Annotated in this window: 51 protein-coding genes and 1 pseudogene; 12 read left to right on the top strand and 40 right to left on the bottom strand. The window is 65.6% G+C overall.

Annotated features, from left to right (window positions below; genetic code table 11):
- From TL10_RS23265 to TL10_RS23290, 6 genes are all read left to right on the top strand, one after another.
- On the top strand, positions 1-642 hold a 642-nt coding region (locus tag TL10_RS23265), incomplete at its 5' end, for a hypothetical protein (protein ID WP_234711523.1).
- 37 nt (positions 643-679) lie between these two features.
- Positions 680-1,102 (top strand): hypothetical protein, encoded by a 423-nt coding sequence (locus tag TL10_RS23270; protein WP_043987536.1) that lies wholly within the window; start codon positions 680-682, stop codon positions 1,100-1,102.
- 5 nt (positions 1,103-1,107) lie between these two features.
- Positions 1,108-2,022: a phosphoadenosine phosphosulfate reductase domain-containing protein gene (locus TL10_RS23275; protein WP_082068052.1), complete on the top strand. Its 915-nt coding sequence runs from the start codon at positions 1,108-1,110 to the stop codon at positions 2,020-2,022.
- Positions 2,023-2,043: 21 nt separating this feature from the next.
- A complete protein-coding gene (locus TL10_RS23280) occupies positions 2,044-2,280 on the top strand; it encodes a hypothetical protein (RefSeq protein WP_043987537.1) in 237 nt (78 codons plus the stop codon).
- Between the two features lie 58 nt (positions 2,281-2,338).
- Positions 2,339-2,755 (top strand): hypothetical protein, encoded by a 417-nt coding sequence (locus TL10_RS23285; protein WP_043987538.1) that lies wholly within the window; start codon positions 2,339-2,341, stop codon positions 2,753-2,755.
- Positions 2,752-3,066, top strand: coding sequence for a hypothetical protein (locus tag TL10_RS23290; protein ID WP_043987539.1), 315 nt, complete (start codon positions 2,752-2,754; stop codon positions 3,064-3,066). The genes TL10_RS23285 and TL10_RS23290 overlap by 4 nt, the downstream gene beginning before the upstream one ends.
- Positions 3,067-3,115: 49 nt before the next feature.
- Here the strand turns inward: TL10_RS23290 and TL10_RS23295 are convergent, their stop codons facing one another.
- Both TL10_RS23295 and TL10_RS23300 read right to left on the bottom strand, forming a co-directional pair.
- Positions 3,116-3,625: a hypothetical protein gene (locus TL10_RS23295; protein WP_043987540.1), complete on the bottom strand. Its 510-nt coding sequence runs from the start codon at positions 3,623-3,625 to the stop codon at positions 3,116-3,118.
- A 78-nt stretch (positions 3,626-3,703) separates the two neighbouring features.
- Positions 3,704-4,162 (bottom strand): hypothetical protein, encoded by a 459-nt coding sequence (locus TL10_RS23300; protein WP_052506513.1) that lies wholly within the window; start codon positions 4,160-4,162, stop codon positions 3,704-3,706.
- Between the two features lie 357 nt (positions 4,163-4,519).
- On the opposite strand from TL10_RS23300, the gene mobF reads away from it, so the two are divergent.
- Complete coding sequence (gene mobF / locus TL10_RS23305; RefSeq protein WP_234711524.1) at positions 4,520-10,450, top strand: MobF family relaxase; 5,931 nt, start codon at positions 4,520-4,522, stop codon at positions 10,448-10,450.
- A gap of 49 nt (positions 10,451-10,499) precedes the next feature.
- Here mobF and TL10_RS23310 read toward each other — a convergent pair whose 3' ends face one another.
- From TL10_RS23310 to TL10_RS23370, 13 genes are all read right to left on the bottom strand, one after another.
- Positions 10,500-11,291 carry a hypothetical protein gene (locus TL10_RS23310; RefSeq protein WP_043987541.1) on the bottom strand — a complete coding sequence of 264 codons (792 nt, stop codon included), beginning with the start codon at positions 11,289-11,291 and terminating at the stop codon, positions 10,500-10,502.
- A gap of 172 nt (positions 11,292-11,463) precedes the next feature.
- On the bottom strand, positions 11,464-13,314 hold the full coding sequence (locus TL10_RS23315; RefSeq protein WP_043987542.1) for a type II toxin-antitoxin system prevent-host-death family antitoxin: 1,851 nt from the start codon (positions 13,312-13,314) through the stop codon (positions 11,464-11,466).
- A gap of 96 nt (positions 13,315-13,410) precedes the next feature.
- Positions 13,411-14,778, bottom strand: a complete 1,368-nt coding sequence (locus TL10_RS23320; RefSeq protein WP_043987543.1) for a PPE domain-containing protein — start codon at positions 14,776-14,778, stop codon at positions 13,411-13,413.
- A 105-nt stretch (positions 14,779-14,883) separates the two neighbouring features.
- Positions 14,884-15,702, bottom strand: coding sequence for a DUF2637 domain-containing protein (locus TL10_RS29775; protein ID WP_052506514.1), 819 nt, complete (start codon positions 15,700-15,702; stop codon positions 14,884-14,886).
- Positions 15,703-15,752: 50 nt separating this feature from the next.
- Positions 15,753-16,142, bottom strand: coding sequence for a hypothetical protein (locus TL10_RS23330; RefSeq protein ID WP_043987544.1), 390 nt, complete (start codon positions 16,140-16,142; stop codon positions 15,753-15,755).
- The gene (locus TL10_RS23335) at positions 16,139-16,876 is read right to left on the bottom strand and encodes a hypothetical protein (RefSeq protein ID WP_043987545.1); all 738 of its coding nucleotides are present in this window, start codon (positions 16,874-16,876) and stop codon (positions 16,139-16,141) included. Before TL10_RS23335 ends, TL10_RS23330 begins: the two co-directional genes overlap by 4 nt.
- A complete protein-coding gene (locus TL10_RS31550; RefSeq protein ID WP_052506515.1) occupies positions 16,876-17,685 on the bottom strand; it encodes a DUF4326 domain-containing protein in 810 nt (269 codons plus the stop codon). The genes TL10_RS23335 and TL10_RS31550 overlap by 1 nt, the downstream gene beginning before the upstream one ends.
- A gap of 104 nt (positions 17,686-17,789) precedes the next feature.
- Entirely contained in the window at positions 17,790-19,844 is a 2,055-nt protein-coding gene (locus TL10_RS23345) for a hypothetical protein (RefSeq protein ID WP_131630791.1), read from the bottom strand.
- The gene (locus TL10_RS23350; protein ID WP_043987547.1) at positions 19,841-22,663 is read right to left on the bottom strand and encodes an ATP-binding protein; all 2,823 of its coding nucleotides are present in this window, start codon (positions 22,661-22,663) and stop codon (positions 19,841-19,843) included. The genes TL10_RS23345 and TL10_RS23350 overlap by 4 nt, the downstream gene beginning before the upstream one ends.
- 27 nt (positions 22,664-22,690) lie before the next feature.
- Positions 22,691-22,969 (bottom strand): hypothetical protein, encoded by a 279-nt coding sequence (locus TL10_RS23355; RefSeq protein WP_043987548.1) that lies wholly within the window; start codon positions 22,967-22,969, stop codon positions 22,691-22,693.
- A gap of 43 nt (positions 22,970-23,012) precedes the next feature.
- Complete coding sequence (locus TL10_RS23360; protein ID WP_043987549.1) at positions 23,013-23,981, bottom strand: conjugal transfer protein; 969 nt, start codon at positions 23,979-23,981, stop codon at positions 23,013-23,015.
- Positions 23,978-24,574 carry a hypothetical protein gene (locus TL10_RS23365; RefSeq protein WP_131630792.1) on the bottom strand — a complete coding sequence of 199 codons (597 nt, stop codon included), beginning with the start codon at positions 24,572-24,574 and terminating at the stop codon, positions 23,978-23,980. The genes TL10_RS23360 and TL10_RS23365 overlap by 4 nt, the downstream gene beginning before the upstream one ends.
- Positions 24,575-24,645: 71 nt before the next feature.
- Positions 24,646-25,641: a hypothetical protein gene (locus tag TL10_RS23370; protein ID WP_052506516.1), complete on the bottom strand. Its 996-nt coding sequence runs from the start codon at positions 25,639-25,641 to the stop codon at positions 24,646-24,648.
- 460 nt (positions 25,642-26,101) lie between these two features.
- On the opposite strand from TL10_RS23370, the gene TL10_RS23380 reads away from it, so the two are divergent.
- From TL10_RS23380 to TL10_RS31320, 3 genes are all read left to right on the top strand, one after another.
- On the top strand, positions 26,102-26,917 hold the full coding sequence (locus tag TL10_RS23380) for a hypothetical protein (protein WP_043987552.1): 816 nt from the start codon (positions 26,102-26,104) through the stop codon (positions 26,915-26,917).
- 502 nt (positions 26,918-27,419) lie between these two features.
- Positions 27,420-27,740: a hypothetical protein gene (locus TL10_RS23390; protein ID WP_043987554.1), complete on the top strand. Its 321-nt coding sequence runs from the start codon at positions 27,420-27,422 to the stop codon at positions 27,738-27,740.
- 64 nt (positions 27,741-27,804) lie between these two features.
- Positions 27,805-27,981: a hypothetical protein gene (locus TL10_RS31320; RefSeq protein WP_157850387.1), complete on the top strand. Its 177-nt coding sequence runs from the start codon at positions 27,805-27,807 to the stop codon at positions 27,979-27,981.
- A 9-nt stretch (positions 27,982-27,990) separates the two neighbouring features.
- Here TL10_RS31320 and TL10_RS23395 read toward each other — a convergent pair whose 3' ends face one another.
- The 11 genes and pseudogenes from TL10_RS23395 to TL10_RS23450 form a co-directional block, all read right to left on the bottom strand.
- Entirely contained in the window at positions 27,991-29,289 is a 1,299-nt protein-coding gene (locus TL10_RS23395; protein ID WP_043987555.1) for a DUF1173 family protein, read from the bottom strand.
- Positions 29,286-29,894: a hypothetical protein gene (locus TL10_RS23400; RefSeq protein ID WP_043987556.1), complete on the bottom strand. Its 609-nt coding sequence runs from the start codon at positions 29,892-29,894 to the stop codon at positions 29,286-29,288. Before TL10_RS23400 ends, TL10_RS23395 begins: the two co-directional genes overlap by 4 nt.
- A 464-nt stretch (positions 29,895-30,358) precedes the next feature.
- Positions 30,359-30,910, bottom strand: a complete 552-nt coding sequence (locus tag TL10_RS23410) for a hypothetical protein (protein WP_043987558.1) — start codon at positions 30,908-30,910, stop codon at positions 30,359-30,361.
- 99 nt (positions 30,911-31,009) lie between these two features.
- A complete protein-coding gene (locus TL10_RS32005; protein WP_157850388.1) occupies positions 31,010-31,291 on the bottom strand; it encodes a phospholipase D-like domain-containing protein in 282 nt (93 codons plus the stop codon).
- Between the two features lie 212 nt (positions 31,292-31,503).
- A pseudogene (locus TL10_RS31775) lies at positions 31,504-32,073 on the bottom strand (phospholipase D-like domain-containing protein); the annotation flags it as partial.
- The gene (locus TL10_RS23425) at positions 32,070-33,509 is read right to left on the bottom strand and encodes a type IV secretory system conjugative DNA transfer family protein (protein ID WP_052506518.1); all 1,440 of its coding nucleotides are present in this window, start codon (positions 33,507-33,509) and stop codon (positions 32,070-32,072) included. The pseudogene TL10_RS31775 and the gene TL10_RS23425, both read right to left, overlap by 4 nt.
- Positions 33,502-34,671 carry a hypothetical protein gene (locus TL10_RS23430; protein ID WP_043987561.1) on the bottom strand — a complete coding sequence of 390 codons (1,170 nt, stop codon included), beginning with the start codon at positions 34,669-34,671 and terminating at the stop codon, positions 33,502-33,504. Before TL10_RS23430 ends, TL10_RS23425 begins: the two co-directional genes overlap by 8 nt.
- 34 nt (positions 34,672-34,705) lie before the next feature.
- Positions 34,706-35,527: a hypothetical protein gene (locus TL10_RS23435; RefSeq protein ID WP_043987562.1), complete on the bottom strand. Its 822-nt coding sequence runs from the start codon at positions 35,525-35,527 to the stop codon at positions 34,706-34,708.
- Between the two features lie 2 nt (positions 35,528-35,529).
- A complete protein-coding gene (locus TL10_RS23440; protein WP_043987563.1) occupies positions 35,530-36,057 on the bottom strand; it encodes a hypothetical protein in 528 nt (175 codons plus the stop codon).
- On the bottom strand, positions 36,057-36,350 hold the full coding sequence (locus TL10_RS23445) for a hypothetical protein (protein WP_043987564.1): 294 nt from the start codon (positions 36,348-36,350) through the stop codon (positions 36,057-36,059). The genes TL10_RS23440 and TL10_RS23445 overlap by 1 nt, the downstream gene beginning before the upstream one ends.
- Before the next feature lie 83 nt (positions 36,351-36,433).
- Complete coding sequence (locus tag TL10_RS23450) at positions 36,434-37,384, bottom strand: alpha/beta fold hydrolase (protein ID WP_043987565.1); 951 nt, start codon at positions 37,382-37,384, stop codon at positions 36,434-36,436.
- A 335-nt stretch (positions 37,385-37,719) separates the two neighbouring features.
- On the opposite strand from TL10_RS23450, the gene TL10_RS23455 reads away from it, so the two are divergent.
- Together TL10_RS23455 and TL10_RS23460 are read left to right on the top strand one after the other, a co-directional pair.
- Positions 37,720-38,097 (top strand): hypothetical protein, encoded by a 378-nt coding sequence (locus tag TL10_RS23455; RefSeq protein ID WP_131630793.1) that lies wholly within the window; start codon positions 37,720-37,722, stop codon positions 38,095-38,097.
- A 90-nt stretch (positions 38,098-38,187) separates the two neighbouring features.
- Entirely contained in the window at positions 38,188-38,607 is a 420-nt protein-coding gene (locus TL10_RS23460; protein ID WP_043987567.1) for a hypothetical protein, read from the top strand.
- Positions 38,608-39,287: 680 nt separating this feature from the next.
- Here TL10_RS23460 and TL10_RS23465 read toward each other — a convergent pair.
- The 14 genes from TL10_RS23465 to TL10_RS23530 all read right to left on the bottom strand — a co-directional run.
- Positions 39,288-41,099 (bottom strand): AAA family ATPase, encoded by a 1,812-nt coding sequence (locus TL10_RS23465; RefSeq protein ID WP_043987568.1) that lies wholly within the window; start codon positions 41,097-41,099, stop codon positions 39,288-39,290.
- Entirely contained in the window at positions 41,096-42,796 is a 1,701-nt protein-coding gene (eccE, locus tag TL10_RS23470) for a type VII secretion protein EccE (protein ID WP_052506520.1), read from the bottom strand. The genes TL10_RS23465 and eccE overlap by 4 nt, the downstream gene beginning before the upstream one ends.
- 2 nt (positions 42,797-42,798) lie before the next feature.
- Complete coding sequence (gene mycP, locus TL10_RS23475; protein WP_043987569.1) at positions 42,799-44,256, bottom strand: type VII secretion-associated serine protease mycosin; 1,458 nt, start codon at positions 44,254-44,256, stop codon at positions 42,799-42,801.
- A complete protein-coding gene (gene eccD / locus TL10_RS23480) occupies positions 44,253-45,764 on the bottom strand; it encodes a type VII secretion integral membrane protein EccD (RefSeq protein WP_043987570.1) in 1,512 nt (503 codons plus the stop codon). Before eccD ends, mycP begins: the two co-directional genes overlap by 4 nt.
- Positions 45,761-47,497 (bottom strand): MinD/ParA family ATP-binding protein, encoded by a 1,737-nt coding sequence (locus TL10_RS31025; protein ID WP_234711525.1) that lies wholly within the window; start codon positions 47,495-47,497, stop codon positions 45,761-45,763. The genes eccD and TL10_RS31025 overlap by 4 nt, the downstream gene beginning before the upstream one ends.
- 117 nt (positions 47,498-47,614) lie before the next feature.
- Positions 47,615-48,505, bottom strand: a complete 891-nt coding sequence (locus TL10_RS23490) for an ESX secretion-associated protein EspG (RefSeq protein WP_043987571.1) — start codon at positions 48,503-48,505, stop codon at positions 47,615-47,617.
- Between the two features lie 140 nt (positions 48,506-48,645).
- Positions 48,646-48,930 (bottom strand): WXG100 family type VII secretion target, encoded by a 285-nt coding sequence (locus TL10_RS23495; RefSeq protein ID WP_043987572.1) that lies wholly within the window; start codon positions 48,928-48,930, stop codon positions 48,646-48,648.
- A gap of 58 nt (positions 48,931-48,988) precedes the next feature.
- Entirely contained in the window at positions 48,989-49,303 is a 315-nt protein-coding gene (locus TL10_RS23500; RefSeq protein ID WP_043987573.1) for a hypothetical protein, read from the bottom strand.
- A 76-nt stretch (positions 49,304-49,379) separates the two neighbouring features.
- Positions 49,380-50,612 (bottom strand): PPE domain-containing protein, encoded by a 1,233-nt coding sequence (locus TL10_RS23505; RefSeq protein ID WP_043987574.1) that lies wholly within the window; start codon positions 50,610-50,612, stop codon positions 49,380-49,382.
- 32 nt (positions 50,613-50,644) lie between these two features.
- The gene (locus tag TL10_RS23510) at positions 50,645-50,950 is read right to left on the bottom strand and encodes a PE domain-containing protein (protein ID WP_043987575.1); all 306 of its coding nucleotides are present in this window, start codon (positions 50,948-50,950) and stop codon (positions 50,645-50,647) included.
- A gap of 245 nt (positions 50,951-51,195) precedes the next feature.
- Positions 51,196-54,141 carry a type VII secretion protein EccCb gene (eccCb, locus tag TL10_RS23515; RefSeq protein ID WP_043987576.1) on the bottom strand — a complete coding sequence of 982 codons (2,946 nt, stop codon included), beginning with the start codon at positions 54,139-54,141 and terminating at the stop codon, positions 51,196-51,198.
- 15 nt (positions 54,142-54,156) lie between these two features.
- A complete protein-coding gene (locus TL10_RS23520) occupies positions 54,157-55,314 on the bottom strand; it encodes a hypothetical protein (protein WP_043987577.1) in 1,158 nt (385 codons plus the stop codon).
- Positions 55,315-55,317: 3 nt separating this feature from the next.
- Positions 55,318-56,832 carry a type VII secretion protein EccB gene (gene eccB / locus TL10_RS23525; protein ID WP_043987578.1) on the bottom strand — a complete coding sequence of 505 codons (1,515 nt, stop codon included), beginning with the start codon at positions 56,830-56,832 and terminating at the stop codon, positions 55,318-55,320.
- Positions 56,833-56,864: 32 nt separating this feature from the next.
- A partial coding sequence (locus TL10_RS23530) for a C40 family peptidase (protein ID WP_131630795.1) occupies positions 56,865-57,521 on the bottom strand: 657 nt, incomplete at its 5' end.

The raw sequence follows: 57,521 nt of genomic DNA on the forward strand, positions 1-57,521 counted from the left end.
CCACGATGTGGGCCAAGTTCGGTCAACAAGACCAATCCGAATATCTACTCGCACGCCAGCAGGCCCGATGAAATGAAGGAGAACAGTGCCGAATACAGCACACACGAATATAGACCGTCCGCCAGTCCCCGAGGCGGTGTCGGCATGACCAGCCCCACCCTGACCACGCAGCGGTTCGGTGTGAAGGTGCTGACCATCCCCGGAACCCCAGCCGTCTACGTCAATGACCGGCTTCAACGCGGGTGCGACGGCGAGCACCATCCCGACGAGGGAGACGTGAGGATCGACGTGTCCAGTGCCTCAGGTAGACCCCTCAGTGATGATGATCAGATCATCCACAACGGGCAGACCATCTACCGTCTCGCCGGGGCCAGCAGGGGTTTGCAGTTTCTCTACGGCGTCATCTGCGATCAATGCAAAGCCGAAATGCCCCCTCGTGAGCAAACCCCTCCGTGGACCGGCCTCGCCGAGGACGATCCGGCGAACTGGGAAATCAGCTACGACCTACGCGCCCAACGCGAAACCTGGCGAGCCTCACATTCTTTCATGTGGAGGCACACACACGACCGGCAGTACCGCAGCCATAACCTGCGCTTCTTCGTCGACGTCATCATCCAGCCCTACGACGAACTGTGGGGTTAACGCAAATGTTGTCATCTGATGTAAGGGCGGTCTCGGCATGAGCACCAGCGCCCCCATGTCATTCGACATGCGCTCCTACCCCTTCCCCCCACCGCCCGGGTTCCCCGCACCACGCACGGGCATCATCGAAAAGCTGCTCGCTCGCGTATTCGACCGTCGCCGCATCGGTCACGACGTCGCTCCATACCGGCCTCAAGACGGCGGCGTGATGCGCACCAGCGATGGCGCCGTATACATCCCCGAGGCCACGCCCCCGGTGCTGCCGATCATGGGATTCACTCCGCGCCACACATGGCGGCAACACGCCATGGCCAACCGCAGTCAAATCCAGGCGCTGGACCGCTACGTGAACGCGCTCTCGACCGAGTTGCGCAGCGCCTCAACGCACCTCCCGGCAGCAGACCGCCAGCGAGTCCTGACCCTGATCGGTGACACCACCACTGGCGACGGAACGTGGTGACGCCGATGTCCACTCACGCTCACCTGCCGTTCAGCTGCGCCGCAGACGAACTCGGCACCACGCCCAGCGACACCGCCCCGGCAACCGTCACCGCCGGGCCAACCCCCAACCTGACCGACTACGACGTCATCCTGGTCAACTCCAGCGCCGGCAAGGACAGTCAGGCATCACTCGATGTCGTGGTCGAGCAGGCCTGCGCCGCAGGTGTCGTTGAGCGCGTGGTGGTGGTTCACGCCGACCTCGGCGACGCCGAATGGGATGGCGTCCCCGAACTGGCCGCCGAACACGCCGCCCACTACGGCTTGCGCTTCGAGCTCACCGGCCGCACCGCCTCCGACGGACATACCGAGACGATCCTTGAGCGCGTCGCCGCGCGCGGCATGTGGCCCGATGCCGCCCGTCGCTGGTGCACCAGCGACCACAAGCGAGGGCCGATCCGCACGGTGATGACCAAACTGGTCGCCGAGCTGCGTGACAGCGGCACCGTCACCAGCCGCCCGGTGCGGCTACTCAACGTCATGGGGCTGCGTGCCGAGGAAAGCACCGCCCGCGCCCGCCGCACGGCCTACACAGCCAACCCGTCGGCATCCAACGGCCGCCGCCACGTCGATGACTGGTACCCCATCCACCACTACACCGTCGTGGACGTGTGGGACCGGATCACGGCAGCCGGCACACGGCCACACCCCGCCTACGCCGCAGGCATGTCCCGACTGTCCTGCCGGTTCTGCGTACTCGCTTCCCGCGCGGACCTCGTGTGCTCAGCGCGCCTTAACCCTGCGCTAGCCGACCGGTACGCCGCCGTTGAAGCCGCCGCCGGCCATAAGTTCCGCGCTGACCTCGCGATGGCCGACATCATCGCCGAAGCGCGCGGCCAGCAGCCCCAGCTTGCCCTGCTCGATCTGGCCGACATCGCCTGACGACCGGAAGGAAACCACGCCATGTACCGACTGACGATCGACCAGGCCGCCCACCGGCCCGCAGTCGTGAGCATTCACTCAGACCGCACGACGGCCGCCGCCGCACTCGCGGACTACCTGACCGCTCACGACTGCGACCCTGTGCCCAACCAGCTCACCGACGCTCACCAGAGCTACGACCTGGTGAGCCTGGCCGAGCAACGCGTCATCGCCACCGCCACCATCGAATTCCACCAACCCGACGCCAGGGCGGCGTGATCGTGGCTAGAACCGACGGCAGCGCACTCGGTGGCGCCAGGAGCACACGGGGGCAACGATGACCGACGTGCACACGGCGCTGGCACCCTTTCGAGTCGATGACGCCGCCTTTGACGACTGGATCGACCTCAAAGCCGACACCATCGAAAACGAGCTGCCCTCCCTCGGAGCGCTACCGGGCCCCGCGGCGCTGCTCGGCGGACTCGTCGAGGAAGCCACCACCATCGGCCCGCTCGTCGGCGACCGCCGCGTCGAAATTCAACTCATCGTCGCCGACGACCCACCCGGCCCTGGCTACGTGCTGATCGTGCGCCCACGCGGCAACCCGGCCCTCCCCGGACTTACCACCGGCTGGACGCACCTGACCTTCCCTGATCCCGAAGACGAGCCACGCGACGCACTGTGGCGGTACCTCACCACCATTTGCGATCAAGCCAACCAACTGCTAACCGACCCCAGGAAAGTACTGCCATGATCGACAATCGCCCGTACACCTTCGAGTTGGCGCATGATCTGCTGGCCGACCGCACTGCCGGCCGCGACCTCGAGGGGCATTACGCCAACGCCGAACGCAATGGCGTCGCTCGCGCCGCCCTGGACCGAGCCGCCGCCACTCTGCAGCGCCTGGCGCCCGAGGATTTCGCGACGTGGATACGACACGAGTACCTCGTCGATGGCTGGCTACACGGCTACGTCGATGTCACCGCGGGTTCCGGCGACGAACTGACCACCTGGGTGCTCGGTCAGCTGGCGGAAGCGCATTACAGCTCCGACCGGCCCGCGTAATCCTTGCGCAGTACATCAGGCTGCCACGCGCCAATAGTGCAGTCCCTGTTCACCACAGCGTTGGTTGAGCCGTACCGAGCAGCGCCGCGCTCACCCGGCTAGCGTCCCAGCCGTCGGCGACGGCCGCGCGTATCGCGCGCGAGCGCTCGGCCCGGGCTCTCACGCCGGCGCCGCGCGCCACGATGGCCGGTCTGCCGCCGCCGCGCCGCATGCGTACCATCCGCTCCATGTTGTCGCGCTGGCTGCCGCCGACGACATGCTCGGCGATGCCGCGCTCCACCTCGAGCAGTGAGACAGTTCGCGCGCACACCGGGTTGTCACAGGTGTGCAGCGCGAAAACCGTTGGTTCCAATACCTTCCCGCCCAGCGAGAGCGCAAGTGCGTACCGGGAGCTGCGCACGACGCGTCGCACGCCATCGCGCCTGACTCGAAAGACGCCATAGCCGTCGTCGCTCAATGCACCCGACCACACCCAGCAGTCGCTGTCGAGTGGGCCGGTGACAATCCGACTGCGGAACCGCGCGATTTCGTCGGCATGCTCGATAGGGTCGACGCGCAACGGTAGCGGTTGCGAACACCCCCGAGGGCGCGTCACCGACTGAATTCTACCGTTGCCCAACACCTTCGATGCTCCGCGCTACTGGGCGCCCACGACGGCATCGCCTGCCGGCGTCCCGTCCGCGTCGACCGATGTGCGGTTGGGCAGCGGCACCACCTGAGCTTCAGTGCTCGGTGCATCGGCGACGTCCGCGGCCTGGGCTTCGGTGGCGTACCTGAGGTATTCCCGCACCCGACTCACGCCATATCCCGTCGCCGTGCTGATGTTGGACAACGTCTCCCCGCGTAACCGCATCGCCTGCAATGCCTTTCCGGCTGCCGTGCGGTGCGCCTGGCGCTTGCGATCGGCTTCTTCCTTGAGCTTCTCGATCCGATCGGCCAGCCAGGCGTCCACTTCATCCACCTGCGCAACGCGCACCGTGAACTCCGTCAGATCGCCAATGTTGGCCCGCTCGCGCGCTTCTCGCGCCTCAGCGATGCTCTGCTGCCGCTCCATGAGACGCCGGCGCGCCTCCTTGCGGCTCGTGGTCTTCTCCATGGGTGCCGATGATAAAGCCACCCCCGCACACTTTTTCTCGATGTTGCCGCCGACCGCCGACCGCCCGGTTTCCCGCACGCCTCTCGCGTCATACCTCACCCCCCCAGCAGTCGTTTGCTGGTGATCAATTTCGGTCACCTTTTGTCGTTCTCTCATCCCCTGCCGTCACCTTTCGCTTTGACCCCCCGTTTCCACCATCGGGCCGTTGACCTGCTCCTACCTTTTTGCCCCCCGCTTCGCACCACACACCTCTTGCACTAAGGTCACGAAACGGTAACGGTCGGGTTTGCGGTAGCCCGTTACAAGACAGGGAAAAAGCGTGCGGGGGTGGCCTTATGGTCACCTCGTGATGCGGCCATGATGGGCATTCACAAGCTCTCAGCGGGCGACGGGTACCTCTACCTCATCCGCCAAACTGCCGCGCAGGATGCCGAAACCCGTGGCCGCACTTCACTTGGCGACTACTACGCCGAAAAAGGCGAGTCACCGGGGCGTTGGGTCGGCAAAGGACTCGCCGGCCTGTCCGATCTGCCTTCGCGAACCCTGACCACGGACGCGGAAGACGCGATGTGGCGCGTGGACCCCGGTTCGATGGTCACCGAGGACCAAATGAAGGCCCTCTACGGGCTGGGGCTGCACCCAAACGCTGGCAGGATCGCCGAACACATGATCATGGCAGGCAGCGGCAAGGCCGCCGCGAAAGCCGCTGTGAGCCTTGGCCGCCCGTTCGTCATCAACGACGCAGCCACCGAGCTGCAACGGCGGCTGGCCGTGGCGTACCGGGACCACAATCTGAGCCAGTCCCTGCCGTGGAACTCTCCGATCGACGAGACGCTGCGCGCCCAGATGCGCACCAGCATTGCCCGCGAAATGTTCGAGGCCGAGTACGACCGTCCACCGCTGGACGAACGCGAACTGACCGGTTTCATCGCCACCCAGACACGCGATCAAACCACCTCCACTGCGGGCTATGACCTCACGTTCAGCCCCGTCAAGAGCTTCTCGGTGCTGTGGGCGGTGGCACCCCCAGAGTTCGCGAAAATCCTTGAAGGTATTCATGATCAGGCCGTCGCCGACACCATTGAATACATCGAAAACAACATGGTGTTCACGCGTATGGGCGCGCAGGGAGTGGCCCAACTAGACACCGAGGGGATCATCGCGGCGACCTTCACTCACCGCGACAGCCGCGCTGGAGACCCTGATCTGCACACGCACGTGCCGATCAGCAACAAAGTCCGCGCGAAGGGCCATGACGGCATTTATCGGTGGCTGGCCATCGACGGCCGTCCGCTTTTCAAGGGCACCGTCGCGGCATCGGAGTTCTACAACTCTCGCATCGAAGCGCTCAGTATCGAACGGGCTGGGCTGCAATTTGCCGAGCGCCCGCCAACTGAACGAAGCAAGCGTCCAGTCCGCGAGATTGTTGGCGTACCCGGCGAACTGAACGAAGAATTTTCGTCGCGCCGCCACATGATCAATCACCGCTACACCGAGCTGGCGAAAGCATTTCAGGCCGACCACGGCCGCGAACCAACCACTGCCGAAGCAATCGCCCTGCACGAGCGAGCCAACCTCGAAACCCGTGTTGCCAAGCACGAACCGCGCTCTCTGGCCGAACAGCGCCAGCAGTGGAGAACCCAAGCCATCGAGGTTCTCGGCAGCGAACACGCCCTCGCCTCCATGCTGGTCCAGGTCCGCACCCCCGGCCGCCGCTCTGTCGACGACATCACCGACAAGTGGGTGTCCGAGACGGCCGCCGCGGTCGTCGAGACCGTGTCCGAGTCACGCTCAAGCTGGCAGTACAACCACATCTACGCCGAAGCGTTGCGCGCGGTACGGGCCGCCGGCTGGGCCACCGACCTTGGGCTTGTGGAAGCAGTGACCGCCGCCGCGCTCGATGAACCGAACAGCCTCGCCCATGCCCGCGTCGGCGACGCGGACTTGAACGAACCGGACGTACTGCGCCGCCGCGACGGGGCCAGTGTCTACACCACGCACCGCACCGAACTGTTCACTTCTCCGGAAATCCTGGCCGCCGAGAAGCGGATTCTGGCCGCAGCCGGCCGCACCGACGGACGCACCGTGGATCGTGAGACCGTCGAAATGGCGCTGCTGGCTGAAACAGCAGAGCGTGGGCGAACATTGAACGCCGGCCAGGCCGCGATGGTGCGGGAGATGGCGTGCTCCGGTGCACGCTTCCAGCTGGCGTTGGCACCCGCTGGAACCGGCAAAACCACCGCCATGTCGGTGCTTTCGCGGGCATGGGAGGAATCCGGCGGCAATGTCCTGGGACTGTCACCGAGCGCGAGCGCGGCGCAAATTCTGCGCGACGACATCAGGACCACCACCGACACGATCGACAAGCTCATCTGGCTGCTGCGCCGCCCATACGCCACTGACGATCCGGCCCGCGAGTGGTTCGACAAGATCGACGAGAACACCCTGATCCTCATCGACGAGGCCGGTAAGGCCGGGACACTGCAACTCGATGAAGTAAACACCCTCGCCGAAGCGCGCGGCGCGCGCATCGCGACCATCGGCGACGACCGCCAACTCGGGTCCATCTCGGCTGGCGGCGTCCTGCGTGATGTCGAGCGGATCTACGGCGCGCTGAGCCTCACCGAGGTCATGCGATTCAAGTCGCGCGCCGAAGCCCAAGCCGGTTTGGCGCTGCGCGAAGGTGATCCGTCCGCGCTGGCGTTCTACGCCGATGCCGGCCGAATCCACGTCGGGTCGGGCGACACCATCATTGATGACGCCTACAGCCGCTGGGCCGCCGATGTTGCCGCCGGGCACGACTCCACGATGCTGGCTCCCACGAACCCGATCGTCACCCAACTCAACCAACGCGCCCGCCTGGACCGCCTGGAGGCGCTCGCTGCCGACCCGGAAACAGCCGCCCTTTCCCCGGCCAAGATGAGGGAAACCTCTCTCGCGGACGGTCTGCGAGCATCAGCCGGCGACATCATCGCCACCCGTAAGAACAAGCGCTATCTGCGCCTGGCCGGCGGCAAAGACTACGTCCGCAATGGACAGCGTTGGCGCGTTGATGCCGTCACAAGCGGCGGCGATCTGAAGGTCTCCCGCTTGGACAACGGGCAAAAAACAACGCTTCCTGCCTGGTACGTCAATGCCTACGTGACCCTGGGCTACGCCTCCACCATCGACGCCTCTCAGGGCATGACCATCGGCTCGCGCACCACCAAGGGCACCTGCCACGTCATCGGATCAGCGAACCTCACTCGCCAGCAGATGTACGTCGCAATGACCCGGGCGACCGACGAAAGCCACATTTACGTCGAGACCGCCGAAACCGACGCCCATAAGGTCCTCACCCCGCGCGCCACCCACCCGGACACCGCCATCGACGTCCTGACCAAGGTGCTCGCCACTGACGGCGCCCAGGTCTCGGCCACCACCGCCGACAACGTTGCCAAAGACCCCTTCAGCCGCCTGGCCGGCGTGGCGCGCTACTACACCCACTCGGTCGGCGCGCTCGCCGAGAACAAGCTCGGCCCGGAGACCATGGCGACGATCGACGCCGCCGCCGACCAGGTTCACCCCGGACTGACGCGCATGCCGGCGTGGCCCACCCTGCGGATGCACTTGGCCACCATCGCCGTCGCCGGGGACGACCCGATCATCGCCCTGCAGCAAGCCGCCGCCCGCCGCGAACTTGGCAGCGCCTGGGACGTGGCCGCGGTGCTGGACTGGCGCCTGGACTCCAGCGGTGCCCACTCCGCGCACACCGGCCCGCTGCGCTGGCTGCCCGATCTGCCCCGAGGAATGTCCGACGAAGAGAACATCTACCTGCGGGCGCGCGCCGATCTGGTCACCGAACTCGCTGACGCGATCCGCACAACCGCCGCCGGATGGGACGCGACCACTGCGCCCGCGTGGGCACGCCCACTGCTGGCCGCCAACCCCCAACTACGCGGCGAAATCGCAGTCTTCCGCGCCGCGCACGACGTCCCCGAAGCCGATACCCGTCTCACCGGCCCGGACCAATACGCGGTACGCGACCGCAAGATTCAGCGCCTTCTCGAAGACCTCGCTGCCGCCGAAATCGGCCGGACCGCACCCGACACCACCCGGTTCAATGACCTCGTCGACAAGGTCGACCCGCGCGTGCGCCGCGACCCGTACTGGCCACAACTGGCCGCCCACCTGGCCAAGATTGCCCGCACCGACATCGACTTGGCCCAGCTCATCGACGATGCAGCCTCCGATGGGCCGCTCCCGGACCTGATGCCAGGCGCTGCCCTGTGGTGGCGCCTGGCCGGGCGGGTGCAGCCCGCGGCCCTGGAAGCGTCCACTCCCTATTTGCAGCCCACATGGCTTGCCGATCTGCACACCGTGTTTGGGACAGCAGTCGCCGAAACGATCATCGCCGACCCCGCATTCGGCCGCTTGGTCGCCGCCGTGGACAACGCTGACCCGCTGCGCTGGAATCCGATCGACCTCCTGCACGTCGCGCACGACCATCTGCGCGACGTCGACGCTGAGCACTCCACCCCGATCCGGCCCGACGAGTACGCCCTGCTGCTCACCTACTCGATCGACCTGTTCGCCACCGCGAATCCGTACGACCACATCGACATCCCGGTCCCCCACGAAGAACCGCTCAGCGTTGAAGAGCACGAGGAACTGGCCCACCGGTTCCCTGATCCCGAACACCCGCTCGAGCATCCAGACACGCACGCAGGCCTCTCCGATGACGCCCTGCTGGAAAAACTCGGCCTCGGCTACGGCGGCAGCCTTATTCCCCCGGACCTGGGCGACGACATCCCGCCAGACCCGTACGAGTACGACGGCTACGCCGGCGAGGACGCCTTGGCGTTCGAGGACCTGCTCACCGAACGGCCGCCCACCCGACCCGTGGCCGACGTCTTGGCCAATGTCATCGAGCTGCGCGGCCGCTACCACGCTGCCGGCGAACAGCTCAAACGCCTGCGCCGGGCGGTCATGGCCGATCAAGGACCGGCCATGACCGCCGCACAGGACACCTTGCGTGATCTGCGTGCCCGCGCCGACGCCGATCGCCCTTACATGCTCGCCGTTCAAGATGTCATGGCGCGGTGGGCGGACGCCGAGCAGCACTACGACAGCATCATGGCCTGGGTCACGCACGAACGTGCCGAACTGTCCCGTTTGGAGGCTGACCCGAACGCCGACGAGGTCGCCGTGGACCTCGCCCGCTCGGGAGTAACGCTGGCGATGTCGAACCTCCCCGAGCAGACCCCGGCCGAACAATTCCACGCCGACCTGACCGAGGCGTTGACGCGGCGCGCCGAGGCCGCCGGCGGCGCTGACCGCATCGTCACCGCCGAGGACGTGGACACCGAACGCCGCCGCGCCATGGCCCAAGACTGGAACGCCGTCACCGCCGCACGGGCTGAGCGCGACCGCCTCGCCGGTGAACTCGACCGCGCCGAAAGCGCCACCGCAATAGCCTTCGCCGAAGCCGAAACCCGCAATGCTGCACACGTTTTGGATAACGTCGCGGCGCTGCACACCGAGATGGAAATGCTCCGCTCCGCCGGTTCCTACGTCGTCGAGCGAGGATTCACCATCGCCGATTCCAACACCGACACACTCACCAGCGATACGCTGCACCGCCTCAATGCGATCACCCGCAGCGGGTTCACCGTGACCGCTGTGCACGCCGGCGACGACAACGTCGCCCTCGATGCGCTCGGTGTGCTGCATACCGCCGCGACGACCAAGGGCCGCCGCATCCTGTGGTGCAGCCCCTCCGCCGAACGGGCCGCCCGCATCGTCGGCCCCGACGAGGCAGACTCGGTGCTCACCGTCGAGCAGGCTCACCAGCAGATCGCCACCGGCCAGTACGAACTGGACTCGGACACCACGATCGTCGTGGACCGCGCAGGTCTGGCATCGCCTGACGTGCTGGCCGACCTCGCCGAGCAGGCCGACGACCGCCGTGCACGCGTCGTTCTGGTCGACGGCGACGAGCGCGGCTGGCCGCCAGCCCCGTCGGCGCCGATGCTCAAACTGCTGCACCGCGACCTGCCCTGGTCGGTCACCCTGTCCGTCGAGTCGGCCACCCCGGCCCGCCGCGCCCTCCAACCCGACCGAGACCCGTTGCTCGACCAGGCCGAACGCTGCGACCCGGCAATCCTGACCAGCGAGGTCACCGAGGCTCTGGAAGAACGCCGCCGCCTACGCCGGGACCACGAATCCGGCAACCGGTTCCACAACGAACGCTGGCGTCTCGCTGACAAGGACCAAGACCGCACACGCGACGCGGGCCGCGAACGCTAAACCTGCGGCGCCGAATTCAGCGCTGATCACCTCGATGTCCAACAGGCCCTTACGGGCGCCAACCCCTGACCACATCACTGTGCCGCGTGTCTGCCGGCCACCAGAACAGGTTGCTGCGCAGGAGGTACCGCAGGTCGTGCCAGCCGATGTCGTACACCGACGTTGGCGGATCGGCGTCCAGATCAAGTCGGCTGGGTCGCCACGATCTGCCCGGAGTGGTCGGTTGTGCCACAGAGTTCTGCGGCAACCACACGGGGTGTTCGGCGATCTCGGCCACGATGACTGTCTGCTGACGTTCATCTTTACGATTCGGGACCGGTCGATCATTCTCGTCGGTGATGACCGCCGCCACCGACGCAATTTCCCGGGCGTGCAGGAAGCGCGCGGCGCTCACCGCCAGGTCGCGTGCATCCCAGCGGTCCAGTTCAGCCTGACCAGTCAGGTAGACGACCGCTAGCGTCCCCTGGGTGTCTCCCGGGGTCCAGTACTGCACGATCGGCGTCCTGCCTGGGCGAGCGCTGATCGGCGGCCTCAGATAGCGGTAGATGTCGGGTACAGGCTCGGCCGCAACGAATTGCGCCCGCAGCAAGTGGCTGGCCCCACCGAAGCTGGTGGGTGTAGGCGAGCACAGTGGATATACACGCGGGATGCCGCGATACGGTACCCGTCGGTTGGCCCGCGATTGTGCGCGGTAGTCGAACGCTTGCGCCAACGTCCACAGCCGCTTTTTTCCTCGACTGCCGATTGTGGGTGCGGGAAAACTGTTGTCGCCGCACACATAGTTGTCGATGCTGCGCGTCGTCACACCCAGCATGGCAGCGAAATCTGACGCCGTCACCATCGGCACATGCCAGACTGATGCCGACGCTAGCGTGCGCTCTGGCTCGTCAAAGTCGTCGACGTGCACCTGGTGCCCCTTCTATTGGACTACCGAGTTCCGAACATCGGAAATGTGGAGGCGAATCATGTTCCAGCCGAGCGCATTTCGACATACGCCCAGGCGTCGTTGATATTTATTGGTCCAGCCGCGGTGCCCCGACCGTCGCAATGCGTTCGATCAGGTGATCGCGAACTGTCTGTGCGCTATCAGCGTCGAGGCGTTCGCCGGTGAAGAACAGCCGTACTGGTGTCGACTCGCCATCGTCGGCCGAGCCCAGGAACGCTGCGCCGCAGTCGGCTCGCGAGTCGGCGATGTTTGTAGAGCCAATCAAAATCCGCGCGTCGGCCATCCAGATGGAGGCCAGCGCGAGCCGGAAGGCCGACGATCCGACGCGCTGGCCGGGCCAGATCATCTCGACATGTCGTCTGAGCGTCTGTGCCGTGACGAGAAGGTGCACCTTGAGTCGGTAGCTCTCGACGACATCGCGCAGGAGGGTGGGGTCCTGCATAAAGTACGGGTCGTCCAACTCATCGGCAATGACGAGCAATTCCGGCTCTGCGTCCATCGTGGCGGCTTGCTCACGCCTTTTCAGTTCCGCACGAATCACGTCGGCGAATGCGGCCCAGTCCTGTGCCACGGTGATGTGCGGCAGCTTCGCTTCCTCGGTGAATTCTTCGGACCACTTTTCGAGCACAATCACCTGTACCTGTTCCGGGCTGTAGCTCGCTCCGAGCGCCAACATGATGGTCCTGATCGCCTCGCTCTTGCCTGATCCGGTGCGTCCGACGATCAGTCCCGGCATGGCGTTGTGGCCGAGTCTGGTCAGGTTCAGCACCGCCGGCCCGGTGGCGGAGAGGCCGAAAGGCACGACGACATCACCGTCGCTGACCACCGACTCTGACCACTGAGGCTGCCAGGTGGCCACATCGTCGATGCCTAGTGCGTCGAGGAAATCCTGCGGGCTGGTCGGGTCGGGCATCCGCTGCGGCGGCGAATCGCTATTGGACTCTTCGGGTTTCGTGCTTTCCGCAGCTGCGTATGGTGCCACGATTTGGATCATGCGGCCGCCTGAGCGGCGCTCATAGAATTCGGCGTGTCCCGGGAGCCGTGACGCTGGCCGTACGTCATCGATGATCGTTTCTCGGGGGCTGCCGTCGAGAACAACGACCGTCGCGCCGCCGATGTCCATGGCATTGATCAGCTTGTTGCTGCGGCCCTTGGCATTCCAGTTGTCGGATGTTATGGCGGCGATGACGTGCAAGTCCAGGAGCCGGGCATTTTGAACGGGCTCGACCAGCGGTGCGAGGACTGTCGAGAGCGAACTGCTACCTGACAGTAGATGCAGGTCATCGACGATGAAAAACCACTTGGGCCGGACCGGATTCCATTCTCTGAGCTGTGCGGCAGTCAGATCTGGGGGCGGACGGCGCTGATCGAGCTTGTGGGCGAGCTCGTGCGCGGCTTGCGCGATCCGGCTGGGGTCGTACAAGTACACAGTGCGGTACTCGTCGGTTAGTTCATCGGTCAGCCGCATATCGGGGTCAAAAACCACCACCTGGGCTTCCTGCGGGGTGTAACGCGCCATGATCGCTTCACAGACCGCCTGCAGGAACGTGGTTCGCCCGGACCGGTTGGTGCCGGTGCAGTAGGCGTGCGGGTATTGCTCCAGGTCCAGCCACACGGTGCTCATGTCGTCCTCGTCGATCCCGATCGGGAGCGCGTGCCGCGGCGCCGAAGGGGGCAGCGGTGCGAGGTCGGCGAACGCCACGTGGGAGGGCATCGCCTGCCACGACTGTCCGACTGTGGCAAGGTCGCCCTCGGCCGCTTTGAGTTTTTCCAGGTCGGCGATGCTGACGAGGGCGCCCGCTGGCGTGTTTCCTTTGACGATCACGAAGCGCCGGCCCGCGGCAACCTCTTTGAGCATCCAGGATGATTGCCGTGCCAGATCGGTCGCCGAAACCAGATCGCTCATGTCGATACGCATGATGCGACCCTATCGCCGCCAAACCCGCTGTGTCACGTGGTTTACGTAATTTTTTACGTATTTTTTTACGTACTGCCGCGCCAGTCGGGTAACCGATCAGGCCGGTAGCACTGCCCCCGTCGGCGGCGACGGGTCCAACGGGTCAATCTTCAAATCCTTACTGGGAAGCCAGATGCCAGAGTGCGGCAAGTACTCATCCCAGCCGTACTGGCCAAGGGCACCAGGCGGCAGGAACTGGGCCTTCGGGAAAGCCGATTGTGGAACCCAGGCGCCGGAACCCTTCCCCAACTCAACCCATGGCACCGGATTGCCGTGCCCGTCGTACACCGTGGCCGGCCCGGGCGCGCCGGGCTTGAGGATTTGCAGACCAGGCAGTTCGTCTTGACGCACCCAATTACCGGTGCCGTCCCCCAGCTCAACCCAACGCGGTCCGCCGGGGGTGTTCGCCGGACCCAGCCCGTTGGGTCCGCGAATGATCGGCGCGTAGTGGTGCTCGTCGCCCGGCTTGTAGTCCACGGCCTGAACACCTGGGGTGTTGCGCCCGCCGGGGTCCGCATTGCCACTGCCGCCGCCCTTGGCGATAGGCGGCGCGGTTTTCAGCGACTCAGTGGCCGAGGACAGGCTGCCCTCGGCCACCTGGGTGTGGTAGTCGGCCATGGCGGTGGTTGCCTGAGTCTGCTTGTGCGCGATGTCTTGAGTGCGCATCTGCACTTCCGCGGCGTTCGCGCCCTTGGTCGCGGCGAACCGCTGCATCGCGGCTTGAAGGTCTTGATGCGCCTGGGCGAACTCGTGGGGAGAAGGGGTGTTGGCTTTGGCGGTATCGAAGCCTTGGGCGACCGTGCGCGCGTGGCGCGACAGCTTCTCAGCCTCATCCCCCATGGAGTCCAGCCAGGCAGCATGCTCACGGGTATTCGCGCCGGCGCGTTGGTGACCGTCATCCCAACTGGCGTCAATGGCGTGTCCGGCGTTGATGATCGTTTCGGCCTGCCGGCGTAGCTGTTGGGCGTGGTTGGCCCACTGGTCAGCGAATTGGTGCAGGCTCGATGATCCCGGACCACCGTAGAGCGCCTGTGAGTGGGCTTCGCCCGGCAGCGGAGCCGGAGCCGTCGGAACCGACGGGATCACCGGGACGTCCGGGTGCGGTACCGATGGAATGGTGGGAGCGCTGGTGGCCGGACCCGAGCCGGCGCCGCCGTTGAGGATCGAGGACGCGTTGGCGTCGTCCTGGCCCTGCAGCATCAAAGCGGTGCCGGCGACGGCGAGCCCACCGACTTCCCGTAGCGCGCTGCCGTGGTTGAGCAGGGTGGCCAGCGCACTGGACGCGGCGTTGATTTGTGCGACAGCTGAAACCGAGGTGAGGTCAAGTCCGGGTGGTTCGGCAACCGCCGGGGTGTGCAGTCCTGCGCTGCCCGACAGCTGTCCGGCCGCGGCGGTCAGACCCGTGGCATCGAGAATGATCGTCATCGGTGTAGCTCCACATCACTGGTCGACAAAATGGATGGGGCCACTGCACCCCCCTAACTCGATGATAATCGGGCCTGCGGGGGCCGTCGGACTCCAATTTTCTGGTCAGGATGCGACGGCGATCGGTTCGCCGCGCAGGACAGCCGCGCTGGCGTCGATGATCTTTCCCACGGTGTGATGCCCGATGCTCAGTCTCCGGCCGATGTCGCGGTTCGCCATGTTCAAGTCGTAGCTCATCCGCAGGACTTCTGAAACATCGTCAACGCCAACGTCCTTGACATTGACGACCGTCAGCACTTTGCCCGCAAGATCAGCATATTTGCCCCGTCCCGGCTCAGTGGTGGAGGCGGGCAGCGCGGTGGGAGCGGGTTCATCGACCGGGGCTACGGCGGTGGTGTCGGGCCGCGTGGTGGGCCCGACGGCCTCAGCTTCGGCCCGTTCGGCAACGACCTGTGTCGCTGGTGCGGTTGCCTGGCCGGATTGTTTCGCGGCGCCGCGGTGCCATTTCATCCTGAGCAGGATGGTGAACCCGTGAATGGTGAGTGCGCCGAAGATCGGCGCGACCCATCCGACTACCGCGCGCCAGATCAAGGGCAGTTCCTGGTTTGGCGGCAGGATCGCGTGCAGGTCGTTGGCGATGATGCTGATGAGCAGGCCGCCGGCCAACACGCCCCAAAAGAAGCGTTTCTCGCGTTTGCTGCCGACGACGACGCCGAGAGTGGCCAGCACAGTGGCGCCGTCCAGTGCGCCGGGCCACAGCCAGGCTTGGTCTGGCGGCACGTGCGCGCGCGTGGCGATGTCTTTGAGGGTGCTAAAGCTCAGCCTGATCGCGGCGTAGCCGACGCCGATCGCCAGCAGGGCGGCCACTACCCGGATGAGGTTGATTGCCCACGGGGTCAGGGGCATGCGGTCGTCGGTGGACATGCGGGTGGTCCCTTCCAGAGCGGGTGTGTGATCGGTGGTGGCCGCCCGGGTTACGGCCGACCACCACCGTCGCCGGTGTGGCTATGCGATGCGGCCACGACATCGGGGCCGTTGTAGATCCAGTACACGCCTTTGCGGTCGTCACGGACGGTGCGCCGGATCAACCCTTGAGCTTCCAGCGCACGCAGATGGCGGTAAATCCCGGTGTATCCGTGGGTGGCTCGTCGATATTCCACCAGATGCCAACTGCGGTGGCATTCAAGCACTTTCAATCCTGGACCGAGAGTGCTGCGGTGACATAGCTGTGCACAGGAATCGTTGCTGCGCTCCACTTTCCCGGGCATCCGCGCGGCCAGTTCAGCGGTTGCCAGCGCGACGGGGCTAGCGCACAGTTCAGCAATCAACTTGTCCCGCAGCAGCAACGTGTCGGCTGTGGTCATCGGTGCGCAGTCACCGAGACACCGCCGGGCTGGTCAACGTACCGACGCCTGCCGGGGTTGCGGCGCCGCCGGTACAGCTTGGACGGCCGCGGAATGAGCTGAGCAAGGCCTTGTGCCACAGAGCCATTCCTGCCGGAAATGTGTTTCAAGTATGCGCCAAGGTTGTCGGCATCTTCTGGCACCAGCGCCGCGAGCGCGATAGCCAGCGATTGCAGCTCGTAGCGGGGCGTGTCCTGAAGGCGCCGCCACGTGTCGTATGCGCTCTCGCCCCCGTGCACAGCCTCGATCAGACTCATCGCACGCGCAAAGTCATTGCCGCACTGCTCAATCCGCCGCGCGTGCGAGGTATACACCACGGGCAATTCGCCTTCGCGCAGGTGGTAACGGATTTCGTCGGCTGTCTCCGATTCGCCATCTTCGAGCAACAATGCCGCCCGGATGATGGCCTCATCGGTCCACCGGTCGTGACGCCATCCGTCGGAAAGGAATTCCTCACGACGAAGCCGCAGAAGGGTGTGCAGTGGTCCGCAGTCGATCCCGAAGAACTCGGCGACCTCGCCCAGCGAGGGCCGGGCGCGCCGCAGCTCAGTGCGCCCGGTGACCACCTCGTCGAGCACGCCGATCCGGGTCACAAGCTTGTCGCGGCGCTTGCGCTCCCGATGCGCAGCCATCCGCTCAGCATTCATCCGCTGCTCGGCGTCGGTGTCGTAGGAGCCATCGAACATTGCGGTCATCAGCGTGTGCCTTTCTGCGAGGTGGCGATGTTGAGAAACCGGCGGCGGATCAGAACCGACCAGGACGTGGGGCGAAGGCCAACGAAGCCACGTCCCCAGGTGCGGCTGGCCAGCCGCTGCGGATGGGTGAAAACCCAGTGATAAACGGGCACATTCTCGCGGACATGCGGCTGTCCCCATGGTCGGCAGCAGCCGTGTGAGCGGTGTACATCGACCAACATCGCTGCGCCGAGCCAGCCCTGCTGGTCGACGTGCCAGGACGTGTCCAAGCCTGCTCGAGTCGCTGCCGCAACACCGGCGCTGTCGATGCGGGTGCCGCCGTAGATCAGTACCGGGCCGCGGTAGTCGGTCGACCAGGTGCGGTTTTCAATCGTCTTGCCACCCAATGTCTCCGGAATGAGAAGCAGCGATGCCCACGGCCGCCGCAGCGTCAGTCCCATGGCGTGGCCTTCGGCGGCGAACGCGTCACGTGGCGGGTTGGCGACGTCCAGCAGCACGTTGCGGTGGCAGGTGCTATCACCGAGAGCGCAGGTGCAGGACAGGTCGTGGCCGCCTAGTTGGCGGGTCGCCGCGATTCGGTCCGGTTGACCGGCCAGCCAGACGGCGTAGGCGGTCAGTGCCGACTGCCGCTGATCCTCGGTGCGAGCCTCGGCGGCGAACGGGTTGGCGAACTCAGTTTCAGCGCCCACCGATACCGCGCCGACGGCTGCGGGCTGGCCGGCCCGGTGCATGCGTGGCTGCGGTCCACGGTCGGTACGTGGCGAAGGCCAGTTGCCGGTCCGGTCGTGAGTGGTCAGTGCCATCGTCATGTCTCGCTCTTTCCGATAGGACGCCGGTCCGGTGCGGCTGGCCGTCGCGCGCGTGGGTATCTGGTGGTCATCTGAAAATGGCTGTGTCCGTGACGAATGGTCGATCACTGGCGCTCATCCGGTCGTGGGGTCTGGCGCCCGGGCGGCGCCGGCGGCGGCGTGTCCACGGCCGGCGCCTGGGGTTTGGCCGAGCTGCTGTTGTGGCCCAACCCGGTGGGCGGCTGGCCGACACGGTTCTGGGGGTGCGCCGCAGGCTGATTGCCTACCGCGCGACCAGGTGCCGCACCGTGCGATCCGCTGCCATGTCCGTGCCCGTTGCCGTGGTGGAGGCGATGAGCCACCGTGGCGGCGGCTTTTGCGGGGACCGCGACCTCCGGGGCAACAGCAGTCGCTCCGGCCCAAGCGGCGTCCTTGGCGGCGGCACGACCCGTCTGCGCGGCGGCCGACCGGGCTCGTGAACCGCTTGACGGTGGCGGTGCGACGCCGTCTCCGGTGGGAGGCTTGGGCGATCGCGGTGCCGTGGGGGGCGCGGTCGGGGTGTTGCCGCCCGGACGGTTCGGGCCGGCGCCACTGGCACTGCTGCTCGGGGTACCCCGCCCGGGTCCAGTGGTGGGTGGATGAGCTTTGCGCCCCGGTGCTTTCGGCCCGGTGCCGTCGGGATCGTTCTCGCCCTTTCGGGCTTCGGCTCGCGACTTGCGGAAGTCCCGCAACCGATCGCCGGCGCCCTTGATCACCCGCCCGGCGTAGTCGACTTCGTTCACGGTGCGGGCAGCCCCGGTGACAGTGCGGTACGTGCCCTTCACGGCCCGGATCGGGCCCGGAATGCCACGGTCGCCGAACATCCGCAGGAGGGCAATCCGGAAGGCAAACGCTCCTGCAACAGCGATGAGCGTCATCACCAGCACCTTGGCCAGCGGGTCGGTCATGCCGATCGTGCCGGGTAGCGTGCCGCGGGTCACGCCAGCCATGATGAGTACCAATATTCCCAAACCGGCTGTGCCGGCGATCATTTCGGCGCCATGCAGCAGCATTCGTGCAGCTGCTTTCTTGGCTGCTTGCCGAGGCGGACCGGGGAAGGTTGCCATCGCCGCCGCGGGCACCAGGATCAGGACATTCCAGAAGGCTTTGAATCCGACACGGAATGCCTCCATGCCCATGTAGTCGACTGCGAGCAGGATGACGCAGATACCCAGATTGCAGCAGAAGAACAACCCGACGGTGAGAAAGTCCAGGTGCAGGGCGTGTTCGTACGCCTGCGGCGCGCACGCCTTGATGTACGTCGCGGGGGCATCACCGATCCCGCTGAGCAGCCCTGCGTTGTATTTGGCGGCGCAGCCGGGGATGGTGTCGATCACCTGCCCAAAGGTCAGCAATTGCATGATGTCCCGCACGAGGACGTCCACCAGCCAGGAGCACAGCGTGTCGAGTTGGGCGCTGGTGCCCCCGGCGGCGACTGGCCCATTGTTGACCACGCCCTGGGCGATCGAGTAACCAATGGACCGGCCCATCCCGAGCACCCCGTTGTCGCTGACGAGGTCGCCAACGGGGTCGCGCAGCAACACCCAAAACAGGATGAGCGCGACAAAGCCGCTGAGGATGATACCGATGCCAGCCGCGTATCCCGTTGTGAGGCAGATAAATCCGCCGACGACGACGCAGACACCGACGCCGGCGGCCAGCAGGTGCGTCCTGGCGACGATCATTTTGAGGGTTTCCACGATCGGCTCGGCGATGGCAGCCAGCCATCCCAGCCACACCACGCCCAATGCGAACTTGACGATCCAGATGCCCACCGAGCAGATGAAAATCAGGAACGCCGTCTCGGCGGCGAGTGCCTCGTTGAGCTGAGCGTAGGTGCCGGCGGTTGCCAAGGACGACATGATCGCCGGACCCCAGGTGTCCGGTGAGACGCCGAACTGCGGGCCGTTAGACCCGATCATCTCCGTCAGCGGTACCACGGCCACGAAGTGCGCGCCGATCGGCACGCCATAGCTGTCATGCAGGCCGGTGAAATTCCATGCCGCCGAGAGGGTGTCGGCGGTCGCGTTCGGCGCGAAGTACACCGCGCTGATCGAGAACGCCCAGATCGCTTGGAACATGAACCACACTCGCCGGACTCGCGGCCGCGTGTACATCCACGCTGCGATGGTCTCGCTCATGCCGCCCACCCCTCGTCAGCCATGTCGCGGGTGTCGAACGCGTCCACCAGCTCCCGCTGCACCGGGGCGAGCATGTCCACCAGCCCAACGCGGCCCAGGTCATCGAACAGGTACGCCAACCCGCGTCCCTCCTGGACGCGGGTATCGAGCACCTCCGGGTACTCATCCGGGTCAATACCCAAGCGCCGGAACGAGTCCCGTGCATAGTCGCGGTCGGTTGGCTTGAACGGGGTGATGACCCGCATGGGGAGGTTCTGGATGCCGATACCCTCGAAATGCTCGACATACTGCGAGATTGCCAGCAGCCCGTACTTCTCTTTGCGGCCCTGTAGCCCCATTCGCTCTGCATCTTTGCGTCCCACCGGGGACGCGAAATACTCGCGCGCCTCCTCGGCGACAAGGAACCCGAAGGCATCCGGGCGACGGGTGCGAGGATCGGTGTAGGTCAAACGGGTCAGCGAGGCGATCATGCCGTACACCGCCAAACCTGCCCTAGCGCGGGGCGTTTGGCGCCGATAGAGGTGCACTTCCTCGGTCTCGGACGTCGATGGCAGCTGCAGGCCCCCAAGCGTCCAGATCACCGCGTCCTTTTCCGACAGGGGAGGTGCGGGCAGCGACTCGTCGAACATGGCCCGGCAGTAGTCTTTTTCAGAGAAATAGATCAGGCTGTCGGCCAGTTCCTCATACTCGGCGTATTCCTTGCGGTCCAGGTTCTTGAACCAGCGGACCAGACCGCCAAGAGAATGTGCGACACCGTCGTCGGGGCGCAACAGCCGCGCGAACTGGCGTGCCGGTACGGACACCGCATCCATGCCCATCATCGGCAACAAGTGATCGAGGGTGTGCTCCACCGCGTCCTTGCCCGGGAAAATCTTGAGTCCGTCCAGCGACCACTGCCCGGCGACTGGGTCGATCAGAACCACGCGGTCGCCATGGTGCCTCAGCGCCGGCACCCACTCGCGCATCGTGCCCGGCTCCATGATCGAGGCTTGGTGGCCGCGCTTGATGAGGCTGTCCACCACGCGCTTGCAGGACTGCGACTTTCCGCCGCCGGGCGCGCCGAACCACAGCATGCCCGGTGCTCCGCGCCGGTCCTTCATCCCCTCGAAGTCGAGCAGCACCATCTTGTTACGGCGGGTGGCCAGATTGCGGGCGAACGGAATACCGGTGTCGTGACCCAGGACCGAAGACACCAGCGGCGCGTAGCGTGCCCACTGCCGGGTGGTGGTCGGCTGGGAGAACTGACTGTGCGGGGCACGCCCTTCGCTGCCGGGATGTCCAATCTCCCACAGCGATGACTGCGCGCCGCCACGTGCGGCCAGAACCGTGTCCAGTTCCTCGGCGAAATGCGTCTTGAGCTGCTGCACAGCATCCGCTCGTGCCGCTTCGGTCGCCGCCCCGATCGCCAGGACGGTTGTCGAATGCGTCGCCCGTTCCAGCGAGCTCGAGTTCAGTTCCCGCTCGTAGTCTTCGCCCGCGGCGTAGCGGTCTGCCAGGTCCGCGTCACGCGCACCTGAAGTCTGAAACGACTGGTCGTTGAGGTTGCGCTGTGCACGTTCGACCCGATTGAGCTCCTTTTCCCGGGCCGTAGTACTCACGTGCTGGTACCAGTCACAATCGACGTCCGCGCCGAAGTGCACGTCATAGGCGGACTGGAGGATTTCCGCGCCCGGAAAACGCAGTCCGCCGCGAGGCAGTTCGGCCACCGGCAGCAGAGTCTGGTAGCTCGCACCGGCGGGACCACGAAGCACGACAACAGGTTTGTGCGACGGCCACTTCCGCCGCCACCACGAACGGTGCGCTTTGCGGGCTTCCTGGTCGCCCTCGTCGAACTCGACAGGCAGCATCCACTCGAAATCGGAGGAGGTCAACTGACGGGGACCACCAGCGGCATGCGGAAAAGGCCGGGACACCGCTCCCCTGGTCCAATGCCGCTCATACAGCCACTGGATTTGCTGCGGAGATGCCGGCCGCGCCTGGAACTGCGCAGGAATCTTGCTGAGCAGTTCGTCAACGATCTCGCGGAACCCTTCGAGGGTGTCGGGGGCGTCGTGGTCGCGACCGATGACTGTGCTCGCGAATTTCGCTACGGCGCCCGCGCCGCTGCGGCCGGTCATTCCAGCATCGACCGGTATCCGGACGCCGAAAACATCTTCGTAGAACGGGTTTTCGCGTACGAATGGTTCCCACTGGCGGACCTCACGCACCCAGCGCGACTGGTGCTCGCGGCCTTTGAGCATGCGTTGCAGCAGCAGCGTCGGGTCAACCCGTGCGGACATGCCCCAAAACACCATGCCCGACGGCAACTGACGGACCAAGGGACGATGGGCATTGGCAAGCACGCGGCGCTGCTCGAACGGCTCCATGCCACTGGCCTGACCGGAGAGGATAAAGTCCGCGTAGACACCACCTTTGGTGAAGACGAGGTTGTCGATCACCGCTTTCGGCGGCGACTTCCACGGATCGCGCTTACCGGCCGCGGCGGCCCGGCTCTGTGTGCCGATGAAACTGTTGAGCAGCCACAACATCCGGTACTCCGGTGAGGGTCGGCTGATCGGGATTTGCCGGGCCAGGTACACCAGGAATGCTGTGAGGATCACACCGTAGATGAAGATGGACCTGGCGTGCCCGGAGTCGAACCAGTGGTAGGTGGCCCAGCAGGTGCCACCACCGAATACGACCACGGCGGCGCCGTCGTATCTGCCCCACGGCCCCAAGAGAAGTCGGGTGTGCTCGTCCAGATAGCCGAGACGGATCGGGAAGTCCATCACACCGCCGAAGGAACGGGCGGTGCTATTTTCGTCGTAGTTGTCGCTCACGTGCGCATTCCCCCTCAGGATTAGGCGCTACTGCCCGTACTGGCCGCGTGTGATGCCGCCGGTGTGGTTGTCGAGAGTCTGCTGTGCGGAGTTGACCAGACCAGCGGCTCCCAGCGTGATCGCCGCCAAGGCGATGGCGCCGATCAGCTTGCCGGCGGCAGCCCCAAATCCTTTGTGGTAAGCGAAGATTGCGGTCAGTACGCCCACGATGAGCAGGCCGATCGCGCCGGGGACGCGAAAGTCGTTCCAGAATGTGACGGTGCCGGTGAGGAGGTCTCCTGCGGCCAGTGTGGTGGTGACGATCATGGTCGTTGTGCTCCTTTAGTGGTGAAACCCGAACTGTCGGTGGTCAGTTCGAGGATTGTTGGGCGCTCGTGACCGGTACGGGCACGATGTCGTCATTGAGGGACATCAGCGGTGAACGGTTGATCCCAGCAACCGCCCAGTGCCCACCCACGCCGCGCAGGGTCAGCGGGTAGCTCATAGACACGTTCGCGTATTGCGAGGACAGCGCGGTGACCGCCGCGAGCACTTGCACGGTCTGCCCCTCGGCGGGCTGGGCGGGCACGGCCGAGGCCGCGGTGACCGCGGTGACCACCGACATCGGGTTCCCTTTGTCGTCTTTGAGGGCCACGTACGGCGCGCCCAGGCTGGTCAACAACGAGTCCGAGGTGACGAACTGCTCGACACCTGTGGAGGCTGTCAGGTATGCCGTGAGGAATCCCGAGACGACCTTGTAGGCGGGATCGGTCGCCGCCAGCGTCGTCGGGTAGGCCTGGGCCAGGTCCGCGCCCGGACCGGGCCCCTCAACGCGGTAAGGCAGTCCTGCAGCGCGAGGACCGAACTTGGTCCACAGCACCGCGACCCGGTACATCGCGCGACTCGGCGCCGCCGCGTCGTAGGGCCGCTGGTTGATGCCGACGACAACCGAGTACACCTCGGCAGCATCGTCTTTGGCAGCGGTGCCTTCGGCCGTTACAGCCACCACCGTCGGGGAACCGATCACCAGAGCCGGGGTCGTCGGCAGATTCAGATGCGACGGGTCGACCGACACGAACTGGCCGAGCGCTTTCCCTGTGGAGCTGGTGGCGGTCAGCCAGGTGGTGACGTAGTCCTCGGCGAACGAACTGACCACCGCAGACTTGTTCACAATGCTGCGCGCCGGCGTGACGACATCGGTCGGACGGCCGAAAGCAAAGTCCCACAGCGCGTGCAGGCCGCTGATCGCGGCCAGCACAATAATGGCGATCGTGCCGTAGCGGCGCAGCGCTGACGACGATGCGCCCACCCGCCCCTGCCAGGTCTTGTTGAGCTTCATGCCCGCGCTCCCGCCATGCTGCCGACCGCCTCACGCATGACCAGCGCAACGCTGCCGCGCTGAGCTGCGGGCGCGGCGGCCCAACGGTCGATGCTTGGTTGCAGCTTTTCGTCGATATCGGTGACCGCCTGCGCGGCCGCGTGCCACCCGGAGGCTCCCTCGGTGTTCAAGCGTTCGACCATCTCGCGCACCCACGGCATTCCTTCACCGTTGCCGCGCGTGGACGCCGCGTAGACGAGTGCGGTTAGCGGTGCCACTGCCACAACGCGCCAGGTGACGTCGGCAGGTCCGTGCCCGCTGAGCGTGAGGATGTCTTCGGCGTAATCAGTTGCGCGGCTCAGTGATTCGAATCGCAGTTCGCGGCTCGCTGCGCGCATCCGGTGCTGCATGGCGGCCGCCTTGACATGCCACATGCCCAGCAGCGCAGCCACCGTCCACAGTGCGACCCAGGGCAACGTCCCCAAGGTTGCGGGTGTCATGTTCGCGGGAAACATCAGCTCCGGTCCGGCGCCGGCGACGACCATCGCTCCGAAGATGGCGGAGCACAACGTCAGCGCGCGGCCGGTGGTTTGCAGCGCTCGTTGGTCGTGCATCCATCCCGGGATATTCCGATCAAGTCGAATGAGGTGCGGGAGCTCAGCGTCGATGCCGTGTTCATCCATCATCAAACCGCCTCGTGTCCAAGGATTTTCAGGGTGCTGATGGCGAACGTGGCATCAACAGGGTCACTGCCGTCACTGCCCTGGCCGCCCAGCGGGGACACGTTCGGCGGCGGGATCGGCGCCCCTGCGGTGTTTGAGTCGCCAAACACGCTGGCTAGGCCGCCACCGGGACGCGGTGCTGTTGTGGGCGCAGCGGCCGGGTCCGCCGGCGGCCGCTCGGTCCAGCGGATCAGCATCTTGATCCGCGACACCAACACGGGCTTGAGCGGCTGAATCGCTTCGCCGTGCACATCCTTGGTGTCCTGCGTGATCGGCGTGATCGATGGGTTGTCCGGAAAGCTGTACTGCACCAGGCGTACGACCCGGTGCTGCGACCACTGCGTGACGCCGCTGGCGTCCTGCCCGACCCAGCCGCACGTGCAGGAAATTGCAGTCACCATGTACGTGCGGCCCAGATCAAGCATGATCACCTGGCCGTCGCCGCCGCCCCGGACGCAGACGAACGCATTGTGCGGATCGGTGCCGCTCATGGTCTGTGCGGGCGTAGAGCCTTCCGCGCACGATCCGTTCGCATCGGCGGTGTACGGCAGTGAGCGGTCCCTACCGGGGCTGTCGGTAGGGACCGCAGGGCTTGGCGGTGGTTTCGCGACCGCTACCGCCTGCGGCTCGCTGAGCGACCCGCCACTGTTCGGCGCGGGCTTGCCGTCATGGGAATACATGATCACCGAGCCCGCCAGGGCAGCGACGACACCGGCGGCGACCAGCCCGCCGAAGCCCCACAGCAGCTTGTGATCAAACCGCTCTTTGGGCGGTCCGTCCTGCCCGGCGTCGAGGTCCACCGGCCCCGTCGGCGCGTCGTCATCGTCGTCAGCCATCAGGGCGGCGACATCGACATCGCCGAGGTCTTCGGCGTCGTAGTCATTGTCTGGGGTGCTCTGCCCGTACTGCTGCAGACCGCGTCCCCAGTCCTCGTCGGAGAGTGCGTCGGAGGTGGTCATGAGGCCGCCCGGTGGCTGATCACGCGCATCGTTGATGCGCTGGGCTGCCGGCGCTGCACCAGGACAGGCGCCATGTCGACCACCACGGCCGACGGCGCGGCAACCGGTGCCGGACCCACCCACATCGACGGCCACGCCGCCACCGCACTCGGTACCTGGTGAACACCGCCGGTGGACAACGAGGTGTTCCGTGACTGCATGTTTTCGCGTCCCGGCCAAGTCGGATTCGAGTCGACCATCGCCTGCGTGACCGGTGGCTTCGGCCGCCCACCACCACTGCATGCCAGCACCAGAAAAATAACGAATACCAGCGCAAACAGTATTAGTGCACTGACTGTTGGCACTCCCACGAAAGCTCCCCTCGATTGCCTGGCGACAACAGTCGCTCCAGCGACTACCCTCACCTCTATGCCTGTCGAGTCTGACAGATCAAAGCAACAACGACAATAGGTAAACACACATGCGACAGATCACGCCTGATCGTTACGACGAACTGCGGCACGAATGGATCACCGAGCACGCCGGCATCTGGAACTTCCAAAAACGGCGCGGCGAGAAACTGAACCGGCAGATCCGCAAACGCACCCGCATGACAGCGGGCGCACGACCAAATCCCTACGACGACAACCTGACTCACCCCCACTGGGCTCGCAGAGGGTCCACCGTGGAGATCGGCCTGGAAGCAATCATCGTCCTGGCCACCGCCCTGCTCGCGCCCCTTGGATGGGCCGCAGGCAAGCTCCTATACGAGCTGACCGTCCAGTACATCCCGGCCCGGCTGCGCGCCTATCCCATCCCGGCGCTGTTCGGTACCGCCATCGGCATCGGAGTCCTCACGGTCCTGCTCTACAGCCCCGACGACTCCCTGTACCGGACGCTGCTTGCGCCGTACCTGCTGGCGCAGATACCCGCGACGTTCGCGGTCGCCGGCATCTACGGCATCTTGAACGGATGGCTGGCCATCGACGGCTCCGCTACATGGTGGCCAATCACCCCGCCGCCGCCGCCGGTCGACCTCGATCTGCCGTTCGGCCCTGACGACCTCACGGCCCCACCGATATTCGACGTCGGCGAACCACTATCGGCGGTCGACATGGCACCGGTCACCCAGATCACACAGTCACTGCAATCACTACACCTGGTCAAGATCGGCATAGCAGTCTGCGCCATCGGGGCCGCGTGGATGACTGGCGCGGTCGCGGTCGGCGTCAAAGATGCCCTCACCGACACCGCTTCCACGACATCGTGGACACTGCCAGCCCCGGGCACGCGCTGAGCGCGAAACCTCAACCACTTCAAGGAGTTCAACCCGTGTTACCGACAACACCACTGCGACCATGGACCTTCGCGACCGCCGAGAACGGCGAGAGGCTAACGCACACCTGGATACGCGACTGGGCCACCGACCGCGACCGCATCCATACCGACGCCGCGGCCGCGGGCTGGCAATCGCACTGCCTACTGGACGTCTACGACCACTCACTTCTGAGAACTCTGACAGTCACGGCAAGCTCGCGCGACAAACTCGTCAACCCGCGCCGCGAACCGCACATTCTCATCACTGTCGCCCCCCACATTCCGTGGACGCTCCAGCCCTTGCCGCAGCTGGCGAGCATGGGCCGCGCAATCAATATGCACCTCGCCGTCGCCTCCGACCACCTGCTCGCAGCCAGATACGGATGCCCTTACACTCCAGCCGAATTCGCCGACCAGATCGGAGGGTGGTACCCAGGCCCGCCGCCAGCACTCCCCCGGCAGTCCATGGGGGCAGCCCGAGCATGAGTGAAACCGCGGTCAACTTCCACGTCGCCAGCGTGACAGTCGAGCACGCCGGTCTGGCGAGCGACGGATGGTTCGTCTCGATCGACGGTCACGAGCTCAGCGGCGTCGGTAGCTCCCTATGTGAGGTACAAGCCGCGCTCTGGAACATCCCCGTTGCTGGCGGTATCGCTACCGTCACCGAATGCGGCGCGATTCCTGTTCCACATCAGGCAGCCGGACGCGTGGCATCGATGACGCTGGCTGATCTGTCGATGGTCCCTGGCGGCGCCGCCGTGACTGTGGCGGTACGAGACGGCGACGACCCGTGCGCCGACTGAGAACGACCCCTGGCTGTCTGAACCTACTCGTACACTCCCTTACCAACCGGGAAGGCGGACCAGCGTGACACCCTCCGACACGCCCAGCAGCTCCGACATCAACATCATGTCGGTTTTCATCGCCGCCGGCGCAGACCCCGACCGCCTTGCCCGCTGGATGCGCGAGAACACCGACACTCAGACGCCGGTCCACGCCCTTGCCACAGCCGGTGAAGCGCTACGGGCACAACACCGTCGGTAGCTGCGCACCTCACAAGCCGGAGCCCTCAGACAGGGGTTCAAGATGATCCTCATCCGTCGCCTCGCCCAGTTCGGTCGACGGGCTCCGTGCCGCACGGTCAGACATTGCCGGAGGAAGCTCCGGCATGTCCTCGTCGGTGCGCCAGTTCCACACCGACACACCGGAAATCGACTCCTCGCCCTCAGCGTCGCCCGCAGGGCGGTCGATGAACGCCGCTACCGGCGGTGTGGTGTCGGTGAACGTGAGCGACGCCATGGTTGTCGCGCTTCCATTGTACGCCAGCACTTTCCGGAACGACCGTTCCGCGTCGACAGCGGTGCTCAGCAAGGTGCGGTCAGCATCGCCGGTGAATGGCAACCAGTTGCGGTCCGTGGTCATCAGCGACAACTGTTCGACGGTCGCGTACCCGGCCCGCGACACCGAAAACGTGCAGATCGCCACCAGGCGCACATCGCCCGGCTCGGACATCTGCCAGTGTTCCAATTCGACGGCGAATCGTTTGGCGAGCTTGCGGTACAAATCCTCCTCGAGGAACCACGGATGCCCCGGCAGGTGGCGGATCTGGAGCTTGAAGCCGTGACTGGTCGCTTCCAGCGCCTTGACCTCGCCCACTCCGATGAGCAGCTGCGTGGTTTTACCCGGTTGCCGCCGTGCTGGTGCCCACGCCTTGATGCGGCGCTGTTCCAGCTCAGCCTTACGGTCGGCCGAGAACGGCTCGGGTACGAACAACGCAGGCCCGAGAGGGTTCTTACGGACCAGCTTGCCGTCCACCGCCGCTCGCAGACGGCGGTGGACCACCGCCCAGGAACGATGTCCAGCGAAACTTGGCTGCCACGTCGTCAATTCGGCTTCGTCCCACAAATAGTGCAGCACCGCTTTTAGAGACAACTTGTTCCCGCTGGCTTGAACGGTGTCCGATGGGGTCCCCGACGGCTCGGGCGCAGCGCGACCAGCGGATTTGGACAGCGAAAACCCAAGGCGCAGCGCCGTTGTTCCGTCCGCAGGGTTGTCCACGATGGACTGTTCGGCTACCGCGCCGTATCCGGACAGTTCTTCCGGCGGCAGCCAGGACCGGCACCGATGGTGATGGCTGCCTGCCGTACCCGGCATCCGTTTGACGATGAGCTCGTGCCCGCTGGTGGCGATATACATCGGCACAGGCGGGTACTGGCACAGGCATAGCGGCCGTACATGAAGTGCTTTGGCAGCAGTGAGGACCTGCTGCGACGATAAGGAGTGCACGTCGTCGATGCGGCGGCCCTCTACCTCAAACCCGGTGTACTGTTGGCCGTCCAGCGCAGGTGTCATGACGGCCGCCCTTCGCTCCGCGACGAGAATGGATCGCGCTGCCCTGCGGGAAATTCCGGTGTGAATACGGCGGCGGCGGGGTCGTCGATGAGCAGGCCGGCGCTCAGCGGTGCGTGCTCAGCCGGACGTGGCCAGCAGCGAACCGCTACGCCAAGGACTCCGCCCAGGAACGCAGCGGCGGTGAGCGACCATAACGCCGGCTCTTTCACTGCGTCGAACAGGTGAGGCAGATAGGCGCGGTAGTCGAAGTCGGTCGGAAACGGAATATCGGGGTCGGGCGCTGCGTGTCGAGTGCCGAGCATGATTTCGGGCAGCGCGAGAACCACGAACGGGGCCGTCACGACCAGCGCTAGGGCACTCCTGAGCGCTAAGCCGAATTCTCCTAACACGGTACGGAATACCGTGAAGGTGCCCAGGCACACGATGGCGACAGCGAGGACCGTCTGCACCTCGATCGTGCACCGGGTCAGGTCGGTCTCGCTGACGTGCAGCCATGCAGGTACATCGCGCCGAGGTGCCGTGGTGAGGCCGACCAGGACGCTGCCCGGTCCAATAACGATGAGGGCGAGGGCGCCGGCAAGTTCCAGCCAGCCAGGCTTTTTCATGAGCGCTTTCCTTTCGTGAGCTCTTGGTCGTCTCCGAACAGGGCGAGCTGGACCGGATGCCGGCGGACTTTCTGTCGGACCGCTGGTTTGGTCCGGGATTCTCGGTGGGCGACCTCTGCAACGGCGGCTGTGGCGATCGCCGGCGGCACGGCGTGGGGGTTCGGGCTTGATTCAATGACTAGTCGCATGGCCGGGGGCACCCGCTTCCAGTGCGGCTCGCACATGAAACCGGTGCACGGGGTGTCGCAGCCGCGTGCGTGGCACGTGCCCGATGCAGAGTTGTTCTGAGACATACGTTCTCCGTGGTGCGATTGGCTGTTGTTTATCGCCTTTGGGTGGGTGCTGTTTGACCCGGCGGCCCGGCCGCTGCGGTGCGGAGGCGAGATGGTGGGGATGTCTTCGTCAAACTCGGGGTCGTCGTCGGCGATCAGGAGCGCCGTGGCAGGCAGGTGGCTCATGGTCGCTCACTTAGACGGCAGGAGGGAGATGGTGCGGGCGGGATCGATGACGTCGGCGGCGACCGATGGCCACACCGCCGCATTGTGACCATCGGTATGCCAGGGGCATCCCTGCCCACCGGCGCTGATCGGCGCATCGCACACTTGGCTGTGGTGCCATGGGCAGCCGGCGCTGAATCGTTCGATGGCGGCGCGCAGTGACGGGTGAGCGGAGACTGATAGCACGATCGTGCCCGTGGTGCTGTGGTAGTGCCAGCGGCTCGATGCGACACCGAGTTCGCGCAATTGTCCAGCAACAGCGGCTAATTCGCATTCAGGCAGGGTGCCGATACCGCACTCTGTCGGACGTGGCCTCCATCGTGGAATGCGGGCATCGAGGACGATCAGCGGGTGTCCCTCCATGCCCACGGGGAGGAAGCGCACGATCCGGTCTCCGCTGATGATCCGGACGCCGCAGCGTTCAACGAGAGCGGTGGCGGGTTGCTCGGTGGCATAGAGCCAGCAGAGCCCAGCGTCGAGCGCGGCGCGGAACGTGGGCGCGGCCAGGGTGGTGCTCATGCTGCTGCTCCGTGATTACGCCCGGCGACGACGTTCGGCGCGGTGTCGTCGGTTCCTATGGCGGCTGGTTCAACGGTGGGCATGATGATCTCCTTGTTCTCACGCTGGCGTGGCTTTGTCGAAGTCGACGGCGAATTGGTTCTGCACTGCCGCAACAATGTTCGGGGCAGCGGCTTTGTCGAGCCGGATGGACAGCTCCCGGTTTTCGGTCAGGCTCTTGGTGGATAGGTTCTGGCTGCCGATGATGAGGGAATCGTCTGTCAGGACGATTTTTTCGTGCATATACAGAGCCTTGGGCGACGTGGGCAGGACGCGTACGGCACAGCCCGCGTCCTTGACTTGAGTGACGGCGGGCGTGTCCGCATCGTCGGCGTTGAGCACGATTTTGCACGGGACGCCGACAGAGCGGCCTGAGCGATGGAAATCGCGGCAGCGTGGTCTTTTAGCTCTTCGCTGGTCACGTTCAGCACGTCGTGCGCGGAGTTGATGGTGCGGATGTATTCGGCCCGGGCGGCGGGCGACCAGATCAGGCCGGGTGCGGCAATGGCTTGTGATAGGCGGCCGGTGTCGGTGATGGCGTAGTCCGCGTCGAATGTCGCGGCGACTGCCGAGACCTGTTCGGGCACAGTGGAAAGAATCATGGCGTCGCGTCCGGTTGGGTAGTATTTCGCGTCGAAGTTCGCGGTGCTGATGATGGCGGTGTCGTCGTCGATCACGACCGACTTCTGATGCACGATGGTGCCCGCTGGTGCCCATTTGACGTCAACTCCGGCGGCTCGCAGCCGCGTGTAGGCCGGTTGGTTCACTTGCTGTCCGTGAAATGCGCTGTCCAGCAACACCTTGACGTCGGCACCCCGGGTTTTGGCGCTCTCGAGCGATTTCTCAATGGTGTCGTCCGCCAGTTGGTAGATGACGACGCGGACCGACTTTTTGGCGCCGTCGATGTGTGAACTGATGGTGCTGTAGCCGGCCTGGGGCTCCTGGATCAGGGTGTACGGCCCGTCGGTGATTCCCGTTGTGCTGGAGCCAGTCAGGCCGGGGATGGGTAGCTGGCTGCACCCGGCGACGGTGATGGTCATGGCGGTGGCGAGGGCGGCTCGGGTGAGATTCTTCAACGGTTGATCTTTCGTTGTGATGATCGGATAGGTTGTGCCGCCGGTCATTCACCGACAATGAATTGCCGTAATCGGTTCATGCGGCTGATCTCTCGGCCGGGTCGGGTGGACTCTGCTGGCACCAGCGGCGCCCGGCCAGCTCGTCGGAGCGCGGCGGCGCTCGCCTGGTCGTATAGGACCCGGAACCGGCTCCAATCGGGAATCTCGACGCAGTGCCCGAGACCGCCGCGAATAATCAGTCGGGCGTGTTCGCGGTCGGGAGGCAGCAGCTCCTGCCATCGCAACCCTGCACCGAAGTCGCTATTGAGGCTGCGGTGACCGTCCGCCTGCCCGAAGCTCTCCGATCGGCGGAAGGTGAGGCCAGACCAGCTTTCGGGGCCGGTGAGCAGCTTTTCTTCATGTGCGCCGAACATGATGATGTTCGCCGGAAATATCTTGCGGAGCTCATTGGCGTACACCGGGCCATAGACAGTGTCGAGCTGTTCTGAGTCCTGCACGCAGGCCAGTACATTGACCCCCAGCCCGCGACCTTCCCCGATAATGCGGCGCAGACTCGGCAGCGGCGCGGTGTTGGGTAGCTCGTCGATCGCGATGAGGAGCCGGTGCATCTGCTCCCGCTGCGCGGTCTTTTCTCGCCAGCGTCGGTAGAGAGATTCGAGCATGGTCACCGCGGCGCCGGCCACGGTGCCGTCGGCGGGCGCGAGGATAAACACGGTCGCTTGTGGGTGATCAAGGAACGCGGGATCAAATGTCCACGGGATGTCGCTACCCATGGCAATGTTCAGGCTCATGCGCAACCAGGGGGTGATCGCCTTGCGCATCGTGATCGCCACCGAATCACGCTGCCGCGCTTCCATGTTCAGGATTTTTGTCATCCCGATGGCGAGCACTTCATACTGGTGACACAGGGCCGCCGCTTGCAACCACCCCGGTTCGGTGGCGCCCTTCTCGGTGGTGTCCATATTGTCGACGGCCTTGAGTACCCAGTCCATGCCCATGCCGTTACCGTTGGGCGATGCCGCGTAGAGGAAGGCGGCCAGCGGGCCGGAGGCCTGTGACTCCCACACTCCCCCGTCGGAGACTTGGTCAGCGCCGCTACCCATGCCGACAGTGGCCATCTGCATGATGTTTTCAGCGATGGTCAGCGCCTCTAGCGGCGTTTCAATGGTGGTGGTCGGGTCGTAGATCATCGACTGAACCCCGGCCGGGTAGGTCGGGTTGGCGATGGGCCGGAAGTCGATCACGGCGGTCGGCCCGTGCCGGCACTGCATCACCAAGTCGATGATGTCGTCTTTACTGTTCACGACCAGCGCCGGCCCGCCCCACAACGAGATAGCCGGGGCGAGAAGGCGGCGGGTTTTACCTGTCTCGGTCGGTGCGGAGATGAGGCAGTGCGCGGCCGTGCGCGGTACATAGAGCTGGTCGCGCCCGTTGACTTGGCGGCGCATGAAGCCGAGATACGGTGTCTGGGGCTCCTTATACATCCGCCGACGCCCCCCAGGATGACTGCGCCCGCAGTGCGCGCAGGTGGCCATAGATGACGGAGAACGGTGTTGCGCTGCGCGCCACGATGATCAGGACGAACATCGCGACCAAGCACCACCCCAGTTGGGAGGGTTCCGGTGTTCCATTGGCCGTCGCGAGGACGACCAGCATGCCGATAACGAGCACGGTCTTCTCGCCGAACAGGTACACGAATGGGAGGACCACGGTCATCGCCCAGGCGATCGGATCGGCAAGACGCGGCAGTGGCCGCGCCCGACGCACGGCCTCGAGCAGTGCGAGCAGCCCCAGCACTGACATCACCAGCAGCATCACCGGCGGCTCGAGGATGGCGCCGATCAGCCTGTGGCCGGCCAACAGCACTGGATCGATGAACGCCACTGGGGTGAGGTGCGTGTGGGTGTAGACGTGCATGAAGACGGCACACCAGGCGCTGACCATCGTCATCAAGATCGTCCGAGTGGTCTTGGTGGCGTAATGGACAGCGGCAGAGAATGATTCGAGCAGCGGGCGCCCGATGACGGCTGTCCAGGATCGCAGCGCCCGAGCGGTCCGTACGGCCCGGCTCATGCCGAGCATGCCCGCCCACCGAGGTACGGGAGAGACACCGTCTGCGGCGCCGACGGTCCGGAACTCGTCGTCGGGATCGGTTGCCGCTTCCCGCCATTCGATGATGTTGTAGCGCGCCAGCATCCTGTCCAGGTCGTCGTATTCGATGCACATGTGCGCGGTGAGGTCGCCCACGACTGCCGCCGCCTGAGCACGCAGCGGCAGGTCCGGGCTGATCCAGTAGGCGACGAGGGTGGCGTCGGCCGCGCGCACCTCGTTGTCGTCGTTCAGCGAGGTCGTGGGGTCGTACCGCATCACGGCCACGATCGTGTCGGCCTGCCGGTGTGCGGCGCGCAACCTGCTCAGGCTGTCGTACCCGCGCACGCCGCAGGTGCACCACCAGGAAGGACGCTCGCAGTCAAACGCGTCATCGCAGACCATCCACGCCTCGCACGCCTTCCACGGCGACTGGGTCGGTGCCGCCTCCACGGGCAGTAGAGCCCACTTCTCGATGTCGATCCGGAAGGTGCATAAGGCGTAGACCGCTTTCGGGGCTTCGATGTTCATGATCGTTTGTTCGATGTCGGCGGTCATCGCGAACTCCTATGGGAGGGAAGGAACGGGGGTCTCAGCGCAGATCGCTGAACAGGCTCCAGGTGGTGACCGTCAGGTCTGGGTGTTCGTGCTCGACGATCGGGTGCCAGCACCGCCCGCAGGTGCCGATCAGCCAGTCGCCGTCGCCGCAGGCATCGGACAGGTGGACGTCGAGGACGTGGTCTTGGCCGGGAGAGCTGCTGCACCCTGCGGGGTCCAGCAGCGCGAATGCCTCACTTGCTGTGCGGGGGCTGTTCTGGCGCCCAGCGGCGGCGCGCATCGCGCTCAGCGCGGCGGGTGCGTCCTCACTGGCCAGCCACCGCCGCATCACCGAGGGGTCGAAGACTGCCGGCCGCGTGAAGCCCCGACTGTCCGCGAGCAGCAGATCCTCTACCACCGACACGCCGTATCGGCCGTCTGCGCCGCGGACCGCGTGCTGGGCCAGATCGAGAAGGTGCCCCCAGTTGGGCAGGATCGGCTCCGAAGGGCGCCCGGTGGGGCCGCTGGCCAGGGGCGGCAGCCCATAGCTCGGGTTCGCGCGGATGAACTCTTCCAGCAGCGGCCCGTGGTCGGCGATGACATGAAATCCGTCTGCCGCCAAACGATCACGCAGCACCGGATCGGCGATGAAGCAGTCGAAGGCGGCAGTGGCGGTTGCCCAGGCTGATTCTCGCCGATGCCAGCCCCACACCTGGTTGTGCGCATCGAGCAGCGCCCAGCCTGGCGTGCGCCGCGTCAGGAACAGGATGTCGTGTCCGAACCAGATCCCCAACAGGTCGCCGTGTTCGTCGCCGCGCAGCGGGCGCACGTATCGAAAGACCGTTTCATCGATCGCCGTCGTCATCAGAGCTGTCATCGTCAAATCCCTTGGTTTGGTCGGCTTTTGGTGTCGCCGAGTTGCCCGTCGGTGGCGTTGGAGTACTCTCCGCACCCGCCCGCGCCGAAGTTCTGCCACGGAATGAACCGCCACGTTCCGTCACGCCGGGGACAGAAGAAACCCCATGCCTGGGTGCGGCGACCGGTCAAAACGATGGTCAGGCACGTCTGCTCTCGGCCGGTGTCGTCGCGAAGAAGCTGTACGCGGTGGCGGTGACCGGCACGTCGAAACGCCAGGCTCCCCGGGCCGCGCCAACGCGCACCGTGCTCGGTGACCTCGGTGTAGGACCCTGAAACGATCAGCGTTGCGAAGCTCCACGGGTGCGAATGCAAGGCAGGTGCATCATCGGAGCCAACGAAGCGATACAAGTTATGCCAACGATTCCTCGGCACGAGGAAGTATCGGTGCAGATACACGCCCCGCTCGGAGCGGATAACCTGGTGCGGTCGTCCACTGAGAAGTGTACGCAGCCACCGTTTTTCGGTGGGAGTGCTGATAATGGCGCTCATCAGCGCTCACCTCGCCGGTTGATGCATCGGCGATGGCAGACTTCACAGCGCAGCATGCCAGGGCTGTAGGGCACGGCGGCGCACTCCACGCACAGGCCGCGGCGGTAAGCCTCATCAGCGGGCAGGTGTTCGCCGCCCGTGGCGATGCCGGCCACCCTCCGCGCATAAGCGACCGCCTCAAAAGTGAAGGGGCCGAACACATCCACGGTGAGGCCGCGCTGCTCATACCACTGGTACAGCGCATCACGCACCGCCCCGTTCACCCCGCCAGCGAACACGTCCTCAACACTCACCCCGCGCGGCGACGCTGTTGGCGTGCGGGGCGCCGCGTTAGGTACCTGAGCATCAGCTCGGGGACGCTCAGCAAGGGCCATAGTCACGCGCCAACCCCGCTCACGACAGTGCGCAGCGACCGCACGACAGCTGCGATTTCGTCCGCGACCGGCATGGGGCGCTCGTGCAAGAGCATGTGCCCAGCGCCGTGGAACTGACGATGCCGGGCACCGGGAATCGCGCTGGCCATCTCGTACGCATGCGCTGCGGGTGTCACGGTGTCCGCGGCGCCGCTCAAGATGGTGGTGGCGGCACCAATATTGCCCAGGACAGCACGCTGGTCGAACCGGCGCAGATGCGGCAGGAACCCCGCAGCGGTGCTCAGCGCCGTCGTCGACAGCGCCGCACTGCACATCGCGCACAGCACACGTCGCTCGGCGCGAGCGCATCCCCGGCACAGCCCGACCAGCTCGCAGACCGGCCGTGCAAGCGCTCGCACCGCGTGCTCAGCCGCGTAAGCGGGGGTGTGCGCCACCAACGCGGACAGGAAATCCGGTGCAGGAGTGGACAACAACCGCCCCAATCCGCGATCGCACAGTCTGCCCGCAGCGGTGGCCACCAAGACCAGCCCCTGCGGGCGCACAGGCTGTCGATCAACCGATCGCGCGCTGTACGACATCGCCGCCATGCCACCCAGCGAGTGTCCGGCGACCGTGAGAGAGCCGCTCACCCGCAGCGCCATGAGCACATCGGTGAAGTCGTCGGCGAGCTGATCGACGTGATACGTGCTCATGGGCGCGCAGCTAGAGTCGCCGTGACCACGGTGGTCGTATCGGATGACCCGCACCGCGCCGCCGAGCAGTTCGTGCAGCGCCTTCTCGATCACCTGCCAACTGCCGGCGCCCTGGCACAGGCCGTGCAGAAGCGCGACAGTGTGTTCGGCATCAACTGGGCCGCTGTCATGTACGGACAGGGATACACCGTCGCGGGTCAAGATGGTCTGGTGCACCGAGCGCGCCGCGGGTGCGGCGTGCGGCACGGTGCACACGGTCATCGCTGTCGCCTCGCTGAGGAGAGTGATCGAGCGCTACCGCCTGGCCGCAGCTGTTCACGTCGACGCTGCAATCCAGGGTTGTTCACGCGGGGTCGAAGCGGCCGCCCGGCATCCGCAGCCAAAGGTCGGTACGCCCGTGACAGAAACTGAATTCGAACTGGCACAGTGCTATTCGAATCAACACCAGGAGCTCCCTGCGCGAGAGCGCTGGAATCCTCGGCGCCCGCGCGTGGTGTGTTCATCACTTCATGATGTCAGAGAGAAGCAGGTAACACAACCCGTAAACATGCTAATGTTTACGCAGAATTGATTGATTTACCGCCGTGGAGGACACCATGACTGTCGAACCCACCACCACTGCTCGTGAAGCGCTCGACGAGGCCCGCTTGGACATCGCCGCCGCGCAAGACGCGCTCCGCGACGGCGACGACCTTCGCCGAACCCAGTACGCCCAAGCAGCCATCGACAGCGCCGCCACCACGCTGCTCGACCCCGCCGCGATCCGCCGCGAAGTGGTAGCCGCGAGGTTCTTCCTGAGCGCCGGCTTGGCACTGGACGGGCGGGCCAACACCTGCGGTGCGGACAGCATCCACACCGACGAGGAAGCCTCCGGGCTAAGCCCTGAGGACCAAGCCTGGCTGCGCAACTACCTCCAGACGCGCGAGCAGCGAACCCTCCATGCGCTCAGCGCGGATAACTCCATCGGGCTGTAGACAAAACACGAACCGCGCGTTCGCCCAAAGACGTTCTGCCACAACCCATTCACGCCAGAACCATTGAACCGAAACAGGAGCGGGGAACGCATGGACCGCAACGACGACGTGCTGTCCAACTGCCTGCCGGTAACGCGGGGTGTGCGCACACGACTACTCGCCGTCCTCGCCGACGCATACCCAAACACCCTGATCACCAACGACATCCAGCAACGACTGCGAACCAAGTTCGGCTGCAACCACCGTTACCGCCGGGAAAACGACGCCCCGCAACACATTCCTGCCTCACTCCCCCGTGACTGCAAGTTCGGGAACGACTGCCCGGGTCAATGCTGGTACGCCCAGGCATATCCACAGCTACGCCGACTCGCCGCGCTCGGCATCATCGAGTGGTACCCGGCTCACGCGGGCGGGCTGTCCGCGTCGTGGCGCCTGGCTGACCCCGCCAGCGACCTTCCCGACGATCCGCCCCCGGTCGCTGTCGTCGACTTGGACGGCCCGCGCGTGTAGTCGACGACGTGGTGCGCCGATAGACAGGGCCGTCTCCCGACCAATACCATTCGTACCTATGTTCGATAGTTGGGCGGGTTCGCTGGCTCCCAGCGTCCGGAGGGCCGTGAGCCCGCCACGACGGGTCCTGATCGACCTCACCCGAATGATTCCCGCGCCCGATGACGCGTTCCGACTCGATACCGTGCCAATGTGGACGAAACTCGACGGACTGGACGTCAGCTGCGAGGTCACCGGCCTCGTCCACGGATGGGTTAAATCCGCCCGGGGCAGCTGGCTGGCGCTGGTTACCGTCGATATTCCCACTGGAAACCGCGAACACCAGGTAACCGTGCACCATTTGTGCGCGGCCCGCGCTTTGACGCCGCTACCGCCGAACACCACACCCGCAACACTCCTGCGTAACGTCCAGCCTTGAGGTGCACGGTCGCCGAGGCGACGTGCGGGACGTGGCCCGGCAGTTACCGGCCGCGCACTTCGAGCAGTCGGTCGAGTAATTCGTCGGCGGTTCGATTCCACTTCGCGGCGCGGTCGCTATCGCCAGCCGCCACGTAGCGAGTAGCCACTCCCCGAGCGACCTGCAACCGTCCCTCAAGCTGCTGCCTTTGCAGATCTGCGTTCTCATATGTCGGAGAGCCAGCACCGTACGCGCTGGATTCGATGCGGCCCACTGTCTGCTCCTAGATGAAGTTCTTGTACTCGGCCGGCAGGGTCGCGTACAGGCCGTCGGCCAAGTCGTCTTCGGTGATGAGGGTGACCGCGTCGTCCGGGATATCGGACCCGATGTCCGGATCGGCCATGTCGACAGCGTCGAGGCCGAAACTGTCCATCATGCGCAGGTTCCGGATGGTGATGGCGCGTTCGACGATGTTGCGGGCGAATCGACCGTTGTTGAGCTCGTCGATTCCCCGGATGGTGTCGCCGTCCTCGGTGATGGTGATCTTGTTGTACAACTTGGTGAATGGCTCCATCAGGACGCGGGCTAGGGCGCCTGGATGAACGGTGCTGTCGCCGTGCTTGATGATCGACGCGGTGATCTCCAGCAGGACATCGGGCGGATACGTCTCGAACCGGATGGTTGTGGAGAACCGGCCCTGAAATCCGCGGTTGTAGTCGATGACTTTTTGGACCGCCGCCGGGTAGCCCGCGGCAATCAAAACCGCCTTGTCCCTGTTGTTTTCCATCCACGGGACGATCGCACCGATGATGGCCTGGCCGATCGGGTCGCCGCCGGCGAACCCACCGTGCAAGAGCTCATGGAACTCGTCGAACAGCACCACGCCGCCGAGCGCTTTCTCAAGCATCGTGCTGGTCTGGAACTCGACATCACCGACGTGTGGCCCCGCCAGCTTCTCCTTGCTCGTCTCTTCGACTTTCGAGGTTGGCAGCACACCGAGCCCGCAGAGCGTCTTCGCGATCGCCTTGGATGTCTCGGTCTTGCCCACTCCGGGCGGACCGGTCATGAGCAGGTGGTTACTGATCACCGGGTTGCGTAAGTTCTTGCGTTCCCGCACGATTCGCGCCAGCGTGTTCGCTTTGAGCATGCGAACCTGGTTCTTGACGTCATCAAGGCCGACCATGCGGTCCAACGTCGCTTGGGCTTCGGCGAGCTGTGCGCGGGCGTCGGCCGCGTCCTTGTCGTCTTGCCGCTGCTGGGGGGTGCGCCCGGTAGCCGGGTCCCAGGGATCGTCGCGGGTTTCGATGGTGGCCTGATCGACGACGGAGATGCCGAACGTCGGGTCCGCAAGGGCGGTACGCGCCAGTTCGTAATCCGGCCAGCGCAGCAGCACATCGCCCAGAATCGTGCGGGCGGTGTCCTCATCGCCTTGTGCTCGGGCGATCATGGCCCGCAGATAGGTGCCGTCACGTGCCACCGGGTCTTCGTGGACCGCGGTGTTGAGAGGGAAGGGCGAATCGGTGGCGGCGTCCACCGCGGCGCTGGCCCGGTCGAACTTGCCAAGGTGCGCGGCTGCTTTGGCTTCCAACAGGGCACTCGACCGTGACAGCACGTCATCGTGCGTCCAGGCTTCACGCCCGGCCAGGGCGGTGAGCACGTCCGGCCAGCGTTCGGTCATCTGCATCAGGACAGCACGGGTGAACTGGACCCGCGGGTCGGTGCGCAGCCCGGCCAGCACTCGGCTGGCTTCGTCGAACTTGCGGTCTGTGAGCAGAAGGCTGACATAGGCCAGCCGCGCCGTGGTGACATCGCTGATGGCCCAGGTCACGTATTCGACGCTGAACGTCACATCCAACTGCCCAAGGGTGACGCCGGCGCCGCTGATGCGCAGATCCGAGCCCAGCCGGTCGCTGGTCTCGGCGAGCTTGCACACCGTGCCGACCGACCAGTCGCCGGCGGCCATCCGCGCCAGCCAAGCGTCTGCCATTCCAGGATCGTCTTCGGTGGCCAGGCGCAGCACTTCCAGCGCCTTGCGGGGATTGGTGGTCAAGGCCTTGACCCCTGCGCGTAGTGCTTGAATGCTCCGAGGACTCATCGGCCGGGACTCCCGTTGGTTTGTACGCGCAGGTGGGACAGGATGTGGGCTTCGTTGCGGGGGCGCATGATGCCCAGCTCAATAGGCCGCGATCGTGCGGGAGTGTCGATGGCAATCCGGTTGGCGCCGATCTGACGGATGCGAATGTCCGAATCCGAGGGCAGCGCTTCACCGACCGGCAGGACCGTGACCAGGGAGTGTCCGCGTTCGCCGCTTTCGCGCAGCACCCGCTGAGGCTCGGCTCCGTCGGCCACGATGAGGGTGGCGGTCGCGGACCGTTCCTGGCCCCGGGCCATGGCGATACGCAAGTCATCGCAGATCGGCCGCCACAGCCCCGGCCGCTCGGTGTGAATCTCGGCGGTGCAGCCCGCCGACGTCGCGCGCAGCACCAGCGCTTGCACGACGTCGAGGTCGGCGGCGACCGCGACGCGGAGAAACTTGACCGGATCGGTCCACGACATCAGCAGTGGCACACCCGAGAGTTCGGCCATGCCGTGCAGGAACCCGGTCGGGCCGACCTGGACGGCCAGCGGCGCGCCCAGGGGCCGGGTCGACAGCGGAAGGCTCATGGATCGGTCCCCCATCGGCAGGGTCGCGGCCAGCGCCTCGAATGCCTGCCCCGGTACCGTCTTGAGTGTCGAGAGCGGTGGATGGGTTTGCGGTGCGCTGGTGTGGATGCGCACCAACGCGCCGACGAGGAGCTCACCGGTCTGCTTATCGCGCGTGATCCGCACCAGCACAACGGTTTTGGTTGACCGGATGGTCCAGAGGTCATTGAGGACGCGGGTGCTCAGGTCCGCGCCGGACATCTGATACGGCGTGACATAGTCGTTGCCCAGCTTCAAATCGGTCCACCCTTCCTCATAGGCGGACAGCTCCCGGCCGCCGAGCAGTGCCGTGGTCGTGGCGGTGATCTGTTCGACGCTGCAGGTGGTTGCGCGGCATCCAGATCGGACGACGGCTTGCCGGATGCGTTCGGTTGCGGCGGCGATGGCTTCACCGACGTCGCCGCGGTAGCGCAGAGCGTCCAGGCAGCCGGTGGGGCGCAGGCGCAGCACCAGCCAGGTCCGCCGGGAACCGACGGCCGAGCGGTCGCTGACCATCTCGTCGTACCGTGCGGTGAAGCGCCCATCGGGCGCGGTGCGGGCACCGTCGCTGAGCACATCCACCGACTCCAGCTCGAGTCCCCCGAACTGCTCGAGCAGCTCGCCGCACAATTCCAGCGGGACGGTATCGCGGGAGTCCGCGCCTTCGGACACCAGCACTGTGGGCGCGTAGGGACGGCCGTGCAGGGCGATCATCGCGATTGCGTACTGGCCATCCCAGGTCAGGGCGCTTGCCCCGACGCTGGGCAACTCAGTCGCGAACGGCGTGGGGACTGTTGCGCGGGATTCGCGGCGCCGCGCGCTGCGGCGGTTGCGATGCAGCCGCCAGGCCCGCGCCGCCCATTCGATCGCAGTGGCGCCCCGGTAGTTGAGTGCGGCAATCACGAGGACCAGCAGTGCGATCGGGATCAGTGCCCACCACGGTGCGACAGCCACCAAGGGGGCGGCCAGAACCGTGGCGAGCACCTCGGCGATGATGGCGCGGCGAATCGGCAGCCGCAGCTGCCATCGGGGCAGCCGGTGCCCGGGCTGGTCGTCGTTGAGGTCCTCAGCATCGAGGGTGCTCAGGTCGGTCACGTCCACTCTCGGCATGGTCACTGTCGGCGCTCCCTCATCACACGGCTAGCGAAGAACGCGGCCACCAGGACGGCGACGGCGATACTGGAGCCGGCGAGCGCGACGATCATCGGCCGTCGATCCGGCGGTGGCGGTGGTGGCGGTGGATGCAGCGGCCGAGTCAGGTGTTCGGCCGGTGTGGGCGGCCCCACCGGGACGTCATCGTTGATGGCGGCGAGTGCGTCGATCGCCCCGTAGCCCATCCGGTTGTCCACCACGGCGCCGCCGGCCACGTCCTGTGGTGCTGCCGCTGGGGAGTGCGCGGTCGCTTCGATGCGCGCGATCACTTGGGCGGCAGTCAAATTGGGGTATTTGGCGCGGATGAGTGCGGCCACGCCGCTGACGTACGGTGCGGCGAAGCTGGTGCCGTTGATGGCCTTGAGCACCCCCGCCTGCTCATCGAACGTCCCATTGATCACCGCGCCCTTACCGTCGAGTCCTTCGACGAAGGTGCCGGGCGCTGCGACGCCGACCCACGGGCCGGCCAGGCTGATTTCACGGCCCTGCTGATCGACAGCGGGCTGACCGCTGCCGTCGGTCGCAGACACCGAGAGCACATACTGCGAAAACCACGACGGCGTTGAGATGGTGACCACCCGCGCCCAGTTGCGGGGATCCTTCGTGCTGGTGGCATCGATGTCGGGATTCTGCGCGCAGCCTTGGTTGGCCAGGTTGCCCGCGGCCGCGACGATGACCATATCTTTCTCGACGGCGGCGTACCGGATCGCTGCGCCCAGCGTGGTTTGATCGACCGGCTTGAGGACCGGGATGCATGCCACGATGCTCATGTTGAGCACCTTGGCGCCCGAATTCGCAGCCAGCACAACCGCTTTCGCCAGCGAGGACACTGTTCCCGCCCGGCGGTCGTTCTCGACATCGGCCGAGGTCGGGTTGGCGGGCACGAACGCTTCGGACGACTGCCGGATCGAGATGATGTCGGCGTCCGGTGCCACACCGACCAGACCGTCGGTCTGGGATGGCTGGGCGCCCAAGATACTGGCCACCACGGTGCCGTGAGAGTCGCAGTCCTGCAACCCATTTGCCGCCGGGTCGACGTAATCGCCGCCGCCGTGGACGTGCGCCAACCGGGGCGGCGCACCCGGCGGTCCGGGCGCGACGTTGACTCCGGTGTCGATCATCGCGATGGTCTGCCCAGCGCCCCGCCCGGCGGAGCGCCACAAGGCGGGGATGTCCATGAACGCCTGGGATGCGGTCGGCGCTCCGAGGTCGGAATTGGGCAGCACCCCTGTGGGGGTGCATTGCTTTCTCTGCTGCAGCGGTTCAGCCGGGCCGACCGGATCGGGACTGGGTACCGCCCCCGGGTCAACGACCGGCGGGTTGACCGCCGCGGCGGTACCGGTCACCAACGGGCTGACCATCACCAGCGCACTGACCCCCGCAATGGCCAGCGCCTGGCCGCAACGCCGGCCGCTCATGCCCAGTTCCTGGCGAGCGCGTAGATGTTCAGCAGCCACAGCAACAGCGGCCACACCGCGGCCTGCAACGCGTACTCGAACCATTCGATGCCCTTGCGTACCGGCGCCGAGAACGCGCGCCGCGGCACGACAGCGGCAACCACCAGCGCTGACAGGCCGAGCGCGGCGACCAATCCGGCGACGATCAAGCTGACCGCCGGATTATGGCTGGACAGTGCATATTTCACGCCCAAGGCAGCACTCATCGCCAACGCCGTGCCCACGACGGTGACCGCAGCTGCCCGGTCGTCCAGTGCTCGGCCGCCGAAGACCAGAATCAGCGCAATCCCAAGCACGAAGCCCGTAGCCCATATCCAACGGCCCTGCCCCGGTGATACCGCGCCGGCAGCGCCGAGTACGAAGAAGGGAGCGATGGCGGCGACGATCGCCTGCAGATAACCGTTCGCGGCGACCTGCGCGCGACTGAGTTCGTCAACGCTCGGCGTTCCTTCCGTTTCTGCCGCCACCAGCGCCTCAGATGCCATCTCGTCCGCATCATCGAAGGTGAGCTTGCCCGTCACCGTGGGGAACGACGGCATCGGCACCCGTGCCAGCATGGCCGACAGCGCTTCGACCTTCTTGAGCACCACCAGCGCTGCCACCAGGGCACCGGTCCACAGGTAGATCATCGGTACGCCGAGCGCATGCAACAGACTCATCAGGCCCGCACCGATCGACACCATTGCCAGCCAGCACAGCAGGGCCGCCGGAGCCGGCCCCAGAACCCATAAGGCCACCGCCAGCACTGCGGTCAGCGCTGCCGCGAACACGACATTCCACGCCCCAGCCGGGCCGGGAACGGCGGTGTATCCCGCTGCGCCCGCAGTCACCAATGCCCCGGCCCACAACCCGTTGGCGACCACCGTGAGGTGCTGGCGCCACCAGGCGATCGCGCCCCCGGCCACCAGCAGCACCGCGATCGTCGCGCAGGCAACCGGCGGGACCAGCGGCCAGTACACCCCGACCGCATGAGCCAACGCCCACACCCGCACCAACAACGCCGAGACGAGCGCCGCTCCGATCGCCGCCGTGACCGCCGCCACCGTGGTGGCCGTCTGTGGCGTGACCGATTTGAAGCGTCGCGCATTGATGTCGGCGATGGCCGAGGACGCGTTCTCAATGACCGGCGTGAAGGAAACTTCGGCGTCTTCGACGTCGAGGATGAGCAGGGTGCCGTCGGTAACGCCCTGTTCACGCAGCGATTCGCCGCGTGCCAAGGCTGCGCCGCCGACGCGCTTGAGCACCACCTTGCCGGGGGTGATCATGTCCTGATCGTCACGCGGACGCAGCTCGTCGGCCTGGTCGATGACCTGTCGCAGCGCTTCGCTGACGACGGTGGCTACCACTTCGGTTGCCGGGAGCACCAGGTCGGTTTGCCGTCCGCCGTACAGCACCGCGACGCGGACCTGCTCGCGCAATCTGACATGGGCGCTGGGTTTGGTTCCGGCGCGTTCGGATGTCGCGGTCATCGGGGCTGACCGCCCTGCCAGCGACCGTCAGCTGGCCACTGGCCACCGCCGTGGCCCTGACCGCCGCCCTGCCATGGACCTTGGGCTCCGCCGTTCCATTGTCCGGGACCGGCGTGTGGCCCCGGACCCTGCCACGGGCCGCCGGGTGTGGGCGGCTGCGGCGCCCGCGGCGGTTGCACCGGCTGCTGGGGGTGCTGGGGTTGCTGGGGGGTGCGTTCGGCGGCTCGGGTGAAACCATCGGCCAGCGATGCCGCCGCTTCGACGTACGCCTGCCACGTCTGCGGCTGGAGCCGACTGATGTCGATGGCCACCGCATCGCTCAGATGCGGATCGAAACCGACAGTGTGAACTGAACGTACGACACGTTCGAAGTCCTTGTGCAGTTGCTTGACCTGTGCGCCGGCGTCAACCTTTTTGGTGTTGCTCACGATCACCACGGCCTCACGGACCAGGTGCGGATAGCCGTGCTCCATCAGCCAGTTCAAGGTGCGGCTGGCCGCTTTGGCCGAGTCCAGCGACGTCGTGGAGGGCACCACCAGCGCATCGACCGGCAGATAGTCCAAAATGGCTCGCGTCACATCATCCAGGTGCTGGGTACCGCAGTCGACGATCGCGATCGGATACAGCTTCTGCAGCCTGCCCCACGCCTCGTACAGATCCGTGCCCGACATCGGCACGGGGCCGGAATCCGAGCCGAGCACCTCCAGCCCCGAGTGCGAGTCTTTGCCCAGGTAGTTGCGGAAATCGCTGTAGTTGACGAGGTGCTGGTCGTTGTTGAGACCCCGCCAGGACTCGGTGGACGGTTCATCGATCCGCTCGGCCAGGTTGCCCGAGGCCGGATTTGCGTCGATGGCCACGACTTTCTCGTCGCGGTACTGCGCCAGGACGGCGCCGATGATGGCCGACGTCGTGGTCTTGGTGACCCCACCCTTCTCCTGCATGACCGCGATGACGTAGCGGCCCCGCAGGTTCACCTTGAGCCGCCGTTTCAGGTCATTCCAATGCGCTTCGCTCGCCGACAGGCCGAGGTTGATCCGGGTGGCCTTGTAGAGACCTTTGCGCCACCCGGTCTGTGGTACCGGCTTGTACGGCGCAACGACGTTGCTTTCGTGAATCTCCGCTCGCGTGCGGCCCACAGACTTTGCCGAATCGTCCAACAACTCATCGTCGCGGCGGGCGCCCACACCAGCGGGCCCGAACGGCGGCTGCGCAAAACCGGGTTGTCCACCCGGTTGCGGCGGCGGGGGCGGGCCCTGCTGCCACTGCGGCGCCGGCCATTGCGGGGCAGCAGGGGCCTGCTCCCGGGGGACGGGACGGTTCAGGCCGGGGTGTTGCGGCGGCGCGGGCTGGGGTGGCGCGGGCTGGTGCTGCGGCGCCTGCGGAGGTTGAGTGTGCCGGCCATGCTCGGGTTCGGGCTGCCCGTGTCGCGGCGTGCTGATCGGGGGAAACCCGCCGATGGTCGTCGGTTCGTCGGCACTGCGCCCAGGCCAGGGCGCGTCGGCGCCCCCGGGCGTCTGGGCGGCCAGTTCTTGGGCGGCCAGTTCTTCGGCCTCGCGCAGCACCCGCGCGTGCGTCGCCCGGTCGAGAATGTTGGTGCCCTCAGGATCGGCCGACAGGCCCAAGGGGTTCGGTTGGACTGATTCCGCGTCGGGTTCCTGTTCCCCGCCCTGCGGTGCCGACGATTCGTCCCCGACATACCGCGAGAGGAAATCGTCATCGTTGCTCTGGCTCACTGGCTCTCCCACAAGTTTCGTGCCAGAGCCGGTGGCCCGGACACCCCCAATATCCATACCGTCAAAATAACACAATTGAAGCAATAGAGGCAGTACGTAAACACATGAATTGTGTGTTTACTTGTACCGCGAGTGGCCCTCCCAGGTGGTCCCCACTGTCGCCAGCAGGGCACGCAGCGCGCTCCCGCCGGCATCTGCGGTACCAGGCACAATCTGGGTCCACCACGTCCGGTCCTCCCCGACGACGGGTCCGGTGACAATGCGGCCCTCGGTGGTGTCGGTGACCGCGACCGATGCCAGTGCGAAGTGATCACCCCGGGCATCGTGCACCTGCAACGCGAAACCCACCTCCATCAGCGGTTCATCGGCGGCCAGCGTCAGGATGCGCCGCTGTTCGGGGGTCAGGTCCATCGACCCGAGCGCCGCAGCCGGGGTGTGGTCGCCCTGCACGATCTTGTTCAAGCCATCCAGTAGCGCCGCGGTGCGCACGGTGACCGGGGCGAAGGCGGCAGGGGCGACCGGGCCGAACCCCCGGTCGCACAGATCCATGATCCGCTCGAACAACACACGCATCGATGGCACCGAGCCGACTTCCTCGATCGTGACGTTGTCAGCGTTACCGGGGCCGCCACGGGAAATCGCCGCATGCTTACCGTCGCGCCGCGCGATCACCATCCGGAGGCATTCGACGCCGGGGCGGCGCACATCGACCACCAAGGCGATGTCGGGGGCGCTGAGGATTTCCAGCCACCGCGCCACGGTCGGATGCACCTCGTCGTCCTCGGTGATCGCGCCGGCCTCGCGAAGAATCGGAATGCCTGGGTGCCACGTGGGCCGGCCTGAAGCAGAAACGTAGGGACGCAACAGCATCGACGGTGGAAGGTGCTCGATTCCGCACAACGCCTGCAGCAACCACGTGCCTTCGCACGTGGTCTCAATGGCGGTGATCGGCCGTGGGCCGCGCGGAGCGGCGGCCTGTCGCTTGATGAAAGTCGGTGGGCGCGTCATCGTGCGGCTGCTTTCTCTGTGCTGTCCTGGCGTGGTCCCGGCCGTGTTCACGCAACGGCCCGGCAAAGGAAACTGGAAGTGGCCGTTTCCGGCGTATCCAGCCCTTCGCCGGGCCGCAGGTGAATCGACCAGCAGGTCAGTTAAACGTACTGACCTGCCGACTTCTGGTCGGCGTGGGTCATCTCCTCGTTGGCCTGCATCAGCACCTTGCCCGCCTGCTGGATGGTCGCCTGGGACTGCGCGTACTTCTGGTTGACCGCGGTGATCGCGGCGTTGAACGCCGCGCTACCGGCGCCGCCGAAGTTGTCGGCGTTGGCCTGCACCGTTGCGATGCTGCGCTGGTGGTTCTGCTCGGTCCGGTCGGCGGCATGGCCAATCTGGGCGGCGACTTCGGCGATCGCCGGTGTTGCGTAATGAATCAGCACGGGAATGTCCTTTCGATGAACGTGTGTGTTGGTTGTTCTGGGTAGCGAGCGGGTCGGGCTAGACGATCAGGTTGCTGATGCCGCTGATCATCGACGCGCCGTCGTCGTCGGCCGTGCTCAAGATGTGGCCGTTGTTGCTCATCTTCTGAGAGTGGTCGGCGAACGTGGTGCTGAACTGCTGCCCCTGGTGCTGCAGCTGCTCGCCGACCATCTGCATGGCCTTGCCGGCGCCGCCTTTCATCGCGGTGGACAGAGTCTCCATCGAGGCGCCCAGCGCGTTCATGATCGAGGCCTGCTCGTCCGAGATTTCCTGAAGTGAGCCGGAATCCCGGCCGATGCCTTCAAGATCACCGAAAATGGTGGAGTCGCTCATGTCTGATATGTCCCTTCATAGCTGTAGATGAATCGTTGATCGGTGCGGTTACCCGCCTGGTTTGTGCGTCGGTTCATCACGACGGCCGTGTGATGCCCTCCTCCCCCCGGAAAACCGCCCCCGAACCGCCGGTAATGACCGGCACGGTTGCTGGCGCACGGTAAAGCGAGGCCAGCGACGCCAGCGGGGTGCTGCGGCGCTCTTTGCCTGCGTCCTGTTTGTCCTGCTCGCCACCGCGAGCTGCCATCGGCCCCATCATCGCGCCGCTGCTGCCCATCCCCGCGGTGCTCGCCGGTGCCCCCGAAGCCATGCGCGCCTCAGTGAGACGCGATACCGTCGCCTCCGGATTGGCCGTGGCGGCGTTGATGGTCGGAGCCGACGCAAAGCCGGCCGGCCCCCGAAATGCACTCAGACCACCCAAACCACCTCCGCCTCCCCCGCCGGCGCCGCCCAGCCCGGAGACCAGGTTGGCCGCCACAGGGCCGCCGGCACCGGGCGTGGCCGAGAGCCAATCCGCCGACATCGACGACGCCAAGGCGTCGGTGGTATTGCCGCCCATGCCGGTTTGCAGCATCTGCGTCAACGGGCCGAACGCCGACTGCCCCATCTGCCCGATACTGCTCAACGGTCCTCCGCCACCCAATTGGCTGCCCATCGACCCGACCTGCTGCAGCGGACCCATGAAGGCCTGGAGAGCCTGTTCGGGGCTGCTGGCCAGGTCTTCGGCTTTGTTGCTACTTGGTGTCGGCATCGAGGGCATGGACGCCGCGCCTTGGGTCGCCGGGGGTGGCGGCGGAAGCGGAGGAATGGACTGCACGCCCGTCGCCGAGGCGGCGGCGTAGGCGTATTTGTTGCTGGCGGCCGTGACCCACATCCGCCCGTAGTTGGCGCGGTTGATCCCGATCAACGGGGTCAACATGCCCAGGAAGTTGTTGGCCTGCAGCACACCGTGTTCCGTCTGATTCTCCAACACCTCCCCGGGCGTGGGAGTGGCCGCTTTCAGGGTCTCAAATGCCAACGCTGTGGCGTGGATGGCGGCACTGGCCTCAGAAATCTGCCCGGCCGCCATCGCCTGCCACAGCATCAGCGGAACCTTCGACAGGACCGCCAGTTCCCCGGTCGGGTCCGGCCATGAGGCCGCCAGTGCGGCGTTGACCGCCTCCTGACCACCCAGGTTCGCGATCAGCCCCGAAGCCACGGCCACCAGGTTTTCAGCGGCAGCGATGAACGACTCCGCGCCCGGACCCAGCCAGAAACCAGCACTGTTGTCTTCCGGAGGGAGGGCTCCCCATGAACCTGGAGCAGTCATCGTTGCGCCTTAACCTTTTTCATCGACCGGTATCAGACGATGTCGCCGATGATCGCGTAGTTGAGGGCGTCGGTCAGGTCGGTGACCGCCGACGAAAGGCCCAGGGCCACACCATGTTCGGCGTGGAAGGCGGCCCCCGCTTCCAGCACCGCCGATGCCTGGCTGGCGAATTCGGCGATCTTGGCGGCGTTGGCGGCGGAAATTTCTTCAATGCCCGGGGGCACCACTGCCGCCGACGCGGCGGTCTGCCCGCCGTGGGCGGCCGCCTCGCCGGACAGGCCCGCCGCCATGCCCGAGGCGGCCATCACGGCTTCGGGTTCCAGAGAAATAAAGCTCATCACAACTCCTATGTTTGGTTGGACTTGCCGTCAGTGTACACACGACGATGCAAGTAATGGAATACGTAAACGCCTGATTGTTCACTCATGATGCAACCGGTGATGCTGGCTGCACCAACTGCCCAAAAACACCCCGATGGACACCCCCTACATCCGCCCTTACCACCATTATCCCAATACCTGCGCCATATTGCCGACACTAATTTTCTGACGCCCTACGCATCGAGCGCCGCGATCACGGGGCACTACTCGGCTGTCTCCACCAGCAGCGGAGGCAGCGCGATCTGCATGAGCTGGCCGCCGGCTTTGCGCTCGTACAGTTCGCCTCGCCCCGGTGCCCGCGACGCCGGTCGCACCTGGTCGATGATCTTTTCTGCCGGGTTTCCGTCCAGGACCACCACCGAGGCACCGGCGGTGTTCATGGCGCTGAGCAGTTTGTGCGACTGTCCCTTGGCGTACCAGTTGTCGATCGTGATCGACGCGATGATGTGCAGGTCCAGATTCTTCGCCGATTCGGCCGGCCCGACCAACGGCGCCGTCAGCGAGCTGTACGTGTTCGCCGGCGTGAGCAGGTGCAGGTCGTCGATGATGATGAACCATTTCGGCCGCACCACGTTCGCACGCCACTGCCGCAACTCGCGTGGATGCAGATTCGCCGGCGGCTTGCGCATCTCGAGCCGTTGCGCCAACTCGGCGCTGGCTTGAGCGATCTCCTTGTGCTGGTTCAGGTACACCGTGCGGTAACGGTCACTGATCGCGTCAGCCAGGTCCTCCGACGGATCGAACGCGATAATCTGCGCCTGTTCGGGGGTGTAGCGCTGCTGAATAGCGGCGCACACGGTCTGCAAGAACACACTGCGACCGGACCGCGAGGTTCCGGTGCACCACGCGTGAGGATACTGCTGCAGGTCCAGCCACACGGTGCTCATCTCCCGCTCGCCGATCCCCACCGGCAGCGCGTGTCGCGGCGCGGTAGTAGGCATCGGCGGCAGCTCATCGAAGTCGACCTCGGGCGGCAGCTGCCGCAGCCGCGGCGCGGGACCGAACCCACGGGCGGCCCACTCGGCTGCCACGGCCTTGGCGGTCGCCTCCGTCGCCTCGGTGTCACTGAGCTCGCTGAACTCCGACAGATACGGCACCGCAACCAGCATGTGATTGCCGGAGGCGACCAGGCCCCGGCCTTTCTGCTTGCTGGGCACATCCGCGGCGGCCTGCCGGTCCATCTTTGAGTCGGATTTGTCGCCTAGCTTCAGTTCAACTTTGGCCAGCAGCTTGTCCTCGTTTTTGATCGTCAGCCACTTGTCGTTGGCGATGATGACATGCACGCCGAAACTCAAGGACCCGTCCGCCAGCGCGATGATCCGGTCGTGGATGTCGAGCATTTCCGTCTTGAGCTTGCTGATGTTGTCGACGACCAGAAACACGTCGCCGTGCTGGTCATCGGGCACCGGCATCTTGTTCGGGCCGAACTTGGCCGCCCGGTACCGCGCCAGGTCCAAGCCCGACTCGCCAAAACGTCCCCATTCGCGCTTGCGGTTACGCAGAATCCGCTCGACCTCAGAGACCACCCGACCGATTCGCTCATCGTCGCCGGTCGCTGCGATACCGCTGACATGGGGAAGGCTGGCCAGGCTCGCCAGCTTGCCACCGCCGAAATCAAGGCCGTAAAACTGCACCCGCGCAGGGGAATTGGCCATCGCCAACGACATGATCAACGTCCGCAGGGCCGTGGACTTGCCGGCCTGCGGCGCCCCAGCCACACCACCATGGGTGCTACCCAAGTCGACCGCGACGACATCCTGAGAATGCCAGTACCAGTCGTCTTCCCGGCCGTACGGCGCCACCAGGCCCGAATCTTCGGTGAAATCCTGCCAACGCTCCCGGTGCCAGTACTCGGTGACGATCTCGTCGATCGGCAGCTTCTCGGTTTCTTCCAGGTCGGGCTTCCACATCCGGTGCCCGCGTGGCAAGGTACGCGCGGCCTCGCAGATGCGGTCGACCATCAGTTGGTCGACTGTCTGCACCACCGCCTCGGCGACGTCGGACTCATCAAACTCGTCCTCGTCCTCCATCCCGATCGTGTCGGGCAACGCGGACATCGCACTGGTGAATTTGGTGACCGGCAGATACTGGCCTTCGGCGCGATCCCGTTCCGCTGCACTGATTTTCGGCGGTGTGTACGGACCGGAGGAGTAGAAGGCACGGTAGCGGGTGTGGTCGTCGTCGACGACCAGGAACGCCGATCCCGGCGGGGCGTCTTTGCTCTTGAATTCGTCGTACGCCCGCGTTGAACCGATCGCGGCGCGCGAGTCACCGGCGGTTTTCACCTTCATACCGATCGCGAACTGCTGCTGCGAGTGCATGCCCTGCGCCTTGCCGCCCTCCACGCGCTGGGAAGCGTTGAGAATGTGAATCCACAACGAACGCCCCAGCCGGGCGACCTCGTCCATCGTGCCGCCCATCTCCGGGAGCAACACCAGCATCTGGGCGAACTCATCGAGGACCAGCACCAGCGCGCCGATCGGCTCCAAATCGGTGCGGCCCGCGGCGCGGGCCGCCTCATACTCGCGCACACCCTTGAAGCCCGCAGCCTTCAACATCTCCTGGCGCCGACCCAACTCGCCACGCAACACCGACTGGAATCGAACCAGCTTGTGCCGGCTGCCTTCCAGGTTCGACACGAGGCCCTCAACGTGCGGCAATCGTTCCAGATCACCCAGACCAGACTCACCCTTGAAATCGCCCAGCAGAATCCGCAGCTGCTCGGGCGAATGGGTAGCGCACAACGCCAGCACCAGCGACTTGAGGTGTTCGGATTTGCCGGAGCCGGTGATGCCGACCATCAGCCCGTGCGGGCCCATGCCCGCCTCAGCGGCCTCCTTCAAATCGAGTTCTGCGACCACGCCCGCTGGGGTCTTACCGAGGGGAGCTCTCAGCCGGCGTGCGGGGGTCAGTTCATTCCAGGTCAGCCGCGGATTCCACGTTCGCAAGTCGAAAATGTTCAGCGCATCGGTGAAGTCCTGGCCCGCACGCGCCTGAGCCGCCTGCTGGGCCAACAACTTCTCGGCCTCGTCGGTCGGGGTGTACTGGGCCAGTGAACGGGCCAATGCTTCGGCTTCGTAGATGGGCATGACATCCGGAACCGCGGCAAAACGCAGCCCGGACGGTACTTCCTTGGTGATGGCAACCATCGCGAGAATTCCCCCTTATGCTTTCGCTGCTTTGAGCAGATTGACCGTGCCGTGCTCATCGGCCGCCACGAAAAACGCCGTGTCACCGGTAGCCAACACACTGAGCTCGTCACCGGTCGCTTCGAGCACCGACAACCCCATCCGGCCCTCTTCGGTCAAAATCGGCGTGGCATTGGCTCCGGGCAGGTCCAGCACGACCACCAGCCAACGCTCGGGCGACTCGCCGCCCTCCTGCCGCGCTTGAAACGGCCGCCGCGACGCCAACGACGACTCGAAGCGCTCCATGAATGCCCCCACGTCCGAGAACATGAGCCTCGCCGGCCCACAAGCGTCGACAAACTCGTCATCGCCCACGTGCGGTAGCCATTTCGCCCAATCCCAGGCCTGCATGTCATCGGTGATGATGGCGACCTGTACGTCGTCAGGTCCGTGGAACACGCACAGCTGGCATACCATCGCGCGCAGAATCCCCTGCACCGTCTCGCGCAGCTCCGGTTCGGCGAAAAAGCTCCAGCCACGCTGATCAAACAGGTGCAGCGGCCGGGGAACATCGTGGATGACGTTCTGGGCACGCAGCAGATCACGGGCTGCCACCGTGGTGACCGTCTCCCGGAATTCCGGTGGCGGAACTTTCGTCGGCGGAAGGAGTTTGGTCTGTAGCCGGGTGATTCCGACACCCATGCGCACGTGACCGAAATTGCGGGCATCGGGGGTGCGCTCCCACATCCGGTCGGTGCCCACCAAGGTGCCCAGCGAGCCGTCCTGCGGGGTGGGATGGTGGTAGGAGATTTCGGTTGCCTGCGCGCGGCCCGCTTCATGAATCTTGACCCGCTGCTCGTCGATTCCACGCAAGTACACCGCGCGGTCTTGGTTCAGCGCTGCACCGTGGTCCTTTTTGCCGTTGGAGCCCATTCGGTTACGCATCATGCCGACCATCGACACCAGCATCATCGGGAAGATGAAGAACGAGGCTCCTGAAAGTTGGCGCGCGCCAGACAAATACAGCGACACCATCAGCACGACCGCCGCGACCACAAACATGACGACCCACACCCAGGTCGGCGGTTTCGCCGGCGCCGGGCGGGTGATTTCGGCGGGGTCGGCGATCTGGATCGCTTCCTGCGGAACGAAGGGCGTACTGACTTCCTGCCGAATGAAACCGGTTGTACTCACGTGTTACGCACCTGCCTTCGGGGTCTGGATCGGCGCCGCGTTCTGGTCGGGCATCAAGGTGTCATGCTGGGTGAGGGCGGCCGACTTGGACAGGGCCGGGCCAGCGGGCAGCCACTTGATCACCGCCCACGGCGCCGGCGTCGGCGTCACCTTGCCTTTGTCCAGTCCCAGCGCCTGACGACTCTGGTCATCGCCGTTCGATCCCGCCGCAGGCACGCCGAATCGGGTTCCGTTGTTCCCGATGAACCACAGGCTTTCGCCGCGTTTGGAATCGGCCTGCACGCCCGTGACCTGTACATAGTTGGCCGCGTCCGGGCTGACATAGACCTCATCTGCGGTGTTGGGTCCGGCGCTGATGAACGGCACGACGCGGCGCTCATCGCCGACCGGGATCGGCAGCCGCCGCCCCGACACCGTCGAAACCTGCGCCTGCGGTTCGCCGTTGGTACGACGCCACGTCACGCACGTCACCGGCTCATTGGTCTTGTCGAGCAGCTTGACCAGCCCCGGCGGATACACGCTCGTGTCGAACCCGACCGCCTGCGGCATCGCCGTCAGCGCCGCCGATTTGGCCACCATCACCTGCGCGCCCGGCACCACCGCGGCGTTGATGATCATGGTGGCCACCGTCTGAGGAATGCGCTGCACCCCGGCGGGCAGGGCAACGAAGAACTGCGGATCACCGGTGACGTCAGACACTTTCATGACGCTCCCCGACACCAACGGCAATGCCGCACTGGCGTAACTGACCGGCCCGCCCGGTGTCGGGATGTCCGGAACCCGCAGCGGAGCCGTCGGCGCCAATGCCTCGTACAGGGCGCGCGACATCGCCGCCGGGTGCAGGTCGCCGACCGGCAGCCCCAGCGCCAGCGTGACCGGCTTGTCCGCCAGGTCGATCGCCGACCGATGGCCATCGGCGACCAGGAAGTTCTCCCCGCCGTAGGTCATCAGCGCCGCCTCAGGAGAGACGATGGTGTGCGCCCAGTCCCCCATCGTGGCGAGGCCGTCGATCACGGTGGTCCGCGGAATGACCTGGGAGCCTTGCGATCCCAGCTTGTCGCACAGTGACCACCCGGTGTCGCCAGGGCTGCGGACCCCCAGATCATCCGGAGCGCCCTGAATGCCCAGGATCGGCCCGATCGGCTGTTTGAGGATTTCCGACATCGGCACCAACGTCGGGTCCTGGGCCTGACCGGTGATCAGCCGGGCACTTGCTTTGTTGAGCACCGGATGCCACGTGCCGCCCACATCGACATAGACACCGTTGGAGCCACGCGCCTCCACCATGCTCGACTTGCCGATCTGACCCTGCGGCTTGATGAACGCAATGACGCAGCAGATCCCCACGATCACAATCGACGCCACGAAACTCACCCGCAACGCGGCGATCGAGTTCTTCGACGGATCGTGCACCAGGCGCACATTGCGCCGGCCGATGGCCACCGCAATCCGGTGGCGCAGGAATCGCCACGCCGAAACCTGCTCTAATGACGCATAATTCAAACCGCCCGGCGGCATCTGTCTCCCCTTTTCCCCTTCAAACGCTTTGTCTATGCGGCCCGTCTGACCTCGAATGAGCCAGAGGGCCAACGTCCGATCCTCACGGGCACACCCCGCTGCGGTGCCTCCACCGTCTGGTGGTCGTTCATCACCAGCATCACGTGCTGCCACGCCCCGTCCTGCCGGTTGCACAGCAGAATGTCGCCCGGCTGCGCCTGATTCGGCGGCACGCGCACACCCCAGTTCGTCATGTCGTACGTGGTGCGCGGAATCGCGATCCCCGCCTTGTGATAGGCGTACTGCACCAAACCCGAGCAATCCATACCGACGCCAGGCTTCTCCCCGCCCCACTCATACGGCACGCCCAGCTGAGTCAATGCGTTGTGCACGATCTGATCCCCCACCGCGCCGCCGCCCCCGTTGCTGCGCACCATGCCCGCCAGCTCGGTACTTCCGTTCCCCTCACCGCCCGGACCGGACTGACGGGCCGCGCCGCTGAACAGGTTTCCGAGTGCGCCCAGGGGTGCCAGGGGCATGCCGCCGCCCATGGGGAAGCCGCCGCCCATGCCGCCCATCGGCATCTGGGGAAGTTGCGGCATCGCCGGCATCGCCGGCATCGTCGCCATCGCCGGGGCAGCCCCGGCGGGCGGGTGCCCGATGCCCTGATAGCCCGCGGCGTTCGCGTTGGCTGACGCAGCGTGGGTGGA

Origin of the sequence: Mycolicibacterium llatzerense (assembly GCF_000878195.1) — a bacterium.
In the GTDB taxonomy this organism is placed as follows: domain Bacteria; phylum Actinomycetota; class Actinomycetes; order Mycobacteriales; family Mycobacteriaceae; genus Mycobacterium; species Mycobacterium llatzerense.

Coding starts and splice junctions, on each gene's coding strand:
- TL10_RS23270 (WP_043987536.1), top strand. CDS start 680: ATGAGCACCAGCGCCCCCATGTCATTCGACATGCGCTCCTACCCCTTC.
- TL10_RS23275 (WP_082068052.1), top strand. CDS start 1,108: ATGTCCACTCACGCTCACCTGCCGTTCAGCTGCGCCGCAGACGAACTC.
- TL10_RS23280 (WP_043987537.1), top strand. CDS start 2,044: ATGTACCGACTGACGATCGACCAGGCCGCCCACCGGCCCGCAGTCGTG.
- TL10_RS23285 (WP_043987538.1), top strand. CDS start 2,339: ATGACCGACGTGCACACGGCGCTGGCACCCTTTCGAGTCGATGACGCC.
- TL10_RS23290 (WP_043987539.1), top strand. CDS start 2,752: ATGATCGACAATCGCCCGTACACCTTCGAGTTGGCGCATGATCTGCTG.
- TL10_RS23300 (WP_052506513.1), bottom strand. CDS start 4,162: ATGGAGAAGACCACGAGCCGCAAGGAGGCGCGCCGGCGTCTCATGGAG.
- mobF (WP_234711524.1), top strand. CDS start 4,520: ATGATGGGCATTCACAAGCTCTCAGCGGGCGACGGGTACCTCTACCTC.
- TL10_RS23310 (WP_043987541.1), bottom strand. CDS start 11,291: ATGGTGACGGCGTCAGATTTCGCTGCCATGCTGGGTGTGACGACGCGC.
- TL10_RS23315 (WP_043987542.1), bottom strand. CDS start 13,314: ATGCGTATCGACATGAGCGATCTGGTTTCGGCGACCGATCTGGCACGG.
- TL10_RS23320 (WP_043987543.1), bottom strand. CDS start 14,778: ATGACGATCATTCTCGATGCCACGGGTCTGACCGCCGCGGCCGGACAG.
- TL10_RS29775 (WP_052506514.1), bottom strand. CDS start 15,702: ATGTCCACCGACGACCGCATGCCCCTGACCCCGTGGGCAATCAACCTC.
- TL10_RS23330 (WP_043987544.1), bottom strand. CDS start 16,142: ATGACCACAGCCGACACGTTGCTGCTGCGGGACAAGTTGATTGCTGAA.
- TL10_RS23335 (WP_043987545.1), bottom strand. CDS start 16,876: ATGACCGCAATGTTCGATGGCTCCTACGACACCGACGCCGAGCAGCGG.
- TL10_RS31550 (WP_052506515.1), bottom strand. CDS start 17,685: ATGACGATGGCACTGACCACTCACGACCGGACCGGCAACTGGCCTTCG.
- TL10_RS23345 (WP_131630791.1), bottom strand. CDS start 19,844: ATGAGCGAGACCATCGCAGCGTGGATGTACACGCGGCCGCGAGTCCGG.
- TL10_RS23355 (WP_043987548.1), bottom strand. CDS start 22,969: ATGATCGTCACCACCACACTGGCCGCAGGAGACCTCCTCACCGGCACC.
- TL10_RS23360 (WP_043987549.1), bottom strand. CDS start 23,981: ATGAAGCTCAACAAGACCTGGCAGGGGCGGGTGGGCGCATCGTCGTCA.
- TL10_RS23365 (WP_131630792.1), bottom strand. CDS start 24,574: ATGCACGACCAACGAGCGCTGCAAACCACCGGCCGCGCGCTGACGTTG.
- TL10_RS23370 (WP_052506516.1), bottom strand. CDS start 25,641: ATGACCACCTCCGACGCACTCTCCGACGAGGACTGGGGACGCGGTCTG.
- TL10_RS23380 (WP_043987552.1), top strand. CDS start 26,102: ATGCGACAGATCACGCCTGATCGTTACGACGAACTGCGGCACGAATGG.
- TL10_RS23390 (WP_043987554.1), top strand. CDS start 27,420: ATGAGTGAAACCGCGGTCAACTTCCACGTCGCCAGCGTGACAGTCGAG.
- TL10_RS23395 (WP_043987555.1), bottom strand. CDS start 29,289: ATGACACCTGCGCTGGACGGCCAACAGTACACCGGGTTTGAGGTAGAG.
- TL10_RS23400 (WP_043987556.1), bottom strand. CDS start 29,894: ATGAAAAAGCCTGGCTGGCTGGAACTTGCCGGCGCCCTCGCCCTCATC.
- TL10_RS23410 (WP_043987558.1), bottom strand. CDS start 30,910: ATGAGCACCACCCTGGCCGCGCCCACGTTCCGCGCCGCGCTCGACGCT.
- TL10_RS23425 (WP_052506518.1), bottom strand. CDS start 33,509: ATGTATAAGGAGCCCCAGACACCGTATCTCGGCTTCATGCGCCGCCAA.
- TL10_RS23430 (WP_043987561.1), bottom strand. CDS start 34,671: ATGACCGCCGACATCGAACAAACGATCATGAACATCGAAGCCCCGAAA.
- TL10_RS23435 (WP_043987562.1), bottom strand. CDS start 35,527: ATGACAGCTCTGATGACGACGGCGATCGATGAAACGGTCTTTCGATAC.
- TL10_RS23440 (WP_043987563.1), bottom strand. CDS start 36,057: ATGAGCGCCATTATCAGCACTCCCACCGAAAAACGGTGGCTGCGTACA.
- TL10_RS23450 (WP_043987565.1), bottom strand. CDS start 37,384: ATGACCGTGTGCACCGTGCCGCACGCCGCACCCGCGGCGCGCTCGGTG.
- TL10_RS23455 (WP_131630793.1), top strand. CDS start 37,720: ATGACTGTCGAACCCACCACCACTGCTCGTGAAGCGCTCGACGAGGCC.
- TL10_RS23460 (WP_043987567.1), top strand. CDS start 38,188: ATGGACCGCAACGACGACGTGCTGTCCAACTGCCTGCCGGTAACGCGG.
- TL10_RS23465 (WP_043987568.1), bottom strand. CDS start 41,099: ATGAGTCCTCGGAGCATTCAAGCACTACGCGCAGGGGTCAAGGCCTTG.
- eccE (WP_052506520.1), bottom strand. CDS start 42,796: ATGCCGAGAGTGGACGTGACCGACCTGAGCACCCTCGATGCTGAGGAC.
- mycP (WP_043987569.1), bottom strand. CDS start 44,256: ATGAGCGGCCGGCGTTGCGGCCAGGCGCTGGCCATTGCGGGGGTCAGT.
- eccD (WP_043987570.1), bottom strand. CDS start 45,764: ATGACCGCGACATCCGAACGCGCCGGAACCAAACCCAGCGCCCATGTC.
- TL10_RS23490 (WP_043987571.1), bottom strand. CDS start 48,505: ATGACGCGCCCACCGACTTTCATCAAGCGACAGGCCGCCGCTCCGCGC.
- TL10_RS23500 (WP_043987573.1), bottom strand. CDS start 49,303: ATGAGCGACTCCACCATTTTCGGTGATCTTGAAGGCATCGGCCGGGAT.
- TL10_RS23505 (WP_043987574.1), bottom strand. CDS start 50,612: ATGACTGCTCCAGGTTCATGGGGAGCCCTCCCTCCGGAAGACAACAGT.
- TL10_RS23510 (WP_043987575.1), bottom strand. CDS start 50,950: ATGAGCTTTATTTCTCTGGAACCCGAAGCCGTGATGGCCGCCTCGGGC.
- eccCb (WP_043987576.1), bottom strand. CDS start 54,141: ATGGTTGCCATCACCAAGGAAGTACCGTCCGGGCTGCGTTTTGCCGCG.
- eccB (WP_043987578.1), bottom strand. CDS start 56,832: ATGCCGCCGGGCGGTTTGAATTATGCGTCATTAGAGCAGGTTTCGGCG.